The 56979-nt window shown below is 60.0% G+C and carries 52 protein-coding genes, 1 tRNA gene, 1 pseudogene and 1 riboswitch (2 of these 55 cut by a window edge); of the genes and pseudogenes, 25 read left to right on the top strand and 29 right to left on the bottom strand.

The features are described from left to right. From argH to ACI3K0_RS16055, 4 genes are all read left to right on the top strand, one after another. On the top strand, positions 1–1267 hold the 3' portion of the coding sequence (argH, locus tag ACI3K0_RS16070) for an argininosuccinate lyase (RefSeq protein ID WP_148145044.1). Its footprint begins 248 nt before the window's first position; 1267 of the gene's 1515 nt are visible here — the last part of the coding sequence; the start codon falls outside the window, past its left edge; it ends in the stop codon at positions 1265–1267. After that, positions 1267–2310, top strand: coding sequence for an ABC transporter ATP-binding protein (locus tag ACI3K0_RS16065; protein ID WP_183685757.1), 1044 nt, complete (start codon positions 1267–1269; stop codon positions 2308–2310). Before argH ends, ACI3K0_RS16065 begins: the two co-directional genes overlap by 1 nt. Further along, positions 2307–3206 carry a sugar kinase gene (locus ACI3K0_RS16060; RefSeq protein WP_148145046.1) on the top strand — a complete coding sequence of 300 codons (900 nt, stop codon included), beginning with the start codon at positions 2307–2309 and terminating at the stop codon, positions 3204–3206. The genes ACI3K0_RS16065 and ACI3K0_RS16060 overlap by 4 nt, the downstream gene beginning before the upstream one ends. A 78-nt stretch (positions 3207–3284) precedes the next feature. Beyond that, on the top strand, positions 3285–3749 hold the full coding sequence (locus ACI3K0_RS16055; protein WP_148145047.1) for a CBS domain-containing protein: 465 nt from the start codon (positions 3285–3287) through the stop codon (positions 3747–3749). A gap of 47 nt (positions 3750–3796) precedes the next feature. Here the strand turns inward: ACI3K0_RS16055 and ACI3K0_RS16050 are convergent, their stop codons facing one another. From ACI3K0_RS16050 to ACI3K0_RS16010, 9 genes are all read right to left on the bottom strand, one after another. Further along, on the bottom strand, positions 3797–4168 hold the full coding sequence (locus ACI3K0_RS16050; protein ID WP_183825828.1) for a response regulator: 372 nt from the start codon (positions 4166–4168) through the stop codon (positions 3797–3799). After that, a complete protein-coding gene (locus tag ACI3K0_RS16045; protein WP_148145049.1) occupies positions 4158–4568 on the bottom strand; it encodes a response regulator in 411 nt (136 codons plus the stop codon). The genes ACI3K0_RS16050 and ACI3K0_RS16045 overlap by 11 nt, the downstream gene beginning before the upstream one ends. A 117-nt stretch (positions 4569–4685) precedes the next feature. Further along, complete coding sequence (locus tag ACI3K0_RS16040; protein WP_404945627.1) at positions 4686–5465, bottom strand: ABC transporter ATP-binding protein; 780 nt, start codon at positions 5463–5465, stop codon at positions 4686–4688. Further along, positions 5462–6469: a FecCD family ABC transporter permease gene (locus ACI3K0_RS16035; RefSeq protein WP_404945626.1), complete on the bottom strand. Its 1008-nt coding sequence runs from the start codon at positions 6467–6469 to the stop codon at positions 5462–5464. The genes ACI3K0_RS16040 and ACI3K0_RS16035 overlap by 4 nt, the downstream gene beginning before the upstream one ends. Further along, the gene (locus ACI3K0_RS16030; protein ID WP_148145052.1) at positions 6466–7452 is read right to left on the bottom strand and encodes an iron chelate uptake ABC transporter family permease subunit; all 987 of its coding nucleotides are present in this window, start codon (positions 7450–7452) and stop codon (positions 6466–6468) included. The genes ACI3K0_RS16035 and ACI3K0_RS16030 overlap by 4 nt, the downstream gene beginning before the upstream one ends. Next, the gene (locus ACI3K0_RS16025; RefSeq protein ID WP_404945625.1) at positions 7449–8528 is read right to left on the bottom strand and encodes an iron-siderophore ABC transporter substrate-binding protein; all 1080 of its coding nucleotides are present in this window, start codon (positions 8526–8528) and stop codon (positions 7449–7451) included. Before ACI3K0_RS16025 ends, ACI3K0_RS16030 begins: the two co-directional genes overlap by 4 nt. Before the next feature lie 121 nt (positions 8529–8649). After that, entirely contained in the window at positions 8650–10485 is a 1836-nt protein-coding gene (locus tag ACI3K0_RS16020; protein WP_404945624.1) for a TonB-dependent siderophore receptor, read from the bottom strand. 22 nt (positions 10486–10507) lie between these two features. Further along, positions 10508–10789 carry a hypothetical protein gene (locus tag ACI3K0_RS16015; RefSeq protein WP_404945623.1) on the bottom strand — a complete coding sequence of 94 codons (282 nt, stop codon included), beginning with the start codon at positions 10787–10789 and terminating at the stop codon, positions 10508–10510. Between the two features lie 180 nt (positions 10790–10969). Further along, complete coding sequence (locus ACI3K0_RS16010) at positions 10970–11632, bottom strand: TetR/AcrR family transcriptional regulator (protein ID WP_404945622.1); 663 nt, start codon at positions 11630–11632, stop codon at positions 10970–10972. Between the two features lie 116 nt (positions 11633–11748). Further along, positions 11749–11861: riboswitch (TPP riboswitch) on the top strand. Here ACI3K0_RS16010 and ACI3K0_RS16005 point away from each other — a divergent pair. The 4 genes from ACI3K0_RS16005 to ACI3K0_RS15990 all read left to right on the top strand — a co-directional run bounded on the left by ACI3K0_RS16005 (position 11852) and on the right by ACI3K0_RS15990 (position 15072). Then, positions 11852–12460, top strand: a complete 609-nt coding sequence (locus tag ACI3K0_RS16005; RefSeq protein ID WP_148145054.1) for a YkoF family thiamine/hydroxymethylpyrimidine-binding protein — start codon at positions 11852–11854, stop codon at positions 12458–12460. (Overlaps the previous riboswitch by 10 nt.) 19 nt (positions 12461–12479) lie before the next feature. Continuing rightward, positions 12480–13286 (top strand): ABC transporter permease, encoded by an 807-nt coding sequence (locus ACI3K0_RS16000; protein ID WP_148145055.1) that lies wholly within the window; start codon positions 12480–12482, stop codon positions 13284–13286. Then, positions 13283–14062, top strand: coding sequence for an ABC transporter ATP-binding protein (locus tag ACI3K0_RS15995; protein WP_148145056.1), 780 nt, complete (start codon positions 13283–13285; stop codon positions 14060–14062). The genes ACI3K0_RS16000 and ACI3K0_RS15995 overlap by 4 nt, the downstream gene beginning before the upstream one ends. Further along, complete coding sequence (locus ACI3K0_RS15990) at positions 14059–15072, top strand: ABC transporter substrate-binding protein (RefSeq protein WP_404945621.1); 1014 nt, start codon at positions 14059–14061, stop codon at positions 15070–15072. Before ACI3K0_RS15995 ends, ACI3K0_RS15990 begins: the two co-directional genes overlap by 4 nt. Before the next feature lie 84 nt (positions 15073–15156). Here the strand turns inward: ACI3K0_RS15990 and ACI3K0_RS15985 are convergent, their stop codons facing one another. Further along, positions 15157–16254 (bottom strand): RHE_PE00001 family protein, encoded by a 1098-nt coding sequence (locus ACI3K0_RS15985; RefSeq protein WP_404945620.1) that lies wholly within the window; start codon positions 16252–16254, stop codon positions 15157–15159. A 243-nt stretch (positions 16255–16497) separates the two neighbouring features. Between ACI3K0_RS15985 and selD the strand changes: the two genes are divergently transcribed. From selD to ACI3K0_RS15970, 3 genes are all read left to right on the top strand, one after another. Beyond that, a complete protein-coding gene (selD, locus tag ACI3K0_RS15980) occupies positions 16498–17547 on the top strand; it encodes a selenide, water dikinase SelD (protein WP_206828596.1) in 1050 nt (349 codons plus the stop codon). A gap of 89 nt (positions 17548–17636) precedes the next feature. Beyond that, on the top strand, positions 17637–18029 hold the full coding sequence (locus tag ACI3K0_RS15975; RefSeq protein WP_286195034.1) for a hypothetical protein: 393 nt from the start codon (positions 17637–17639) through the stop codon (positions 18027–18029). A 169-nt stretch (positions 18030–18198) separates the two neighbouring features. Beyond that, on the top strand, positions 18199–19266 hold the full coding sequence (locus ACI3K0_RS15970; RefSeq protein WP_404945619.1) for a transglutaminase family protein: 1068 nt from the start codon (positions 18199–18201) through the stop codon (positions 19264–19266). A 68-nt stretch (positions 19267–19334) separates the two neighbouring features. Here ACI3K0_RS15970 and ACI3K0_RS15965 read toward each other — a convergent pair whose 3' ends face one another. From ACI3K0_RS15965 to fdnG, 9 genes and pseudogenes are all read right to left on the bottom strand, one after another. Next, positions 19335–19718, bottom strand: coding sequence for a hypothetical protein (locus tag ACI3K0_RS15965; protein WP_206826831.1), 384 nt, complete (start codon positions 19716–19718; stop codon positions 19335–19337). 13 nt (positions 19719–19731) lie between these two features. Then, a tRNA-Sec gene (locus ACI3K0_RS15960) sits at positions 19732–19827 on the bottom strand. A 27-nt stretch (positions 19828–19854) separates the two neighbouring features. Continuing rightward, a pseudogene (selB, locus tag ACI3K0_RS15955) lies at positions 19855–21768 on the bottom strand (selenocysteine-specific translation elongation factor); the annotation flags it as partial. Next, entirely contained in the window at positions 21765–22586 is an 822-nt protein-coding gene (locus ACI3K0_RS15950; protein ID WP_404945618.1) for a tetratricopeptide repeat protein, read from the bottom strand. The pseudogene selB and the gene ACI3K0_RS15950, both read right to left, overlap by 4 nt. Beyond that, positions 22573–23973, bottom strand: coding sequence for an L-seryl-tRNA(Sec) selenium transferase (selA, locus tag ACI3K0_RS15945; protein ID WP_148145064.1), 1401 nt, complete (start codon positions 23971–23973; stop codon positions 22573–22575). The genes ACI3K0_RS15950 and selA overlap by 14 nt, the downstream gene beginning before the upstream one ends. Positions 23974–23977: 4 nt before the next feature. After that, positions 23978–24901 carry a formate dehydrogenase accessory protein FdhE gene (gene fdhE, locus ACI3K0_RS15940; RefSeq protein WP_183685753.1) on the bottom strand — a complete coding sequence of 308 codons (924 nt, stop codon included), beginning with the start codon at positions 24899–24901 and terminating at the stop codon, positions 23978–23980. A gap of 131 nt (positions 24902–25032) precedes the next feature. Then, positions 25033–25749, bottom strand: a complete 717-nt coding sequence (locus tag ACI3K0_RS15935; protein WP_206826827.1) for a formate dehydrogenase subunit gamma — start codon at positions 25747–25749, stop codon at positions 25033–25035. Then, on the bottom strand, positions 25749–26729 hold the full coding sequence (fdxH, locus tag ACI3K0_RS15930) for a formate dehydrogenase subunit beta (protein ID WP_404945617.1): 981 nt from the start codon (positions 26727–26729) through the stop codon (positions 25749–25751). The genes ACI3K0_RS15935 and fdxH overlap by 1 nt, the downstream gene beginning before the upstream one ends. After that, the gene (gene fdnG / locus ACI3K0_RS15925; RefSeq protein WP_183685751.1) at positions 26729–29824 is read right to left on the bottom strand and encodes a formate dehydrogenase-N subunit alpha; all 3096 of its coding nucleotides are present in this window, start codon (positions 29822–29824) and stop codon (positions 26729–26731) included. The genes fdxH and fdnG overlap by 1 nt, the downstream gene beginning before the upstream one ends. Before the next feature lie 293 nt (positions 29825–30117). Between fdnG and ACI3K0_RS15920 the strand changes: the two genes are divergently transcribed. The 4 genes from ACI3K0_RS15920 (at position 30118) to ACI3K0_RS15905 (ending at position 33904) form a co-directional block, all read left to right on the top strand. After that, a complete protein-coding gene (locus ACI3K0_RS15920; RefSeq protein ID WP_404945616.1) occupies positions 30118–31029 on the top strand; it encodes an ABC transporter substrate-binding protein in 912 nt (303 codons plus the stop codon). Positions 31030–31101: 72 nt separating this feature from the next. Next, the gene (locus ACI3K0_RS15915; protein WP_404945647.1) at positions 31102–32235 is read left to right on the top strand and encodes an ABC transporter permease; all 1134 of its coding nucleotides are present in this window, start codon (positions 31102–31104) and stop codon (positions 32233–32235) included. Continuing rightward, complete coding sequence (locus ACI3K0_RS15910) at positions 32232–33170, top strand: ATP-binding cassette domain-containing protein (RefSeq protein WP_206826824.1); 939 nt, start codon at positions 32232–32234, stop codon at positions 33168–33170. Before ACI3K0_RS15915 ends, ACI3K0_RS15910 begins: the two co-directional genes overlap by 4 nt. Continuing rightward, positions 33167–33904, top strand: a complete 738-nt coding sequence (locus tag ACI3K0_RS15905) for an ABC transporter permease (protein WP_404945615.1) — start codon at positions 33167–33169, stop codon at positions 33902–33904. Before ACI3K0_RS15910 ends, ACI3K0_RS15905 begins: the two co-directional genes overlap by 4 nt. A gap of 18 nt (positions 33905–33922) precedes the next feature. Here the strand turns inward: ACI3K0_RS15905 and ACI3K0_RS15900 are convergent, their stop codons facing one another. The 3 genes from ACI3K0_RS15900 to ACI3K0_RS15890 all read right to left on the bottom strand — a co-directional run bounded on the left by ACI3K0_RS15900 (position 33923) and on the right by ACI3K0_RS15890 (position 39827). Next, positions 33923–36391 carry a DNA translocase FtsK gene (locus tag ACI3K0_RS15900; RefSeq protein ID WP_404945614.1) on the bottom strand — a complete coding sequence of 823 codons (2469 nt, stop codon included), beginning with the start codon at positions 36389–36391 and terminating at the stop codon, positions 33923–33925. A gap of 245 nt (positions 36392–36636) precedes the next feature. Further along, the gene (locus ACI3K0_RS15895; RefSeq protein WP_148145072.1) at positions 36637–37989 is read right to left on the bottom strand and encodes a sigma-54 dependent transcriptional regulator; all 1353 of its coding nucleotides are present in this window, start codon (positions 37987–37989) and stop codon (positions 36637–36639) included. A gap of 2 nt (positions 37990–37991) precedes the next feature. Continuing rightward, entirely contained in the window at positions 37992–39827 is a 1836-nt protein-coding gene (locus tag ACI3K0_RS15890; protein WP_148145073.1) for an ATP-binding protein, read from the bottom strand. A 216-nt stretch (positions 39828–40043) separates the two neighbouring features. On the opposite strand from ACI3K0_RS15890, the gene ACI3K0_RS15885 reads away from it, so the two are divergent. Further along, complete coding sequence (locus ACI3K0_RS15885) at positions 40044–41369, top strand: dicarboxylate/amino acid:cation symporter (protein WP_148145074.1); 1326 nt, start codon at positions 40044–40046, stop codon at positions 41367–41369. A gap of 82 nt (positions 41370–41451) precedes the next feature. Here the strand turns inward: ACI3K0_RS15885 and ACI3K0_RS15880 are convergent, their stop codons facing one another. Then, positions 41452–42570, bottom strand: coding sequence for a mandelate racemase/muconate lactonizing enzyme family protein (locus ACI3K0_RS15880; RefSeq protein WP_206826819.1), 1119 nt, complete (start codon positions 42568–42570; stop codon positions 41452–41454). Positions 42571–42595: 25 nt separating this feature from the next. After that, a complete protein-coding gene (locus ACI3K0_RS15875; RefSeq protein WP_183685743.1) occupies positions 42596–43618 on the bottom strand; it encodes a GntR family transcriptional regulator in 1023 nt (340 codons plus the stop codon). Between the two features lie 118 nt (positions 43619–43736). Here ACI3K0_RS15875 and ACI3K0_RS15870 point away from each other — a divergent pair, with 118 nt between their 5' ends. The 9 genes from ACI3K0_RS15870 (at position 43737) to ACI3K0_RS15830 (ending at position 53451) form a co-directional block, all read left to right on the top strand. Next, the gene (locus ACI3K0_RS15870) at positions 43737–44795 is read left to right on the top strand and encodes an Ldh family oxidoreductase (protein WP_148145077.1); all 1059 of its coding nucleotides are present in this window, start codon (positions 43737–43739) and stop codon (positions 44793–44795) included. 93 nt (positions 44796–44888) lie between these two features. After that, a complete protein-coding gene (locus ACI3K0_RS15865) occupies positions 44889–45602 on the top strand; it encodes a FadR/GntR family transcriptional regulator (RefSeq protein ID WP_404945613.1) in 714 nt (237 codons plus the stop codon). Between the two features lie 60 nt (positions 45603–45662). Further along, positions 45663–46637: a sialic acid TRAP transporter substrate-binding protein SiaP gene (locus ACI3K0_RS15860; RefSeq protein ID WP_148145079.1), complete on the top strand. Its 975-nt coding sequence runs from the start codon at positions 45663–45665 to the stop codon at positions 46635–46637. Between the two features lie 58 nt (positions 46638–46695). Beyond that, a complete protein-coding gene (locus tag ACI3K0_RS15855; RefSeq protein WP_148145080.1) occupies positions 46696–47271 on the top strand; it encodes a TRAP transporter small permease in 576 nt (191 codons plus the stop codon). A 3-nt stretch (positions 47272–47274) separates the two neighbouring features. Continuing rightward, positions 47275–48681 (top strand): TRAP transporter large permease, encoded by a 1407-nt coding sequence (locus ACI3K0_RS15850; RefSeq protein ID WP_148145081.1) that lies wholly within the window; start codon positions 47275–47277, stop codon positions 48679–48681. 62 nt (positions 48682–48743) lie between these two features. Beyond that, positions 48744–49781, top strand: a complete 1038-nt coding sequence (locus tag ACI3K0_RS15845) for an L-idonate 5-dehydrogenase (RefSeq protein WP_183685741.1) — start codon at positions 48744–48746, stop codon at positions 49779–49781. A gap of 13 nt (positions 49782–49794) precedes the next feature. Further along, positions 49795–50994, top strand: coding sequence for a mannonate dehydratase (uxuA, locus tag ACI3K0_RS15840; RefSeq protein ID WP_404945612.1), 1200 nt, complete (start codon positions 49795–49797; stop codon positions 50992–50994). Beyond that, complete coding sequence (locus tag ACI3K0_RS15835; RefSeq protein WP_404945611.1) at positions 50991–52397, top strand: mannitol dehydrogenase family protein; 1407 nt, start codon at positions 50991–50993, stop codon at positions 52395–52397. The genes uxuA and ACI3K0_RS15835 overlap by 4 nt, the downstream gene beginning before the upstream one ends. Positions 52398–52440: 43 nt before the next feature. Continuing rightward, positions 52441–53451 carry a zinc-binding alcohol dehydrogenase family protein gene (locus ACI3K0_RS15830; protein WP_404945610.1) on the top strand — a complete coding sequence of 337 codons (1011 nt, stop codon included), beginning with the start codon at positions 52441–52443 and terminating at the stop codon, positions 53449–53451. Between the two features lie 66 nt (positions 53452–53517). Here the strand turns inward: ACI3K0_RS15830 and ACI3K0_RS15825 are convergent, their stop codons facing one another. The 5 genes from ACI3K0_RS15825 to ACI3K0_RS15805 form a co-directional block, all read right to left on the bottom strand. After that, positions 53518–54807 (bottom strand): L-fuconate dehydratase, encoded by a 1290-nt coding sequence (locus tag ACI3K0_RS15825; protein ID WP_183685735.1) that lies wholly within the window; start codon positions 54805–54807, stop codon positions 53518–53520. A gap of 76 nt (positions 54808–54883) precedes the next feature. After that, positions 54884–55729, bottom strand: a complete 846-nt coding sequence (locus tag ACI3K0_RS15820) for a fumarylacetoacetate hydrolase family protein (RefSeq protein ID WP_148145087.1) — start codon at positions 55727–55729, stop codon at positions 54884–54886. 43 nt (positions 55730–55772) lie between these two features. Further along, positions 55773–56507, bottom strand: coding sequence for an SDR family oxidoreductase (locus ACI3K0_RS15815; RefSeq protein ID WP_148145088.1), 735 nt, complete (start codon positions 56505–56507; stop codon positions 55773–55775). A gap of 12 nt (positions 56508–56519) precedes the next feature. Then, positions 56520–56849, bottom strand: a complete 330-nt coding sequence (locus ACI3K0_RS15810; protein ID WP_404945609.1) for an L-rhamnose mutarotase — start codon at positions 56847–56849, stop codon at positions 56520–56522. Positions 56850–56858: 9 nt separating this feature from the next. Continuing rightward, a protein-coding gene (locus tag ACI3K0_RS15805) for an amidohydrolase (protein ID WP_206826811.1) crosses the window boundary here: on the bottom strand, positions 56859–56979 show its final stretch. 692 nt of this gene lie beyond the right edge of the window; 121 of the gene's 813 nt are visible here — the last part of the coding sequence; the start codon falls outside the window, past its right edge — the gene reads right to left on this strand; the stop codon is at positions 56859–56861.

Below are 56979 nucleotides of genomic sequence, written 5' to 3'. Positions count from 1 at the left end.
CGGCGAAGTCGAAGACTTCTTCTTCCTGATCGAGAAGGAGCTTAAAGCGCGCATCGGCGTCGATATCGCCGGTCGCCTGCATACTGCCCGCTCGCGCAACGATATCGACCACACGCTCTTCAAGATCGGCCTGAAAGAGAAGATCGATGTGCTGATGTCGAAGGCAAGGACACTTCTGGCCGCGATGATCGATGCGGCGGACCGGCAGAAATCGACACTTATTGTTGCCTATACCCACGGTCAGCCGGCGCAGCCGACGACGTTCGGACACTATCTTTCCGCCGCAATCGAGGTGCTGATCCGCGATATCGAGCGATTTGCAGACGCACGTCGCATTGTCGATCTGTCGCCTATGGGTGCTGCAGCAATCACCACCTCGGGCTTTCCGATCGACCGGGCGCGGGTAGCGCAACTGCTCGGCTTTTCCGCACCCTTGCGCAATTCCTATTCCTGCATCGCGGCGGTGGACTACACGACATCGACCTATTCGGCGATCGAGCTGATGTTCCTGCATCTCGGCCGTCTCATTCAGGACTTCCAGTTCTGGACGAGCTTCGAGGTCGGCCAGATCTACGTGCCGAACGCACTGGTGCAGATTTCCTCGATCATGCCGCAAAAGCGCAATCCGGTCCCGATCGAGCATCTGCGGCACCTGGCTAGCCAGACCTTCGGTCGCGCCCGAACCGTGCTCGACGTGATGCATAACACGCCATTCACCGACATGAACGACAGCGAGGGCGAGACCCAGGGCATGGGCTACGAAGCCTTCGCCTCCGCCGCCCGCGTGCTCGACCTTCTAGCCGCACTGATCGCCCAGATCAGCATCGACCCGGAGCGGGTGGACCAGAACATCCGCCGATCCTGTATTACCATCACCGAACTTGCCGACTCTCTGGTTCGCATCGAAGGCCTGTCCTTCCGTGAGGCACATGAAATCGCCGCAGCCACGGCCAAAAGCGTCGTCGCGGCGAAGGGCAGTCTGGTGGAGGATGGCTACGCTCCGTTCACGGCAGCCTTCGAACATTCGACTGGCCGTAAGCCATCCCTCTCCCCCGGTAAATTCGAAGAAATCGTCTCGCCAGAGCATTTCGTCGCCGTTCGCAACCGCTTCGGCGGCCCGGCGCCCGAGCCGATGCAGGCAGCGCTTGCCGCCTATCGCGAGCGCCTGTTGTCCTTCGAGACGGAGGCGAAACAGATCGAGCGTGACGAGGCCGCCGCTGCCGCCGAACTTGAAGAGAAATTCGCCGCTCTGATGGGAGACCGCTGATGTCGACGATTGAACTGACAAAACTGATCAAGCGCTACGGCAAGGTCGAAGCAGTCAAGGGCATAGACCTTGTCATCGCCGATGGCGAATTTGTCGTCTTCGTCGGACCGTCCGGCTGCGGCAAGTCGACGACGCTCAGAATGATTGCCGGGCTTGAGGAAATCTCCCACGGCACGCTGAAGATCGGCGACGAAGTGGTCAACGAGCGCGAGCCGAAGCAGCGCAACATCGCCATGGTCTTCCAGAATTACGCGATCTATCCGCATATGACGGTGCGCCAGAATATCGGCTTCGGCCTTTACACATCCAAGCTCGACAAGGCCGAGAAGAACCGGCGGATCGAGGAGGCTGGGCGCATTCTGGGGCTGGAGGCCCTGCTCGATCGCCGCCCTGCGGCACTCTCAGGCGGCCAGCGACAGCGCGTCGCGATCGGCCGCGCCATGGTGCGCAATCCATCGGCTTTTCTCTTCGATGAGCCGCTTTCCAACCTCGATGCGCAGCTCCGCTCGCAGATGCGCATCGAGATAAAGCGTCTGCATCAGCGGCTGAAAACAACCACTGTCTACGTGACCCACGACCAGGTCGAGGCAATGACAATGGCCGACCGGATCGTGGTGATGAGAGACGGACATATCCTGCAGGTCGGCACGCCCACAGAGCTTTACGAGAGCCCGGTCGACGTGTTTACCGCCCGCTTCATCGGCAGTCCGTCGATGAACCTGCTGCCGAGCAGCAAGGGTTCCGCAATGGCCTCAGCAGCAACGGAACGCGACATCCTTATCGGCGTTCGCCCGCATGACCTTATCGCCCGCGCGACAGCATCGGACGAGAAGACGGACCTTAATTTGACGGGAACGGTTACCGCAGTCGAGCCGCTCGGTCCCGAGACGCTGGTTCATCTGGACATCGATGGCACGGCAGTCATCGCAACGGCAAAGGACAAGTTCATGCCGGCGGTGGGCAGCACCCTCACCTGCACGGCCGCACGCGGTAGCCTTTACCTCTTCGACGCCAAGACAGAGAAACTCCTGAGCCGCTCATGATGACCGATACAGACAAGCGGTCCGCGGTGTTGAGCATCGGGCGGATCTATTGCGACCTCATCTTCACCGGTCTCGAGGAGCTTCCAGTGCTCGGGCGCGAGCTCTTTGCCGACGACATGAGGATAGCAGCCGGTGGTGGCGCCTTCATTTCGGCCGCCCATCTCGCTAATGCCGGACGTAAGGCCGCGCTCGTGGCGAGGCTTGGAACCGACGCGCTTTCTTCCGATGCAGGCAGACAAATCCAGGCAAGTGGTGTGGATCTGCGTTTTGTCGAACATTCCGCTGACGCGGGTCCACAGGTGACGGTGGCAGCTGTCATTGACGAGGAACGGGCGTTTCTAACCCGTCGGGCGGGCACAGCCATGCCTTCAACACTGGATGAAGCCCTGAACTGGCCTGAAGCGAAGCACCTGCACATCGCCGAATACGCAACGCTGCATGAAATCCCTGCACTTGTCCGTTTGGCAAAAGACAGAGGCCTCAGCGTCTCGCTCGATCCGAGCTGGGACGCTGCGCTGATCTATGACAAGAGCCTGCTTCAGGCCTGCACCGGTGTCGATCTTTTTCTGCCCAACCTAGAAGAGGCGGAAGCCATCACGGGCTCGGCCTCTCCGGAAAAAGCAATGCTCATGCTCTCCGCCACTTTTCCACACGTCGCCCTGAAGGGTGGCGCGCAAGGGGCATGGAGCATATCGGACGGCGTGATACTTCATGCGGAGGCCGAAGCGGTACCTGTGGTGGACACAACCGGCGCCGGCGATGCATTCAACGCCGGGTTTATTCATGCATGGCTGGACGGCAAACCTCTGCTCTCCTGCCTGACAGCCGGCATCCAATCGGGGAGCCTTGCAGTGCAATCGGCAGGCGGCTTCGACATGTCGCTCGGCGAGCCGTAGCGACGAAGTGCGCATCGTAGCCATCTCAGGCGCATGCTACAAAGTTACTGTTGAAGAGGTACGCTACAGGAGGAAAAAATGGGTGTTCGAGTCAAGGATATCATGACGCGGAACGTGGTCACGGTCCCGCCGGACGCTACGTTGAAGGAGATCGCGGGGCTTCTCGTGAAGCACTCCGTCAGCTCTGTCCCGGTCTGCGACGAAGCTGGACGGGTTGTCGGCATCATCAGCGAACGTGATCTTCTGCGCCCCTTTGGCAAGACTATCGCCCAGCGCCGGGACTGGTGGATTTCAGCCCTTGCCCAAGGCAATGATCTTGAGCCCCAGTTCGAAACGCTGATCGGTGTCGACCAGCATCGTGCAGCCCTTTTGATGACACACCCGGTGAGGACGACCGAAGAAGAGACCGAACTCAGCGAGCTCGCCGAAATAATGTCGCAGCATGATATCAAACGCCTACCGGTCCTTCGTGACCAACGCCTCGTCGGCATTGTAAGCCGCGCAGACGTGGTCAGAGCGATTGCAGGTCTTGATGCTGTGTAAGCCAGCGATATTCAGCAGTCATTTTGGCGGACGGTCTGCCGAACCGCTCAGCGAAACGCACGCAGCCGCTTGATCTCATCGACCAGACGCTGCGGATGATAAGGTTGATCCAGCGGTCCCTGTTCGCAGAGATCGCCGGCGACCTGCGCAGTTTTAATCAGAGATTGCGTCAGAATGATCTCGATATTTAGGTGTCTTGAACGGATATAGGTAGAAAGATCGAAGCCGGTCCCATCCTGCATCTGGGTATCGGAAACAACGACATCGACCTCGTAATGTCCGATCGCGATTTTCGCATCGTCAAAACCAGTCGCCTCGATGACGCTATAGCCGCATTCACGCAGATATTTCGCGATAATCGAGCGCTGCAGGGCATCGCTGCTCGCAACCAGGATCGTCTCGACTTCGTCAGCCTGCATTTCGGTCTGCCTCCATCAGCTTAATCAGAGTATCACCCACATTCCAAAGTGGCTTTACCACCATGAGTTCAAACAAATGCGGGTCTATCGGCCGATCGCCACGATCTTCCGACATGATCACTATTTTCATTTCAGAGTGTGCTGATCGCACATAACGCGCCAAATCCAGCCCGTCTGCCTGTCCCGGCATATCGATGTCGGTCACAAGAAGATCAAAGGTCACTCTGTAGCGCAGCAGTTCCATAGCCTCGTCAGCGGAAGATACTTCCACGACTTCCCAGCCCAGCCGCCGCATGCTGTCGGCGGCATCAAGGCGAAGGAGAAATTCATCTTCGGCAATGAGAACGCGTGTAACATCTTTCACCGCCCCCACTGGCCCGGAAAAAAAAGCAGGTAACATTCCGCCTAGCCCTCACGTTCAGGTATCAGAATTCCCGAAACCATCTTTGGTTCCTAAACTTCGCGACCGCGACTATCGCGGGAATGACGTTGCCCCTGCAGTGAGCCGGGACGTGGATCAGTAGGGCACGATCATCGGCCGCCCGGTTAACGGATCCGGCATGACCAAAGCTTTCAGCCCGAAAGCAGCTTGCAGATTGTCCGGCGTGATGACAACTTCCGGAGTGCCTTCCGCCACCAATCCATTCCCACCGAAAAGAACAAGATGGTCGGAAAACCGCACGGCCAGATTAAGATCATGGAGAACGGTGACAACGGTCGTTCCATGATCGCGATTACGTTTTTGCAACAGGGAAAGGACTTCCAGCTGATGCGTAAGGTCAAGCCAGGTCGTTGGCTCGTCGAGCAGGAGATAAGGCGTGTTCTGTGCCAGCACGAGCGCGATCCATGCCCGTTGGCGCTGGCCGCCGGACAATTCGTCGATAGGCCGCTCGGCCAGATCGCTCAGCCCGACCTGTTCCAGTGCCTGCGCGCAGATCGCGGCGTCCTCCTCGCTCCATGGCGCAAGCAGCCCGCGCCAGGGTGTGCGGCCGCGTCTGACAAGATCCGAGACGGTAATACCTTCCGGCGCCTTGGGCGATTGCGGCAGGATGGACAGACGGCGCGCCAGTGTACGTGTATCGATCTTGCCGATATCGTGTCCTGAAAGACGCACATGACCGGAAGCCGGAGCAATAAGCCGCGCGAGGGCCTTGAGAAAGGTCGACTTGCCGCAACCGTTGGGTCCGAGGATGGACGTCACCCGCTGATCAGGCACCGCAATCGAAAGCTCACGGATAACCACCCGCTCGCGATAACCAAGGGTGAGGGATGTGGTGGTCAGCCCGTTTCCGGTCATAGTTCTCCTGCCTCCACTTCTTTCCAGAGGAGCCACAGCAGATATGGCGCCCCCATTATTCCGGTCATGACGCCGACGGGCAATTGCAGTCCGGGAATTGCCGAACGTGAGATGACCTCCGCAAGAACTGTGATCGTTGCCCCCGCGATGGCTGCCGCCGTGAGGCGCGAAGCCGGATGTCTGACACCGGCAATCCGCATGCCGAGCGGTCCGGCCATCATCGCGACGAATGGCACAGGCCCCGCAACTGCGACACCAACAGCAGCAAGCAGAACGCCAGTGCAGATGAGCCCGTATCGGGCTCGCTCGACATGCGCACCAAGACCTGCGGCGAGTTCATCGCCAAGCTCAAGAAGCGCCATGGCCCGAACCTGCAATGCGAGCACCACAAAGAGCAGCGCCCCCAGCCCGAATACCTGCAGGACATGACCCCAATTGCGTGCCGTCAGAGAACCGGCGAGCCAGCGCTGCGCATCAGCGGCCTCCTGAGGCGGCATCCGAAGCACCAAGAAACTGCTCACCGCCGACGCGAAGAAACCGATGCCGATACCGACCAGGATCAATGTCAGCGGCGACTGCCTGCCACTTCGGTGAAACGCCAGTCCAGCAACCAGCAGAGCCGCGACAAGCCCTCCGATTGCAGCAAGGATGGGCAAGGGAATGAGCAGTCCGAAGGCAACACCCGCAACCACGGCACAGCCTGCCCCGGACATGAAGCCCATCACATCCGGGGCTGCCAGTGGATTGCGCAGCAGGATCTGGAAAATCGCTCCCGACACGCCCAGCACCGCCCCGGCTCCAACGGCTGTCAAGGTGGAGGGACCGCGCAATACTCTCAGCGTCAGCGAACCCGGTCCGGTTCCGGTCATCAACCCGCGCAGAAGCTCGGCCGGTGTTATCATGATCTGTCCGACCATCAGCGACAGAAGAATGGCAACAGCCAGAAGGCCGCCGAGCAGCAACCATCCTCCCACGACCTTTCTCGCGGAACCTTCGTCACTCATGTCAGTGCTCCGGGTCTAAGGCGGCGTACGACAAAGATGAACACAGGTGCCCCGACGAGTGCGGTCATAATCCCCACGCGAATTTCTGCAGGCGCAACCACGAGCCGACCGGCTGTATCCGCGAGCATCATCATCGATCCTCCAAGAACCGCAGACACGGCAAGCTCGTGACGCAGCACGTGTCGCCCGATACGCCTGGCCAATGGAGGCACGACCAGGCCGACAAAGCCAATTGGCCCGGCCACGGCCACCGCAGCTCCAGTCATCAGCATGATTGCCAAAAGCGCGCAAAGCTGCACGGCGCCCGGCTTGGTTCCAAGACCGCGCGCCAGAGAGGAACCGAGGGCAAGCGCTTCGATGCGTGGTGCGATGATCACGGCTATGGCAGCACCCAGAACAAGCGCGACGAACATCGCTTCGAGCGGACGGGTATTCGCCTGCGCGAGCGAACCGGTAACCCAGAAGCGAAAAATCTCGAGTGTCTCGTTGCGGGAAAGAATGATCGCCGACACGAGAGAAAGCAGCAGCGCGTTGATCGCGACGCCCGCCAGCGTCAAGCGCACGGGACTGCCTGCGCCGCTTCGAGCGCCACCGACAAGGAATACGGCGACAGAGGCAATCGCGGCTCCCGGAAAGGCGAGAGCTGCCATCATGCCGCTGTCGGCATAACCGGTCAGCAGCGCCCCGACAACGACCGCGAATGCGGCACCGGCATTGACACCGAGCAGGCCGGGATCAGCCAGCGGATTGCGTGTTACGGCCTGCATCACCGTGCCCGCCATTCCGAGACCTGCACCGGCGATAAGACCGGCAACAAGGCGAGGCACACGAACGGAGCGGATCACGGCATGCGTGGGATCGTTGGCGTCGAAAGCAAAAAACGCATTCCAGAGATCGGAAATCCCGGCATCACGAACTCCCACGACCAGCGTCAATGCCATCGCAATGAACAACAGGAGCGCAAGCCCGACAACAGCCTTCAAGGCGCCAGCCCCGCCGCAGTACTTGAGGCAACCGGCGTTTTCGCGTCGCCATCGAGCGCCAGAACTATATCATCCTGCAAGCCATCGAGAGCATAGGGCAAAGAGAGGATGCTGCCGAAGCTCAACGCCGCGGCCATCACTTCACCGGCAAAGACCTCGCGCCCCTCAATATGAGCACGAAGGCTCTTGCGCAGCGGCAGTGCTTGAATATCGGGCACCTTGTCCGTGGTAGACACCCAGATCAGCAGGTCCGCATCAAGCGGCGACAAATCCTCAGGCGACAGGCGTGCATAGAAACCCTGCGTTTCGGAAAGCGACTGGATCTTCTGTGTCGGCTTGAAACCGAGCTCGGCCAGGAACGTCGCGCGGGTATCGGAACCGATGAAGGCTCCGGTCTCTCCACCAAAATTATAGGCGCATACCGCGGTCATTCCACTCCATTCAGGATGCGCGGCACGCACCGTCTGAAATTTCGCGTCAACCTCCGCAATGCGTTGTTCGGCAAGGTCCGTTTTACCTACGGCCTTGCCAACCATCCGGGTCAGTTCATCCCAGGTCGTACCATAAGCTGGCCTGCCCTTCGGCTGCATCAGCACGGGCGCGATCTGCGACAGGACATCATATTCGTCCTTAGATATGCCGGCCCCGACAGCAACAATCAGATCGGGCTGCAGGCTAGCCACCACTTCCATCGAGACTTCGCCGGAAATCAGCTGGGGCTTGGCATCACCGAGATGGGATTGCGCCCATGGCCATACACCGTAAGGCTGATTGCCGAACCACTGCCGGATGCCGACAGGCACGACATCAAGCGCCAGAAGCGCATCGTGGACGTTGTATCCCAAGGATACCACCCGTTCCGCCGGCTTCGCCAGAACGGTCTCGCCATAAACATGTTCGAAACGCAGTTCCTCACCGGCAGCAAATGCGGTGCGGGCAGAAGAAAAGAAGGGGGGAAGACCCGCGCTCATGGCAACCGCTCCGGATACGCCTGCGGCCATACGGATCAGGAACTCACGGCGTTTCACCTCGTTGATGGCGTCCACAGAAACTTCGCCAAAACCGACCCTTCGCATCGCTCTTCCTATCATCATTTGCCGCGACGTGATCATCCCCTTTGGCAGCAACACCAAAATCACATCGCAAAAATAAAGGCATCCCTCGACCGCGCCGAGGAATGCCTGAACTTGAGCCAATTTACCAGGTATATTTCAACGTCGCCAAAACCTTGCGGCGATCGCCATAGAAGGCCGACATGCTGGAAGTGTCTACGTGTGTGACATATTCCTTGTCGAACAGGTTCGTCGCGTTGATCGAAAGCGTCACGTCGTCCTTCACCTTGTAGCGGATGGCAGCATCGAACAGTGTGCGTGATGCCAATGCGATGGTGTTTGCATCGTCGGCGTAAGTCGGGCCGAGGTAACGCATGCCGAGAGCAAGGCTCAAGTCACCGAGAATACCGTTTCCAGGGATCGTATAGTCAGCCCAGAGAGAGACCATGTTCTTTGGAACGCGCGCCGGCCGCTTTCCGACATTCGCAGCAACAAGATCCTCCTCAATTTCTGCATCCCAATAGGAGTAACCAGCCGTCAAGTTTAGAGTATCAGAAAGAGCGACCTTACCCTCTAATTCCAGACCGCGGACGTTTATCTTGCCGATCTGATACTGGAAATAAGTTGGCGCGGAGCCATACTGGAGGACATTCTTTTGAGTCAAATCAAACAGCGCAGCCGTAAAGAGTATGTCGGTGCCCAGCGGCTGGTATTTTGCACCAATCTCGTACTGGGTTCCTTCCTGTGCTTTGGCCTCGCCCACCAGCGTAGAACGGCTCGCGCCGATCGGCTGGAAAGATTCCACGTAGCTACCATAGAACGAGAGCTCATCCGTCGCCTTGAATGTCAGTCCCGCCCGTGGGGTGAAGGCTTCGTCAACAGCACTGTCGCTGCCTGAATCAGTATCGGCATGATCGTAACGCCCACCGAGGGTGAGTATCCAACGCTTGTCGAACGTCAACTCCTCCTGAAGATAGATGCTCTTCGTCGCCTGAGTGCCTTCGGTTATTGACGCAGGATAGAATCCGATACTGCCCGCCCCAGAATAGACCGGATCAAATGGATCGATCGCCGGCAGTACGCCATCAAGACGACGCTCCCGAAGCTTGTCATGCTCATAACTTACACCGAGGAGAGTGCGGCTATCAAAAAGACCGAAGCTCGCGTCATATTGGAGCTGGTTATCTATATCGAAGCGCTTGGCTTCTCCATAAACACCGAGCGCGCCGCGATCTGCCGCAGGATCGGCTGAGGTCGCGTAAACGCCTTCATAAGTCAGATCGAGATTGGTGTAGCGGGCATTCTGCCGGAACTCCAAACCATTTCCGAGATTCTGGCGAAAGTCATAACCGATGTTTCGCTCAATCGTGTCCATATTGTCGAAATCCGGTTCACCCAGATAGGTTTCCGAATCGATTTCGTCTCTCAGGCTATAGGGAACGCTGTGAGATGTGCTGCCATTCCGCTTGTTGTAGCTGGTCAGCAGCGTGAAGTCCGTATCAGCAGAAGGACTGAAGGTCAGCGCCGGGGCAATATAAACTCTGTCATCCTGGCTGTAATCAATACCCTGCTTCGCGTCCTGCCACTTGGCGGTCTGACGATAGGACCAGACTCCATCCGGGTCGATCGGACCACCGAAATCTGTACCCGTTTCGATGTGATCCTCGCCGAAGGTCGTGTAGACCTCACCAAACTTGTAGTCTTGCGGCCGCTTGCTGATGGCGTTGACGATGCCGCCGGGCTGCGAGATGCCAAAGAGCGTCGAGTTTGCGCCCTTCAAAACCTCCATCCGCTGCATCCCATACGGCTCCATGCGACTGCCCGTAAAATTGATACTACGTACCGGCAATCCATCGAGGAATGTGCTCTGCCCAGTCGAATAGAACCCGCGGATCAGATAGTGATCATATCGGTTGTCTGATCCATAGACGTCGGTCAGCACGCCCGGCGTATAGGAAAGCGCTTCATCGAGCGTCTTCACGCCACGCTCCTCAAGTTCCTTCTCAGTGACGACCGAAACGGCTGCCGCTGAATCGAGGATCGGCGTGTCGGTCTTCGAACTCGTGCGCGAGCTTTTTTGCAACGATCGTCGAATCGGGCCCGACCGGCGAACCATCGCCCTGCAGGATAATCGGCTTCAACATCGTGCCGGCATCGGTCTCTTCGGCATTCTGAGCAAGAGCTTGCAGCGGCAGAACAATGGCGCAGCTGGACAAAAGCACGAGAAAACGACCGCGATTGCCGGTCTTTTTTGCGAAAGCATTGAAAACGGTAGAGCCAGACATAAAAGTGCTCCTTGAGCATACGCGAGCAAAATCAGAGGCTTCGCAGCATCAAACGCAAAGCCAAAAAATATGATTGATAAATCAGGAATTATCGGTCACCAGAAAGTGAGTCAATGCGCGAAGACTTACACCGGCAGCGTATCAACACTATCTGCGGCCGATATGCCACAGGCTGATCGATCATCTTTCGCCGGAAGACACGTCCGGCGTTTTCAGATAGCTGACGACCGCATCCGAAATCATCTGCTTGTGGCGCGCCATTAACCCCTCCTCGGAAAGATCGCGCCTGAAAATCGCGCCGAACGTGTAGCGATTGGAGACACGGAAGAAACAGAAGGCGCTGATCAGCATGTGAACATCGATTGCATCCGTGCGGCGCAGGAAAACACCATCTCGCCCGCCCCTGTCGATGATTTTTTCCAACATCTCGATGATTGATATGTTCAGATCGAGAAGCGTTTCCGACCTGCGCATATGAGCGGCGCAATTGATGTTCTCGCTGCTGACGAGGCGGATGAAATCGGGATGCGCTTCGTCATAGTCAAACGTTTCGGAAATGAGCACGCGCAATGCATCTTCGGCTGAAAGATCATCAAGCTGAAGATCCGCCTCCAGCGTTCTGATCTGTCTGTAGGAACGTTCCAACACAGCGAGGTAGAGATCTTCCTTGCCGCCGAAGTAATAATAGATCATCCGCTTGGACGTGCGCGTCTTCTCGGCGATCGCATCGATGCGGCCACCGGCCAAACCATGTGTCGCGAACTCTTCGGTCGCAGCATCGAGAATGTCCGCCTTCGTTCGTTCGGGATCGTTTTTTCGGCGCTGTTGCGGTCTGGCAGACATGGAAACGTAACTCCGGAGCTCCACCGGCCGGAGCGAATTCATACCCGTCTCGTACTCCGCTTGAAACGGTCATTCAACACTGCCCTCTTGCAAGTCCTGCATCATCTGATCTATCAGGGGCCGAACAGGGGTGCTCCGTATTGCCGGGGTTGAGATTCGGTCGTCATGACCGTGGACCCTTAAGCTGATCTGGATAATGCCAGCGGAGCGAGGTATAAGATGTTTTCCGGCGCGCAGATTTCCCTTTACCCGATGTCCGACGATTTCGTCGACGTCATCCTCGGTGCCTTGTCCGCGCTTGATCCCTATCGGGATCAGTTGAGGATCGAAACCGACGATATTTCGACGCTTCTTGTCGGTACGCCCGATATTGTCATGGCCGCGATGCGCGATCTCTTCGTTGCCGCCGCAAAATCCGGCAAGCATTGCGTCATGCATGCAACGCTGTCGCGCGGCTGCCCCGGCGAGCCGGACGATCCGATCTGCCATGTTCCCGAGATGACCGGGCCGCTCGCCCCGCTGGATGAGCGCAAGGCGCAGGCATTGACTGCCGTCTCCTCCATCCCGCTTGCCGGACAGCCGACTGCCGCGCAATTTTCTCTCTACACACTCGGCATCGGCCAGCACATGGACGAGATCTATGGCTGCATCGATTTCATCAAGTCGTCAGGCGTGTTCGACAAGTCGAAAAACTTCTGCACGAAACTGCGTGGCGATGCCGCTCCGGTTTTTGCAACCATGGGAGAGGCCTTCGTTCGTTTCGGGCCACCGCAGGGCCATGTGACGATTGATCTGACCGTTTCAGCCAACAGCCCGAGCGCCATCTAACGCCCTTACGGACAAGCCGATGTCGTCGAGCACTTCGCCCATGCGCGGACCTATGCTCCGCACCCATGCCTTCCGGGCCTTGCCGGCTCTCGTTGCCGCGAGCTGTATGCTGTTCGCATGGGAGATCTATTGCCGCTCCTCAGGCATTTCTGAGACGACGCTGCCCGCACCATCCCAGGTGCTTCTTCAGGCATGGCTCAATCGCGACGCCCTGTGGGCCAATACCGTGCCAACGCTGCGTGCCACCCTGCTGGGCTTCTCGCTATCGCTGGTTCTCGCGTTCCTACTATCAATGGCGATCGATTTCTCCACCCTAATGCGGCGGGCGCTTTTTCCGATCTTCATCGCCAGCCAGACTTTGCCGCTGGTGGCAATCGCACCGCTGGTCGTGCTGTGGTTCGGTTTCGGCCTTTTGCCGAAAATCCTGCTCGTGGCGCTCGTCACCTTCTTTCCGATGCTGGTCGCCTTGGCCGAAGGGTATGCCGCCACCGAAAACGAAGTCGAAGACCTGCTTGTCTCGATGGGCGCATCCCGCTGGAAGCGCTTCCTGCTTGCCCGCCTGCCCTCAGCGCTCCCCTATTTCTTCGCCGGATTGCGCATCTCGATTACCTATGCCGTCGTCGCGGCCATCTTCGCTGAATATGCGGGAGCGGCGAAAGGCCTCGGCATCTACATGCTCAATGCGAAGAACAATTTCCGGCCGGACCTCGTGCTCGCCGCCGTGCTGGTCAGTTCGCTGCTGACACTGCTTCTGTTCAGCGCCACTTGGGCCGTGCAGCGGCTGGCCGCACCGTGGATCGACAGTGGAGCGGGGCGACGCCCATGACCGAACCGCTGCTTTGCCTCGACAAGGTTTCGCTGAGCTACGGTGATATCGATGTGCTGCACGATATCTCGCTGGATGTCATGCCCGGCGAATTCGTCTCGATCCTCGGGCCTTCGGGGGCGGGAAAATCGACCATATTCAAGCTTCTCACCGGCGCGGCGAATGCCGACAGCGGCGAGATCCGCTTTGCCGGCAAGCCGCTTCTGCCGACAGATCGACCATTCGCCTTCATGCCACAACGCGATGCACTCATGCCCTGGCGGCGGATCATCGACAACACGATGCTTGGCCTCGAAGTTCAGGGAATGCCGCGAAAAGAGGCGCGAAAGCGTGTCGCGCCATTGTTTGAGGAATTCGGCCTCGGCGGCTTCGAGCAGCATTACCCGCAAGCGCTCTCCGGCGGCATGCGCCAGCGCGCGGCACTGCTGCGCACCGTCGTTCAGGAAAAGCCGGTCCTGCTGCTCGATGAGCCGTTCGGGGCGCTGGATGCGCTCACCCGCAACCAGATGCAGATCTGGCTCGAGGCTATGTGGCTCAGACATCGCTGGACGATCATCCTGATTACCCATGATGTACGGGAGGCCGTGATGCTTTCCGACAGGATCCACCTGCTGTCGCCGCGCCCTGCACGCGTTGAGCAGACGATCGCGGTTCCCCTGCCGCGTGCACGCTTCAGCCACTCCACGGCCCGTGCCGAGGCTGCAACCATCGAAACGTCGATACTCGATTTTCTTCTCTCTCCCCAGATCAATGATCAGGAAGGACACTTGCCATGAACCAATTACTGCTGAGCCGCCGCGCCACGCTCGCGGCACTCGCCACCCTCGCCCTGCCGGCGCTGCCTGCCCGGTCCCAGGCCGCGTCAAAGGTTACGGTCGCCCTCGACTGGACCCCGAACACCAATCACATCGGCCTTTTCATCGCCCGCGATAAAGGCTTCTACAAGGACGAGGGTATCAACGTCGAAATCCTCCCCTACACGGACACCTCGGCCGGAACGCTGGTTGCCAATCACGTGGCCGACTTCGGCATTCTCGGCTCGATCGCCCTTCTTACCCAACGCACGGCGGGTGCCGATCTCGTCGGCACCTATGCCATCGTGCAGACCGAAACGGGCCGCCTGGTGCTCAAGGGAGGCCGTTCCGACATCACCCGCCCGAAGGATCTCGATGGCAAGACCTATGGCGGTTTCGGCTCCGCCTGGGAAAATGCGCTGATATCCTCGATCATCCGCCATGACGGCGGCAAGGGGGAATTCGAGACGATCACTCTCGGCACGTCCGCCTATCAAGCCCTGGAAAACGGCGCCGTCGATTTCACGCTGGAAGTCTATACCTGGGAAGGCGTAAAGGCTGAACTCGAAGGCTTGAAGCAGGGCGCGTTCCGTTATGCCGATTATGGCGTGCCGGACGAGCACACGACCCTGATCGGCTCCAGCCGCAAATTCCTGGACGGCAACCCCAAGGAGGCTGCAGCCTTCCTTCAGGCGACCCGCAAGGGCTATAAGTTCGCCATCGAAAATCCGGACGAGGCGACCGACCTGCTGATTTCGGCCAACAAGGATGCATTGACCGATCGCGCCCTGATCCGCGCGTCGCTCAAGGCGCTGATCGACGGCAAATATCTGCAAAGCGCCGAGGGCGTGATCGGCACGATCGATCCTTCGAAATTCGAAGCGATCGGCGCTTACGCCTATCAGGCCGGCATCCTTAAGGCCGCCGGCGGCAAGCCTCTCGAAGCGAAACCGGATTTTAAGGGCTATTACGCCAACGACTTTCTGAAATGACACCGAAGTGTCGAGGGTGCCGGCTGACCGGCGCCCTTGATCCACGCCCTTGGCCGCCAGCCTTCCGGCAGACAGGATATGGCATCAGATGATGCCCCAGGCACGAAACCGTCCTCGTCCCGTCAGCTCTCTCAGATGCAATTCCGAAGCGATCTTCAGCGCGCCTTGCGGCGTCACCGAAAGAGACTTTGCGATCATGCCCGAAGACACCATCGGTCGGGATAACACGAGGTCGACAAGTTGCGGCAGTTTCGATGACTGACGTCGTCCGGCGATCCGGTGCTGCATCTGCTGCTGCGCCAGCACAAGGCGGTCATGTTCCTTCAAGCCTGTCAGGCTGGCTTCGGTGATCGCCTCGAGAAAGGCCAGAATACGAACCTCCTGCCTGGGACTTGTCCTCAGTTCTCGCCCGACCTGTTTCAGCCCCAGATTGAAAGCCGCCAGATGCGCCGTTGTGACACCCTCCTTCCTCATAAGCGATGCGGCCAGCAACCGACCCAGCCATGGAGCGTGCTGCAACACCTGCAACTGGTTCCAGGCATCCAGCAAAAGCACGGCCCTGAGGACCGGCGGCAGGTTCGCACTTCTTTCGACCACATCCTGCCATTCGGCAAGCCGCTCATCCTCGTCCCAATCCGGCTCATAAAGAAGTGCAGCCCGTTCCTTCGGGTAAGTCGGCTCGGATGGCCTCATGACCTGCAACAGTGCGGCCTCGCTTCGAGCGACGACTGCGTCGATCTCCGCCAGATAGTGCGCCAGCGGATCCTCTTCATCCCGCAGCTCGGCGGATTTGGTTTCGAGCGGGCTCTCGATCGGAATGGCAGGCTGAAGCTCTGCCGCCTTTCCCCGCAATTGGCTGAGCCCTTCCCGGCTCAGAGCCCAACCGGGCTCGTTTTCGATAATGCGCCGTCTGGTGCGCAGGATATCGTACGCAATCGTCAGCTCATGCGTCGGTGCGCGAATGCCCATCGCCGCATCGTGCAACACCAGATCTTCCAGATGTACAAGCTCGCCATCGATCCAGAGCGACGCGACCGAATCGACGAAATGCGAACGTTCGATCCAACCTTGCCCTACCGTCGATCGAAAGACACGTTCATCAAGACGCGTGATCGCGGCAGTCGCCCGGCAGACCGGCTCCATCAGCCGATGCAACGGCAGATCTGCGAAATTGTAGCGCATGCTATTTACCGATCCCAGAATCGTTACGATCATCATAGCGAATGAAGCGTGCTGTAAGAACAATCCTGTCGGGAAACCGGATGCCGGCTGTCTCGCCCCGCCCACACCCGGCCCTCTCACCACTCAGTGATTGAACTATGACATCGGCCTAACGTGATAGACGCGCGGTTATCAAGGCGTTATCACCTCCATAACCCGTGCCACGCGAACCATGATCACGGCACGATCCGAAGGAGGAATACTATGGATATGTCGTCTCCTCGTCTGACCGAGCTTGCCCATGGCGGCGGTTGCGGCTGCAAGCTTGCGCCCGCCGTCCTGCAGAAATTGCTGGCAGGCCAGCCGGCCGCGCAGCCGTTTGCACAACTTCTGGTCGGAAACGAGATGTCAGACGACGCCGCTGTCTGGCAGATCGACGACAATACATGCGTGATTGCCACCACAGACTTCTTCATGCCGATGGTGGACGACCCCTACGATTTTGGCCGCATCGCCGCCACCAACGCCATTTCCGATGTCTATGCCATGGGCGGCAAGCCGATCATGGCGCTTGCGATCCTGGGTATGCCGATCAACAAGCTGGAGCCGGAGAAGATCTCGAAAATCCTCGAAGGTGGCGCATCGATCTGCGCTGAAGCCGGTATCCCGGTTGCGGGCGGTCATTCCATCGACAGCGTCGAGCCGATCTATGGTCTTGCCGTGATCGGCATCTGTCACCCCAGTCAAGTGCGCCGCAATGGCGGAGCAAAGGCCGGCGACAAGCTCATCCTCACCAAGGGCATCGGCATTGGCATCTATTCCTCTGCTATCAAGAAGAATGCTCTGCCGAAAAAGGCGTATGACGAGATGATCGCCTCGACGACACTGCTCAACAAGGTCGGCACAACGCTTGCCGCCGATATTGACGTTCACGCCATCACCGACGTTACCGGCTTTGGCATTCTCGGCCACGGTTTGGAAATGGCGCGTGCCTCCGGGTTGACCTTGCGGCTGAACCTTGCCGACATCCCGTTTCTGGCGAAGGCCGAGGAACTGGCGCAACAGGGCTTCATTACCGGGGCGTCCGTCCGCAACTGGGCGAGCTATGGCGATGCGATTACGCTGCCGGAAAATATGCCCGAATGGCAGAGGATGTTGCTCGCAGATCCGCAAACCTCTGGCGGCCTGCTGGTTGCCGTTGCTGCCGATAAGGCGGATGCGATGGTAAAGCAGGCGCGGGATGCGGGTTATCCGCTGGCAACCATTGTCGGCACGGTCGAAGACGGCGCAGCCGGGATCGTCGTCAACGGCTGATCGACTTCGTCTGATCCGGTCATCCAACCGGATTATCCAAGGGAACTCGCCTTTGTGCACATACGTTGTGGGCGATGGAAGGAGTTCCCATGATGCCCGTCTTTCACGCCAGATTTCTGACCTCTCTTGCCGTCTCTGCCATGATGATGGCAGTTGTTCCGGTGGCAGCCCAAACGCAAAATAGCGGCTCTCCGCCTTCCGCCCAGAGCCTTGAAGGCAAAGGCGACTGCAATTCAGCCAATAAGGCCGAAGCGGCAACCGCGCCGGATCGCCGGAGTGCCGATGGCACCGCGCCCGGAAATATAGGTTCGACCGGCTGGACCGGCGGCACAGGTGGCGCCCATATGGGAACCAATCCCCAAGGCGCGCTGCCCGAATCCAGAACCTGGCAGCCACCAACTGCGCGCGGTCTTGATCTCGCCATGGCAGTACCCAGCGAGCAGCCCGCAGTCGGTGCGGCAGAGGCCAGACAGGGTTGCTGATTTCCGAGGGAACCGCTCAAAAAAGCTTGAAAACTACAATTCCTGTTTCGCCGACTGCTGCAAAGGCGTAAGTCCAAGCGACATTATATCGCAATTTGAGCCGCGCATTGTACGTACTGAAACCGTTATGGGTCAGCGTGATGCGCAGCCGACAGGAGTTGGACCCAGTATGTTGAACCGTCGCCGTTTTCTCAGCCAGGCCGCAACAGCCTCTCTTGCCGCCGCTTTCGTTTCCCGCGGCGCAAACCAGGTTTTCGCTGCCGACAAAGCGGCTGATATCGCCGCATGGCGCACATTCGAGGTAACGACCAAGGTAGACCTCACGGACACGACAGGCCCGGCAAAGCTGTGGCTGCCTGTTGCCCAGTCGGCTGGCGAATACCAGAAGGCATCTGCGCCGCACTGGACGTCCGATTCGAAGCAGATCGCAATCAAGAAGGATGCCATATCAGGCGCTGATATTCTATCTGTCGAGTGGCAGGCTGACGGAAAACGAAGCATCGAATTCACCCAGATGGTCCAGACACGCAATCGCATCGCCGACGGCGTTGCGGTATCACAGGCCGAACTTGATGCCGCTCTCGTCGCCACGCCGAGCGCGCCGATCGACGGCATCGTCAAGGATACGGCGATGAAGATCATCGGCGCCCGTGAGAAAGACGAGGACAAGGCCCGCGCAATCTATGACTGGGTTGTCGAGAACACCTTCCGCGACGCCAATGTCGCCGGCTGCGGCGTCGGTAATGTGAAGGACATGCTGGAAAGCGGTTATTTCGGCGGTAAGTGCGCCGACATCAACAGCCTGTACACGGCGCTTGCCCGTGCCGCTGGCCTTCCTGCCCGTGACGTCTTTGGTGTTCGCGTGGCGACATCGGAACAATTCAAGGCACTCGGCCGCGCCGGCGACATTACCGGTGCACAGCACTGTCGCGCCGAAGTCTATCTTGAAGGCCAGGGCTGGATTCCGGTCGACCCGGCAGACGTCCGCAAGGTTGTGCTGGAGGAGAAATTGCCACTCGACAACGATGCCGTCCAGGCTTTCCGCCAGAAGGCTTTCGGCAACTGGGAAATGAACTGGATTGGTTACAACACAGCCCGTGACATCACCCTGCCTGGCAACGAAATCCGCCAGAATTTCTTCATGTATCCCGCAGCCTTCACGTCGCGCGGCGAAGTGGATTGCCTGAGCCCGAAGACATTCGCCTATTCGATTTCCTCCAAGGAAATCACGGGCTGATACTGGTCGTTTGATCCCATAAAAAGCCGCCTTTGCGGGTGGTTTTTTATGGGAGGGGTATGCTGCGATCAGTGCGGTTTGATTTCCTCGATCATTAGCCGAAGCCCATCTTCATTGAAAAACTCGCCATCTCGGATCAACGACCGGTCCTCTTCCAGCTTACGCCCCAGTGAAGCCAGACGCGCCTTGGCCTCCGGATCTTCTACAAGCCCCTCACGACCGGCACGGTAGAACACGGCGCCGGACCAGTTGACACCAGCGCCTCTAAAAAGGTTCGTCATGTCGGGCCAGCGCAACTCGTCGCCCACCACATGCAGATATGCGGAGCGCAGCAGTTCCACCTTGGTTTCCCTGATCGAGACCAGAATGAAGAGCATGGTGAAAGAGCCGGTCTCGGCATAGGTGTCGATCACCCAGTCGTCGAAATCGCTATCGGCGGGAGGACTACTCATGACTTTCTCCTGATGGCGGAAGAGAATGGGAGTCGAACCCACCCAAGACAGCGTCGCTGCCCCACCCGGATTTGAAGTCCGGACGCCCCACCGGGGACGATTCTCTTCCATTTTCGGCATCAGGACCGGACAGGCCGAACAGGTCGAGCCGATGCGGGTTGATACGGCGAAGATCACCGCGCCGCAAGGTTACACCATGGCGATCGAAAAACTCGAGGATTTCGATCGCGACCTTTCTACCGTTGTTGACCCGGTCCCGGAAGGATCCGGCAACGAATTCCCCATGTTCCGCCACGGCCGCCAGCTCGCGCACGATCCGCACCATCTCCGCCGTGGTTTCGCGGGTGAAGAAGTGGTCGTGGCGGATCTGGTCGACACGACCGAGCCGGGCACAAAGTTTCAGCACACGCCGTATCTCGCGCTCTTCGACGCCGATCAGTTCGACAAGATCGCGCACGCGCGGCGGGCGGAAACGGTTTTCACCGGTCAGATACGGCAGAATTTCGGAATAGAGTGCTTCTTCCTCCTCCCCCAACTGCGCCACATGGGTGGGCAAGCGTAGAAACGCGCCCTCAAGCACGATATTGCCGATCGCGGCTTCGACACGCATGACGGCGAGGAAAGCAGGTGCTGGAAGGCGCGGCGTCATAGCCATGCGCAGCCGCTCGCGGCCTTGGCCCTGCAACTCCGGGTTTTCCGCGTGGAAGGTCGTCAACAGTTCGATCAGTTGCGTGGAAAAGGCCCCGCGATGGGCGGCCGACATGGCGTAACCGACACCTCCAGCTTCGACCAACACGATACCGGCTGCGTCCGTCACGGTCGTCAATTGCGGTGGTGCCATCGCACGGTCGCGGGCAAATGCGTCGAGATCGACCAGGTAGGGCGCGGTATCCAGCAATGCGGCAAGCTGTTCGGCTGCAGTGGGCCTGCTCGCGGCCGCCAACTGTTCTAGCCGCTCAGGCGTGCGCCGTTTTCTGGCGGGCGGCCTCAGGTCGATGAGAGATCCACCACCTATGGTGCGTTGAGCCGAAACATCGCGCAGGATGAAACGATCTCTAACCGCTGCTGCAATCGCACGATCGAGCACAAGCTGCACGCGAGCGGTCGTGCCCGGCGCCACCGGCCCTTCGAGCGGCACTATGCGCACTCCGGTCTCGACGCTTTCATGATGAAAACGCGCCGAAAACCACTGGCCGATCGCCTTGGGCTCGTTCGCCAGCACCGAGAGCTCGGCATCGATCCGGTCAGTCGGAGCGTGCAGGAGAGGGTCGACCACCATGTCGCCGCGATGAATTGCATCCTTGGCGATCGCCTCACCGGCGAGATTGAGCGCGCAGCGTTGTCCGGCAAACCCGCGCTCGACCTTCTGGTTTTGCGCGTGGATGGAGCGGATACGGGCCGACAGGCCCGAAGGCGAGACGGTAACCGCATCGCCGATCGCAACCGAACCGGAAAGAACCGTGCCAGTGACGACGGTGCCGGCACCCGAAAGCGTGAAAGAACGATCGATGGCAAGACGGAAGCGGCCGTCAATCGCAGTCTCGACAGTTGCCCGCTCGGCCTCGGCAAGGATCGACTTAAGCTCCTCGATACCTTGGCCCGTCAGCGCAGAGACCGGCAGGATATCGATACCGCTCAGGCGCGTGGGGGCAAGCAGGGCCTGGATCTCATTGGAAACCGTGGCGGTCCGCTCTTCATCCGCCAGATCAGCCTTGGTCAGCGCAACGATACCACGGTCGATACCGAGCAGGTCCAGAATGGCGAGATGTTCTCGGGTCTGCGGCATGATCCCGTCATCGGCCGCCACCACCAACAGCGCGTAGTCAATTCCACCTGCACCCGCCAGCATGGTGTGGATGAAACGCTCATGGCCGGGCACGTCGATAAAACCGGTGACGACATCGCCTGAAAACTTGGCATAGGCAAAACCAAGATCAATGGTGATGCCGCGCGCCTTTTCTTCCTTCAGCCGGTCGGCGTCGGTACCGGTCAGCGCCTTAACAAGCGCCGTCTTGCCGTGATCGATATGGCCTGCGGTTCCGATGATCATGACTTGCCTCGCGCGGCGATAATCTCCGAGAGCGGCAGTTTCGCGCGGCGTTCAGCTTCCGTCGTCTCGGCCAACGTGAGGTTTTCGCGAGCCGCGTTCAGAAACGGCTGGGCAAGAGCGCTGCCGCCATTCAGGGCACGAAGCAGCCATGCGAGTGCATCAACGCGGTCGGCCGGCATTCCTGCACCCATATGGTAGGCAGCTCCCAGCATGGCCTGCGCATCCGCATCATCACCCGCGGCTCCCTTGCGCCACCAGTAGACGGCCTGTGCCGGATCACGTTCGACACCGAGCGCATTGTGGTAGAGCATGCCGAGGCGGGTCATAGAGGCCGCGATGCCGGCTTCGGCTGCCTGTTCGGCCCATGACTTTGCCTCTGCAGGATCGGACGGGATGATCTCGCCTTCGAGCAGAAGCCAGCTCAGCATATCCTGAGCCGGGGCATCTCCCTGTTCCGCGGCAAGGCGATAAAGCTTTGCTGCCCTTGCCGGATCCGCATCAGACCCGATTGCGTCGGAACCCTGCATGTAGAAGGCCGCGCAGTTACGCTGGCCAACAGGATCGCCGGCTTCAGCTGACAATGTCAGCCATTTCAGCGCCAGCGGCCGGTCGGATGCCACACCGAGACCTTCGGCAAAACAGGCCCCGATATTGTTCTGGGCACGGGCATTGCCCGCACGAGCGAGCGGCTCCCAAAGCGCCAACGCCGTTTCGTAATCGCCGGCATTGGCCGCAGCCAGAGCACGCTCCATCTCGACAGAAACCGTATCAGCCGCAGTTTCCGCCGCCTTGCCGCGCAGCCGGTCAAGCCAACGCATGACCGGTCCCCTCGGAAAGGCTCGCGATGAAGGAATTTTCATCGGTAAGGCAACGCAGATCCAGCACCATGGCGCCATCCTGCAACCGTCCAAGGATCGGCCGCGGCAACGAGCGGAACAGTGATGCCAGTGCTTCCAGCGCACTGCCTGATGCGGCAGTGATCCGCAACCCGGCACTCGGGACAGTATCGACCGGCAGCGCCCCGGAGCCGATCTGGCTCGAGCACGGACAGATCTCGACACCGTAACCTTGTCGCTGCAGCAGCGATGTGACTTGTGGCAACAGACGCTCCGCTTGCGCCCGGATTTCCGGCTGCTTGCGTGACAGCATGCGCAGCGTCGGCAGGCGTTCGCCCAGTCGATCCGGATCACGATAGAGTTTCAGCGTTGCGGCAAGCGCTGCGATGCGGATCTTGTCGACCCGCAGTGCCCGCTTCAGCGGGTTGCGGTTGATTTCGGCGATCAGGTGCTTGCGGCCGACGATGAAGCCCGCCTGCGGCCCGCCAAGCAGCTTGTCGCCGGAAAACGTCACGAGATCGGCGCCTTCCACTATAGCCTCGCGCACGGTTGGCTCCTTGGCGAGCCCGTAGCGAGAAAGATCGACCAGCGTGCCGGATCCGAGATCGTTCAGCAGCGCAACCCCCAGATCCCTGGCGATCCTCGCAAGCTCGGCACCCTCGACCTCCGCCGTAAACCCTTCGATCCGGTAGTTGGAAGTGTGAACCTTGAGGATCAGCGCAGTCTCAGGCCCGACCGCCTTGATATAGTCGCGCGGATGCGTGCGGTTGGTCGTGCCGACTTCTACTAGCTCAACGCCAGCGCGCTCCATGATGTCGGGCATTCGGAATGCGCCGCCGATCTCGATCAGCTCACCGCGTGAAACGATCGCCTGACGCCCGGCACCGATCGCATTGAGCGAAATCAGCACGGCCGCCGCATTGTTGTTGACGATCGTCGCGTCCTCGGCTCCGGTCAGTTCGCAAAGAAGCTCGCGCAAATGGCTGTCTCGTTCACCGCGCCTGCCGGTATCGAGATCGAATTCGAGCGCTGCCGCATCCCGCATCGCGTCGACTGCCGCGGCGATTGCTTCTTCTGCAAGCAGCGCGCGACCGAGATTGGTATGAAGCACCGTGCCTGTGAGATTGAAGAGAGGCCGCAGATTGGACTTTTCCAGATAACCGAGGCGGCTGATGAGCGAGGCGAGCACACCCGCCTCATCGGGAACCTCGGCGCCGGCCTTCACCGCTTCCCGGATATCGACAAGCACGCCCCTCAACTCGTCGGTCACCACGCCGCGGCCATGGCGCTCGATCAGAGGCGCAATTGAAGGCAGGTTCATCATCCGGTCGACGGATGGCAGATGGCGAAGATCGGCTAATCCCGGCATCGGCTCAGTATCCGATCAGGAAGGGATTGAAGCCCGCACGGCGATAATCGGTTTCCTTCATCAAAATGTCGAGGCCGAGGCTTGAAACATCGTCGGCAATCACTTCCAGCGTCGGGTTCTTGTTCTGATAGAGGATCTTGCTCCAGCTGTTACAGCTATCGCAGGTTTCGGCCTTGATCACGGAGTCCTCGCCACCATCGATTTCAACCGCGCGATAGCCAACACCCTTGGTCGAGCCGCAGGCGAGGCATTTCACCCGAACTTCGTTCCACATCGTCGCGCAGCAGGAGCAGCAGGCGTAACGCGCTCCTTCCGCCCCCTGCACGCCGATCACCATGGATCCGGCCGGTTTGCCGCCACAGGATGGGCAGACACCGACGGATACCGGTACCAGCGCCTTGCCATCAAGCGTGGCGGCAAGGCGTGCCGCATGAACCTGCGTCGCGGCGGCGACATAGAGGTGATGCGCAAGGCTTTCCACCGGCAGGCTGTCAGTGATCACGTTCTCTGCCATCCAGGCAAGCGTATCGTCATCGGCGGAACGAACCGCTTTCAGCGCTTCCGCCGCAGCTGCCGGCATTTCCAGAGCCTGCGCACGATCGAGGAAAAGCCTCACGGTCTTGCGATAATCGTCCGACAGGATCATCGCTGAACGATCGATCGGCGGCATGGCACCTTCGCGAGCACGCGCAGCTTGCCCGGTTTCGATCGGCTCTAAAGGCGCCAGCTCGGAAACGAGATCGGCCTGAATGCGCGCGATACCGGCAAGAAATTTGAGATAAGGAGCGAGATTGCTGGTTTCGGCCAACACCTCGAAGCGTGTAGCCCGTTCCTTGAACAAGCGGGCCGGGTGCGGCATCAGGGCAAAAGGCGCCTTGGAAATGCCCCCGATCATAGATGGATCGGGCTGTAGGGATGATACGGACATTCTACCTCGCGGGGCCGACCGGCCACAGCTTCCTGTCGCGCGTTGTTTCGAAGGCAGACAGCCTCGAAGAACAGATGCGTCGTTGAAACCTAAGGGGCGTCGCACGCATGGGCGCGCAACGCCCTTCCTTGTTATTCTGCCGGATCGATCCTGCCGCGTCCAGCCATGTCCTTGAACCACTTGCGATGGTGGCGCCAGGCCCAGCCGCCGGTCACGGTTCCGCGCGTCATGGCGCTGATCGTGCCGCGTGTCCAGATAGCCGCATAGACATGCAGGATGAAGACCAGGATAATGGCAACGGCGGCAAGTGAGTGGACCAGAAGTGCCACACGCTGGGTCGGTATGCTGGTCAGCAAACCAAAATACTGTTCCCAGGCCATGATGCCGGTGGCAATCAGCACGATAATGAGCGCCGCCATGCCCCAGAAAATGAACTTCTGGCCGGCATTGTATTTGCCGAGTTCCGGCAATCGCTCCTCATGTCCGCCGATCACGTCACCGATCTGCGAGGCCCATTTCACGTCATCCCGGTTGGGCAGGTTCAGCTTCCACAACTGCGCGAACAGGATGAAGAAGGAGATGAAAAGCACGATGCCGATCCACGGGTGGATCCAGCGCGTCATCTGCCCCCCGCCGAAGAGGTCGGTCAGGAAAAACAGCGACGGGTGGAACATGGCAAGGCCGGACAACAGCAGCAGGATCAGGCTGATCGCAGTGACCCAGTGATTGATGCGTTTGCCGATGCCGTAGCGAACGACTTCGACCGGCGGGCCACGTCGGATCGTGTCTTCGGCACCCGCCTTGGCAGCTGCGACGTTGGCAGAGGTGTTATCCGCTAGACTGCTCATCAGGCGTCCTCCTCACGCTTGTCGGCGTGATCAACGGCTTCCTGCGCTTCCTGTTCCTCGTGTTTCGACACGCGGTTGGCCTTGGCGAACAGGCCGTGCAGGATCGTGCCTGCCGCAGCAAGCCCCATCACTGCGAGACCGGCATATTTGGTCGCACCCTTCCACGTCTGCACGACGGCGGAAATGGCAGGGTTGTCCGGCAGGTCCGCATAGATATGCGGCTTGTCGTTATGGTGCAGCACATACATGACGTGCGTGCCGCCGACGCCCGGTGGGTCGTATAGACCGGCGTTGGCATAACCGCGCGACTTCAGATCTGCGATCCGGCCTTCCGCATGTTTCTTCATGTCTTCCTTGGTGCCGAAGACGATCGCCTGTGTGGGACAGGCCTTGGCGCAGGCCGGGCCTTGGCCCACGGCAACGCGGTCGGAACAGAGCGTGCATTTGTAAGCCCTGTGATCCGTCTTCGAGATGCGGGGAATGTTGAAGGGACAGCCCTTCACGCAATAACCGCAGCCGATGCAATTCTCATGCACGAAGTCGACGATGCCGTTCGAATACTGCACGATCGCGCCCGGCGACGGGCAGGCCTTCAGACAGCCCGGATCGGCACAATGCATGCAGCCGTCCTTGCGAATCAGCCATTCCAGATTGTCGGTCTCCGGGTTCACCCATTCGGTAAACCGCATGAGCGTGAACATGTCGGCGGAAAGATCGTGCGGGTTCGTATAGACCCCGACGTTTTCGCCGATAGCCGGATTGGTGTCGTTCCACTCAACGCAGGCCGATTGGCAGGCCTTGCAGCCGATGCATTTTGAAACGTCGATGAGCTTTGCGACGGGAGTGAGCTGCCGCTCAGGTTGCGGCAGCTCGGATGTGGCAGAGCGACGGATGAGGTCACGCTGCGTCAGGTTGGTTTCCATCGGCTGCACCGGCGGATTGCTGACGGCGGTGCGCGGGCTGTCCATGGTATTGGCCATCAGACGCTTGCCTCCTTGTCCTTGGGTGCGGTCGAAGGTTCGATATTGACGAGGAACGCCTTCGATTCCGGAGTTTCGATATTGGCGTCACCGACAAAGGCCGCGAGCGAATTCGGGCCGAAACCCTTCTTCGCCGAACCGGTAAAGCCCCAGTGCAGCGGAATACCGACGATATGCACCGGCTTTCCGTCGCAGATGAGCGGCCGGATGCGCTTCGTCACCACGGCCTTGGCCTTGATCGAACCACGTTTGGACCATACCCGGACCCAGCCGCCATGCTCGATTTTCTTTTCCGCAGCCAGCTCTTCCGAGATTTCCACGAAGAATTCCGGCTGAAGCGCCGAGTTCACCCGGTTGTGCTTCGTCCAGTAGTGGAAATGTTCGGTCAGACGGTAGGAGGTCGCCGCATAGGGGAACTCCGCCGACGTACCGAGCTGTTCGGCGTCCGACTTGAACACGCGGGCAACCGGGTTGCCGCGCATCTTGCGATTGAAGACGTTTTCGACCGGGCTTTCGAACGGCTCCATGTGTGCCGGGAACGGACCGTCACGCATCATGCCGCGAGCGAACAGACGCGAAACACCTTCCTGGTTCATTATGAACGGGCCGACATCCTGCGGTTTCGCCGTCGGCGAAATGTCGGGAACGTCATAACCCGTCCACTTGGAACCATCCCATTCGAGCAGCTTGCGGGTCGGATCCCAAGGCTTGCCGTTAATATCCGCGGATGCACGGTTGTAGAGCGTGCGGCGGTTCAGCGGCCAGGCGAAAGTCCAGCCCAGATAGGCGCCGGTATCGTCCGGATCGTGGTTGTCACGACGACCCATATTATTGCCCTGCTCGTTCCAGCAGCCGGAATAGATCCAGCAGCCGGCCATGGTCGAGCCGTCGTCGCGAAGCTGCGAGAAGTTGACCACCTGCTTGCCGGCAGCAACCAGAACCTTGCTCGGATCGGTCGGGTCCATGAGATCGCTCAGCGCGCGGCCGTTGATCTCCTTCGCCAGCTCTTCCGCCGTCGGTTCGTTCTCGTCTTCGTAAGCCCAAGACAGGTTGAGGATAGGATCGGGGAAAGCACCGCCTTCCTTGCGATACAGTTCCCGCATGCGCAGGAAGATCTGGGCTATGATCCAGCTGTCGTGCTTGGCTTCGCCCGGAGGCGAGCTTGCCTGCCAGTGCCACTGCAGCCAGCGGCCCGAATTGGTGAGCGATCCGTCTTCCTCGGCAAAGCAGGTCGACGGCAGCTGGAACACTTCGGTGTTGATGGATGCGGTGTCCACGTCGTTGAAGTCGCCGTGGTTTTCCCAGAACCGTGAGGTCTCGGTTTCCAGCGGGTCCATGGTGACCATGAACTTCAGCTTCGACAGAGAAGACGTGATCTTGGCCCGGTTGGGGAAGGCGAGGATCGGGTTGAAACCCTGGCAGATATAGCCGTTGACCTTGCCGCTGTTCATCAGTTCGAACATGCGAAGGACATCGTATGCCGGAACGTCGAGTTTCGGTATGTAGTTGAACGCCCAGCCATTTTCGGCCGTCGCAGCGTCGCCCCACATGGCCTTCTGGAACGAGACCATGAACTTCTTGTAGTTCTGCCAGTAGCTGGTCTGCCCCGGACGAAGCGGCTTGAACTGGCGCGTCGACATGTAGGTCTCGAAGTCGGTGTCCTTCTCAGTCGGCATCGTCAGATAACCGGTGAGGAGATGGGACATCAGGCCGAGGTCCGTCAGACCCTGGATATTCGAGTGGCCACGAAGCGCGTTCATGCCGCCACCGCGTACACCGATATTGCCAAGGATCAGCTGCAGCATCGCCATGGCGCGGATGTTCTGCGAACCCTTGGAATGCTGGGTCCAGCCTAGCGCATACATCGACGTCATTGTCTTGGTCGGTTTAGAGCATTCCGAGATCATCTCGGCAACCTTCAGGAATTTCTCCTTCGGCGTGCCGCAGACCTGTTCGACCAGTTCCGGCGTGTAAGGGGCGAGATGCTCCTTCAAGAGGTTCCAGACGCAACGGGGATGCTCAAGCGTCGGGTCGGTCACGGCAAAGCCGTCATCGCCCATGACATAATCCCAGGTGGATTTGTCGTAGTCGCGCTTTTCTTCGTCATAGCCGGTAAACAGGCCATCCTTGTAGCCGAAACCGTCTTTCACGATGAACGAGGCGTTGGTGAACGCCTTCATGTATTCCCACTGCACCTTGCCGTTATCGATGCAATATTTCATCACACCATTGAGGAAGGCGATGTCGGAACCCTGGCGGATCGGCGCATAATAATCCGATACGGAGGCCGTACGGGTATAGCGCGGGTCAACGACGATCAGCTTGGCGCCGCGATGGGCCTTTGCTTCCGTCACCCATTTAAATCCACAGGGATGCGCTTCCGCCGCGTTGCCGCCCATGACGACGACGAGGTCGGTATTCTTGATGTCGGTCCAAGCATTCGTCATTGAACCACGGCCAAAAGTTGGGCCCAAACTGGACACCGTGGGGCCGTGTCAGACGCGTGCCTGATTATCGAAACCGACTATACCTATGGACTTGGCGAACTTGAAAGTTGCCCAAGCCGTTTCGTTGGAGGTGGCCGACGCTGCGAGCATACCCGTCGTCGTCCAGCGATTGACATCCAGTCCCTTCTCGTTCTTGGCGAGAAAGTTGGCGTCGCGGTCGTCCTTCATCAGCCGCGCGATGCGGTCGAGAGCCTCGTCCCAGGACATGCGTTCGAATTTGTCCGAACCGGGCTTGCGATGCATCGGGTAGAGGAGGCGAGTCGGCGACTTTACAAAGTCCTTTAGCGCCGCCCCCTTGGGACAGAGCGTCCCGCGATTGGTGGGGTGGTCGACATCGCCTTCGATGTGCATAACTTCCGCATTGTCACCCTTGCGCACATCACCCTTGGAATAGATGATGATGCCGCAAGCGACGGAACAGTAAGGACAGGTCTGGCGGGTTTCCGTGGTTGTGGCCAGCTTGAATGGCCGCACATGAGCGATTTCAGCAGCTTCAGCTTCGCTAAAACCCAACGCGCCCATGGAAGTCGCCGCAACCCCTGCCCCGGTGAGCTTCAAAAAGCTGCGCCTCGAGAGGTCCATATTCATTGTGAACTTTTCTCCATTCTAAAAGAACGAACCAGGTGCGACATTATGCCGGAGCCACCTCATGTCAAGTTAACGGCGACCTGAGTGCCGACATTGTGACGGATTTCGACAAACAACGTTCCAGCGCCTTACTTTTCGCCTTAACTCGATAAAAAACGAAGGTTTTTCTACTTCCGGGCATTCGTTAGTGGAATCGTCCTCGACACTTTTGACCGGCGCTCTAGCTTTCCTGCGAACCACTTCATCAAACGCGCCGGCATTGCGGCCGGTTCCAGGAAATCAGGGAAGCTCCGATGTCGCTCACCACTAAGTTTGCGGGCTTTATACTCGCCTTGTCCCTCTCCGCCACGGCGGCATCGGCACAGGTCGTCGTCTCGTCGAAGATCGACACCGAGGGCGGCGTGCTCGGCAACATCATCCTGTCGGTGCTGAAGGCCAACAATATCGAGGCGACCGACCGCATCCAGCTCGGTGCGACGCCGGTTCTGCGCAAGGCGATTACGGCCGGCGAGATCGACATCTATCCGGAATATACCGGCAACGGCGCCTTCTTCTTCGAAAAAGCCGATGATCCGGCATGGAAAGATCCGGTACAAGCCTATGACACGGTGAAGAAGCTCGATCTCGACGCAAACAAGATTGTCTGGCTGACACCCTCACCCGCCAACAATACCTGGGGCATCGCCGTGCGTCAGGATGCTGCGGATGAAAACAAGCTCAAAACGCTCTCGGATTTCGGCAAGTTCATCGCCGGCGGCGGCGATATCGTTCTTGCCGCATCGGCCGAATTCGTAAATTCGGCAGCCGCCCTTCCTGCTTTCCAGACGACCTACGGCTTCAAGCTCAAGCCCGAGCAGCTGATCACGCTTTCGGGTGGCGACACGGCAGCAACGATCGCAGCAGCAGCCAACCAGACGAATGGCGCCAATGCGGCCATGGTCTACGGCACGGATGGCGGCATCGCGCCTTCCGGCCTCGTGGTGCTCGATGACGACAAGAAGGTTCAGCCGGTCTATCAACCGGCCCCGATCATCCGTAAGGCAACGCTCGAAAAGAACCCGAAGATTGCCGAGTTGCTGAAGCCCGTCTTCGAGAAACTGGATCTCGTGACCCTTCAGGATTTGAACGGCCGCGTTCAGGTGGGCGGCGAGCCGGCCAAGACCGTCGCCGAGGACTTTTTGAAGAAAAACGGCTTCCTCAAGTAAGTCCCGCATAGCTTTAACACCGAGAGAAAGGGCAGCGGCTTGCTCAGAGGGCTGGAAAAGACGGGCGTGCTGATGGGCGCCCTCATCCTGGTTGCGACCTTTGCGCTCCCCTTCATCGTGGTCAAGCCGAACCGTATCCTGCAGGGACAGGGACGCTCGCTGATCGAGGGGCTGCCGTCCGTCTCCGGCATCGCGCTGGCCGCAGCCATGGTGATCGTCGCCGTCTGTCTTCTCATTCGCCTGCCGCCTCTCGCGCGGCTGGCAATCGCGACGGCCGGACTGCTTGCCGCCATTCTGGCTCTCGGAGGAGCGGCGCATGCCGGACTTCCACCAGGCAATACCTATGCCCGGGTATCGCCCGGCTCGGGCTTCTGGCTGCTTCTGTTCAGCCTCTCGCTCGCCTTCATCGACGTCGTCGCCAGGCTCAGGCTTTCACCGGCTGCACGACTGCTGCTGCTGGTCATCGCGGCGACTGTGATCGGCGGCATATTCGCATCCGGCATCCTCGCCGATATCTCGGTGATGAAGGAATATGTGAACCGCTCGGATGCATTCTGGGCCGAGATGTCGCGTCATGCGATGCTGGCGCTCGGCTCCATGCTGGTCGCCTTCCTGATCGGTCTGCCGCTCGGCGTCATCTCCCATCGCATATCATGGCTGCGGGCGGCGGCACTCAACACGCTCAATATCCTGCAGACCATCCCCTCGATTGCCCTCTTCGGCCTTTTGATCCTGCCGCTCGGCTGGGTGGCCGCGCACATACCCGGAGCCGCCGCAATCGGCATTTCCGGCATAGGGACAGCACCCGCCTTCGTCGCACTCGTGCTTTATTCGCTCCTGCCGGTCGTCGCCAACACGGTCGCCGGTCTCGAAAACGTGCCGCGCGAGGCCAATGATGCCGCACGCGGCGCCGGCATGACCGACTTTCAGCGGCTCGTCTCGATCGAGTTCCCCTTGACCTTCCCGAGCCTGCTTGCAGCAATCCGCATCGTCCTGATCCAGAATATTGGCATGGCGACGATTGCGGCGCTGATCGGCGGCGGCGGCATGGGGGTCTTCGTCTTCCAGGGGCTAGGTCAGTCGGCGATGGACCTCGTTCTGCTCGGCGCATTGCCGACCGTCGCCATGTCATTCGTCGCCGCCATCGTCCTCGATGCGCTGGTGGATTTCAGCAGAGCACCCGGCAGCGAGGTCCGCGCCACATGATCGATATCCAGTCCGTCACCAAGCGTTATGGCGGCAAGGCCGTGGTCGACAGCGTCTCGTTCGCGGTCCCCGAGGGCACGATTGCCGTACTGGTTGGCACATCCGGTTCCGGCAAGACGACACTTCTGCGGATGATCAATCAGCTCGTTTCGCAGGACGAGGGCACGATCCTGATCGGCGGGGAAGACACGCGCAACATTCCCGGCCACGAACTGCGGCGGCGTATCGGTTATGCGATCCAGGGCCATGGCCTGTTTCCCCACCGTACTGTCGCCGAAAACATCGCAACCGTGCCGCGCCTGCTCAAATGGGAGAAATCGCGGATCGACGCGCGGGTTGCCGAACTGCTCGATCTCTTCCAGCTCGATCCCGCAGCTTTTGCAAACCGCTATCCGCACCAGCTTTCCGGTGGCCAGCAGCAACGTGTCGGCGTCGCCCGCGCGCTTGCGGCCGAACCGAAAATCCTGCTGATGGACGAACCCTTTGGCGCGCTGGACCCGGTTCTGCGCAGCAAGGCGCAGGACGAGCTTCTGGCGATCCAGAAGCGATTCGGCACGACAATCGTCATCGTCACCCACGATATCAACGAGGCTTTCCATCTCGGCGACACGATTGCGGTGATGGACAAGGGCAGGCTCCTGCAATATGGCCGCCCCATCGATCTCCTGAAGGCACCTGCAACATCCTTTGTCGAAGGACTGGTTGGTACATTCGACCGTCCGTTCCGGCTTCTGTCGCTCGACACCTTGGCTGGAATAATCGAACCAGGAGAGGCCGACGGAGAGCCGATCGAGGAGAACCGAACACGACAGGATGCCCTGGCTGCCCTGATGTGGAGCGGCGCGGATACGCTTCCCGTCGTCTCGGATGACGGCAAGCCGCTCGGTCGCGTACGGTTGCAGACACTTTTGCGCCAGGCGGCCAGGCCGCAATGAGCCTTGTTCGCCTTGCACCCCGCATCATTCTTCTCTTCCTACTGGTTGGCTTTCTCGCCTCACCGGAGAGTTTCGACTTCGCCTTCAAGCCCCTGGTTCAGGCCAATGCACCGGCAATCTACAATCAGGGCGATCTTGCCGCTCTGACGCTGCTACATGCGCGCATGGTGTTCTTCGCAACTCTGCTTGCCACGGTGATTGCCGTCGCACTGGCGATCCTCGTCACCCGCCCCTTCGGCGCCGAATTCCTGCCGCTTGCCCGAGCGATAGTGAATATCGGCCAGACCTTTCCTCCGGTCGCCGTGCTGGCACTGGCCGTCCCGGCCATGGGCTTCGGCAATGGACCGACGCTGGTCGCGCTGTTTCTCTACGCGCTTCTGCCGATTTTCGAGAACACGATGACGGCGCTGACGACCGTGCCGCGGAACATCATCGATGCCGCCAAAGGCAATGGAATGACACGCTCTCAGATTTTCCGCCAGATAGAACTGCCGCTCAGCCTGCCGATGATCGTCGGCGGCATCAAGATTTCGACCGTCATCGGTTTCGGCACCGCCACGATTGGCTCCACCGTGGCGGCAAAGACACTCGGTGAAGTCATCATCGCAGGACTGCAGTCGAACAACCTCGCCTTCATCCTGCAGGGCGCGCTTCTCGTCGCCGCCCTCGCAATCCTCGTCTTCGATATTCTGTCGATGCTGGAACGATCGCTGACGAAGTGGAAAGCCGCCTAGACGGCTCTCCGATAGATCTCACTCTTCACTGGTTCGCGGCTGAACCTGCTGCGGCCCGAGGATCTCGCGCTTGCCGACATGGTTCGGGGCACCGACGAGACCTTCCTTTTCCATCCGCTCCACCAGCGATGCGGCACGGTTATAGCCGATCGACAGGCGACGCTGGATGTAGGACGTCGAGCACTTCTTGTCGCGCTGCACGATCTTGACGGCACGCTCATAGAGATCGTCGCCATTGTCTTCCGCGCCCATCGAAGTCTGGTCGAAGACGGCTGCGTCCTCGTCCTGTTCGATGTCGTCTTCTTCCTCGTCCTCGGTCACGCTGCCGAGATAAGAGGGCTGACCTTGCGTCTTCAGATGCGCGACGACCTTCTCGACTTCGTAATCGGAGACGAACGGGCCGTGGACACGGGCAATCCGCCCGCCACCCTTCATGTGCAGCATGTCGCCCTGACCGAGAAGATGTTCGGCACCCTGCTCGCCGAGGATCGTGCGGCTGTCGATCTTCGACGTCACCTGGAAGGAGATACGGGTCGGGAAGTTCGCCTTGATCGTGCCGGTAATGACATCGACGGACGGACGCTGGGTCGCCATGATCAGGTGGATGCCCGCGGCACGTGCCATCTGTGCCAGACGCTGGATAGCGCCTTCGATTTCCTTGCCGGCGACCATCATCAGATCGGCCATCTCGTCGACGATGACCACAATATAAGGCAGCGCCGTCAGGTCGAGAGCCTGTTCCTCGAACACCTGCTCGCCGGTCGAGCGGTCGAAACCGACCGGCACGCTGATCATGATCGTCTCGCCCTTGTTACGGGCTTCGGCGACGCGGGCATTAAAGCCATCGATATTGCGAACGTTGAGGCGCGACATCTTGCGATAACGCTCTTCCATCTCGCGCACGGCCCATTTCAGCGCCAGAACGGCCTTCTTCGGATCGGTAACCACCGGCGTCAGCAGATGCGGAATGCCGTCATAAACGGAGAGTTCCAGCATCTTCGGGTCGACCATGATCAACCGGCATTCTTCGGGGCGAAGATGGTAGAGCAGCGACAGGATCATCGTGTTGATCGCAACCGACTTGCCCGAACCGGTCGTTCCGGCAACCAGAAGATGGGGCATCTTGGCGAGTTCGGCGATAACCGGCTCACCGCCGATCGTCTTGCCGAGGCAAAGCGGCAAGCGGTAATCGGTGCCGATATAGGAATTGCTCTCGACCAGTTCACGTAGATAAACGGTCTCGCGTTCGACATTCGGCAATTCGATGCCGATGACGTTGCGGCCGGGGATTACGGCGACGCGGGCGGACAGAGCAGACATCGAACGGGCGATATCGTCCGACAGGTTCATGACGCGCGAGGATTTTACACCCGGAGCCGGGGCAAATTCGTAAAGCGTAACGACCGGGCCGGGACGAACGTCGATAATCTCGCCCTTGACGCCGAAATCCTCGAGAATGCTTTCCAGCAGTCCGGCGCTCTGTTCCAGCGCCTCCTGGCTCATCGTCTGCTCTTCGCGCGGTTCGGCGACCTGCAGGAGATCGATATCCGGGAAGGTGTAGTCTTCAGTAAATTGCAGCACACGCGGCTTGCGAACGGCAACCGGCGCGGCGGGCTGAATTTCGACCGGTTCCGCCACCAGCACTGGCTGTTCAGCGACCACTTCGATCGGCGTGGCATAAGCGGCGGGCTCTATAAACGGCACAGACTGCGGCTCTGCGGCGAACGGAGAAGGCGCAACCTGTCTGATCGCGATCTGGCGATAAAGATCGATCGCAGACGGCGCTTCGTGAACGACGGGAGCAATGACCGGTGCGGCCTCAACAACGGCCGAAACAGGAATATGCACCGGTGCCGGCGGCACGAAACGGGTAACGGTCGGCTTCAGCGCCGCAGGAACAGGCTTCTGCGCGACCTGAGGCGCAGCCAATTCTCGTGACGGAGCTTTCTGCTCGATATTCTCCGAAGCACCAAGGCTCATCATTTCCCAGATCAAATGATCCGGGATCGACGTTACGCGGCGGGTGGGTGCATTTTGCGCAGGCGTGCTTTCCGGCTGCGCGGGCATAGGAGCAGCCGCGACAGGCTGACTATAGATCGGCTGTTCGACGACCCGCTGCATGGCTGCCTCGATCGGCTGCGAAACGGGAACAGCAGGCGCGGATGGTGCGAATGCCTGGCCGATGCGGCGCTGGAGATTAGTCACTTGGGAACCTGAATTTGCATGATGTGGAGCCGACTCGCCCGCGGGCATGGAGATGGCGATTGGTTGCCGCGCCTGTGCTGGAGCCGCGCTCTCAGTATGACCGGTCTCCTCGACGGTAACGACGTCCTGCTTGGCAGGGCCGCGGCCGGGCGTGCGGGTAAAGCGCACATTGGGCGCCAGTATGAAAGCGCGCTGCCATGTCGGAAGCTTTTCCGGATCCAGCTCGACCGCCGGTATCGGCTCCGGCAACGGCAGAGGCTGCTCCGCGTCATTGGCGGCCACGAACTCTTGTTCGTCACTCCAATTGGCGTCTTCGACTGGGGAAATGTCTTTGCGGGAAGGCGGAAAATGCATGTACGCGAAACCATCAAACAACGTGATCACACCGGTCCCTGTTAATAAAAAGAAAACCTTAACCAGGTGTTTCCGAGACCGGTCTTTTCCGCATCATTTTAGAGCGAACGAAGATTGGACCACACCATCAACCCGCGAGGCGGAGCGGTAGAAACCTCACAAATACAGGGCTTTCAGCGGCGTTCCGCGTAGTCGCTTCGAACGATTCCATGACGTTGAAGCTTGTCATAAAATGTCTTGCGCGGGATGCCGAGCGCTGTGATCGTCTGTTGAACGTCACCGCCGAACTCGGTCAGCGTTTCGCGAATGATATCAGCCTCGAAACGCTCCACCCGCTCTGGCAGGCCCGCACCATCTTCGCCCTTGGCCAGTGGCGCCGACAGCGGTGCAGACGGTTCAAGACCGAGCACGAATCGCTCAGCGTAATGGGAAAGCTCGCGGACATTACCGGGCCACGGATGATCCCGCAGATGCTCGACCACCTGGCGCGGCAGGTCCGAAACCTCGCGACCGAAACGCTGCCCGGCCTTTCTGGTGAAGTAGTTGAACAGGAGCGGAATGTCTTCGCGCCGTTCCCTGAGTGGTGGGATCGTCAACGTCACCACATTCAGCCGGTAATAAAGATCCTCGCGAAAGACCGCCCTTTGGTCAGGGTGACCGAGATCGACCTTCGAGGCTGCCACGACGCGCAAATCCACCGGGCGCACCTCGTTCGTGCCAAGCGGTGTGACCTCGCGCATTTCAAGGACCCGCAACATCTGCACCTGGGCGGAAAGCGGCATGCTCTCGATCTCGTCGAGAAACAGCGTACCGCCGCTCGAATGCTCGATCCGGCCGACCCGCTTCTTCTGTGCCCCGGTAAATGCCCCTGCTTCATGACCGAAAAGCTCACTCTCGATCACCTGTTCGGGAAGAGCACCACAATTCAGCGCAACGAAATTGCCGGTCGATCGCCGGCTCCATGAATGGAGCATGCTCGCGACCACTTCCTTGCCGCTGCCCGTTTCTCCCGTCACCAGCACATCGACATCGGTATCGGCGATCTGGCGAAGCATATGACGCAACCGCTCCATGACAGACGTCTGGCCGATCAGCGGCAAACCGTCGTCAGCTTCGGCACCGGCAGCGCGCAGCCGCCGATTTTCCATCACGAGGCTCCGCTTTTCCGCGGCATGCCGGACACATTGGATCAGCCGCTCGGTCGCAAACGGCTTGGCGATGAAGTCATATACGCCATTTTGGATAGCCTTCACCGCCATTGGTATGTCGCCGTGGCCGGTCATCAGAATGACCGGCAATTCACGATCGAAGCCCGCGATCCGGTCGAAAAGCTGCAATCCGTCCAGCCCCGGCATGCGGATATCCGAGACGACCACGCCGGGAAAGCCGTCGCCGAGTTGCGACAGAGCCTCGATGCCCGTCGAAAACGAGCGGACATCGAAACCGGCAAGGCTCAAAGTCTGGGCGGTCGCCTTCAACAGATCCTTGTCGTCATCGATAAGAAAAACGGGAACGGCTTCGGTCATGTTCAGGCTCTTTTCAGATGAACGGTAAATCGGGTCCCGGTCTCACCCGTCTCTACATCAAGCTGACCGCCGTAGTCCGCCACGATGTCCTTGCAGATGACCAGCCCAAGTCCCAGCCCCTTTTCCTTGGAAGAATTGAACGGCTGGAACAGTTCGGCGAGAATGCCGGAAGCGATTCCCGGACCATTATCCGCCACGCCGACGGATACCTTCTCATCCGTCGCCACCGTCGAAACGGTAACCCGCCCCCTCTCGCGTCCCTCCACCGCTTCAAGCGCGTTCTGCAGAAGATTGATGAAGATCTGCTCCAGCCTCAACCGGCTTCCCATCACTTCCAGATCGGCCGCAATCGGTTCGATAGTCAGCATGTCAAGCGACCCCGTGAACCGGCTCTGCAGCAGCAGCACTGCACCTTCAAGCACCTCTGCCAGCAAAACCGGCTCGGCTGCCGTGCGACCGCGCCGCGCCAGCGCCTTCAGGTCATCGGTAATCGCGCCGATCCGCTCCGTGAGAGAGGCGATAAGATCCAGATTTTCCTTCACCGGCTGTATCTGCTGCCGCTCGAGAAAAATCTTGGAATTATCGGCATAAGCCCGAATGGTGGCCACCGGCTGGTTGATTTCATGCGCGACACCGGCGGCAACCTGCCCAAGGATTGCAAGACGATTAGCCTGCACCAGATCCTGTTGCACCGCCTGTAGCTTTACCTCTGTCGATTTTCGGTTGGAAATTTCCGCCTGCAGATTGTCACGCGTCAGGCTGAGGTCGCGCGTCCGCTCATCGACACGCCGTTCAAGCTCTTCGCGCGCAGCCAATGCACCGATGATCTGCGCCTGCGCCATCTGCCGGCGACGGATCCAGACCGCCGTCACGGCAAGTAAGACCAGGAGCCCCAGCGCAGCAATCAGCCGGAATTCACGCATATCCGCAGCAACGGCTCCGTCGATCGGCAGGAGATATTGGAAATGCCAGCCAGTCGAGGCAACGGGGACAGAGATCTGCAAATAGCGGATCTGCCCGCCTCCCGGCAGAAGAACCCGTATGATGTCCGCATCCGGCGCCAGGGTTTCCAGCCGCGTCATCGGCAGGGGGAGAAGCGGTGCATCCCCGAACTGCAGGCTTTCGCGAATGGACGAGAGGCTCGATTGCGGAAGTGGCTTCGTCGTCATGAAACGCCAGGAGGGTATGGTCGTAATCAGCACGGCATGATTGTTGTCGGTGACGAAAGACGGTCGCTGCGTATCGCCCCAATCGGCCTCCAGCTGATCGAATTCCATCTTGGCGACGACGACGCCCAACGGCTTTTCTGGCGAACCTACCCTGTATGAAATATATAGACCCGGCCGGTTGCTGACGGAACCGAGTGCAAAATGTTCCGCTCCCCCCTCCTGCATGCCGCGGGAGAAATAGCTGCGGAATGTATAGTCGTTGCCGACAAAACTCTTTTCCTCGCGCCAGTTGCTGGCCGAAACCGCGATACCATCCGCTGCGACGACATAGATCACCGCCGCCTTGGTAGGCGCGATCAGCTCTTCAAGCTTGCGGCTGAGGGTAATCCTGGCAGCAGGATCGTTGGAAGACAACGTGTCGACCACATCGCGGTCCTGCGCCAGGAGCAGGGGCAGTGCGCGCGGCCGCTCGAGTACGGCCTGCAACAGCGCCACTTTCAGACTCGCCTCCGTCCGGCCCTGCAAAGACAGTCCGGCAAGTGCCGTCGCACGTCCATAAACACCCGCAACGTAGAAAACCGCGGCACAGGCGACAAGGGCCACCAGGCAGAAAACAATCCAGGTGCGGCGCGTTGCCGGCAGGCGCTCGGCTATCTGAGGCGTAGACATGGGCGCAATTGAGCATAAATCCGCACACAATACAAATATGACCGTGCGGAAATCCGCTCAAATCTCAACCAACAAATGGCGAAACACAATTTAATTGATTGCAATCAAGACGTTATGCCACAGGCGGCAAACTGGCACACCTCTTGCTGCCTTGCTTCCGACATCAATGCGCCCGGGAAGAGCCAGCTGGTTGGTTGTGGTGCGATGGAGGACAAAATGATTGCAATACCCGATTCCACGCAGCCGCGTGCCCCGCTGCCGCTGTACCGCCAGCTTTATGTTCAGGTACTGACCGCTATCGTCATCGGCATGCTGATCGGCCATTTCTGGCCTGATTTCGGCGCCAGCCTGAAGCCGCTCGGCGACGCGTTCATCAAGCTCGTCAAGATGATCATCGCACCGGTGATCTTCCTGACTGTCGCCACCGGTATTGCCGGCATGTCGGATCTCAAGAAGGTTGGACGCGTTGCCGGCAAGGCGATGCTCTACTTCCTGACCTTCTCGACGCTGGCCCTGATCGTCGGCCTCATTGTCGGCAACCTGCTGCAGCCGGGTGCCGGCATGAACATCGATCCGGCAACGCTCGACGGCAAGGCAGTCGCCGCCTACGCCACCAAGGCGCATGAGACGACGATCACCGGCTTCCTGATGAACATCATCCCGGACACGATCGTCGGCGCCTTCTCGCAGGGTGATATCCTGCAGGTGCTGTTCTTCTCCGTCCTGTTCGGCATCGCGCTCGGCATGGTCGGCGAAAAGGGCAAGCCGGTCTACGACTTCCTGACTGCGCTCACCGCCCCGATGTTCCGCCTCGTCGCAATCCTGATGAAGGCCGCCCCGATCGGCGCTTTCGGCGCCATGGCCTTCACCATCGGTAAATACGGCATCGGTTCGGTTGCCAACCTCGCCTTCCTTATCCTGTCGTTCTACATCACCGCGATCCTGTTCGTCGTCGTGATCCTCGGCGCGGTGGCGAAATATAACGGCTTCTCGATCTTCGCCCTGCTGCGTTACATCAAGGAAGAACTGCTTCTCGTGCTCGGCACCTCCTCCTCGGAAGCTGCCCTGCCGAACCTGATGCAGAAGATGGAACGTGCCGGCTGCAAGCGCTCGGTTGTGGGACTGGTCATCCCGACCGGTTATTCCTTCAACCTCGACGGCACCAACATCTACATGACGATGGCGGCGCTGTTCATTGCCCAGGCTACCGGCATCGACCTTTCGCTCATGGACCAGATCCTGCTTCTGCTCGTGGCAATGCTCTCTTCCAAGGGTGCTGCAGGCATTACCGGCGCAGGCTTTATTACGCTTGCTGCAACGCTCTCGGTCGTTCCGTCCGTTCCGGTCGCAGGCATGGCGCTTATCCTCGGCATCGACCGCTTCATGTCGGAATGCCGCGCGCTGACCAACCTCGTCGGCAATGCGGTTGCCACCATCGTCGTTGCACGCTGGGAAGGCGAACTCGACAAGGAGATGCTGGACGCCGCCCTCGCCAAGGGCTCCAACGTCACCGTGCCGGGCAACCTGCAGCCCGCCGAATAAGCCTCCCAAGGCTTGAATGGGGTGAGATCCCCCACCCCAATCTGCCGCCTCCGGGCGGCAGATCTGTTTTTACCACCGGCTGTCAGCCAAGACTTTTGCCGAACCGCGCAAAACTGTCGGCCAGCACCGTCGTTCCGGCACCCGGCTTTTCAGGCCGTTTGTAGACCCCGCCCACGACATCCGCCGGTTCTTCGAAATGATCCTTGATCCAGGGGATATATTCGAGAATGGTCGATGCCGGATGCCAGTAGCTCAGATGCACATGCACCTGGCTCATCTCACCCGCATGCGGCACGACAGGCAGCCGGTTCGCCAGCGCCAGATCGGCCACCTGGATATATTCGGTAATCCCGCCAAGCCGCGTCACGTCGGGCTGCACATAGGCAACCGCTCCGGCATTGATGAAGCTGCGAAATGCATCGACCGTATAAAGCTGCTCGCCGAGCGCCACCGGAATGGTCGAGGACCGCGCCAGCAGACGATGGCTCTCCACGTCGTCATACCACATCGGCTCTTCGAACCAGTAGATATCGAGATCGCGCGCCCGCTCGCAGAAGCGCAGGCAGGTCGGCAGGTCCCATTTGCCATTGCCGTCGATCGCGATGCGGATATCCGGCCCCAGCCGTTTGCGCACGGCCGCAAGCCTGCGGACATCGACATTCGGATCGTCGTGGCCGACCTTCAGCTTGATCCGGGTAAATCCATCCTCTTCGACCGCACGCGCAGAACCCGACAGAAGATCGTCCAGCGAGAATGACAGCCAGCCGATATCGGTATTATAGGCCTCAAGCGCGTCGGTCCTTGCGCCACCGAGATAAGCCCAGAGCGGCAGTCCCGCCTTCTTCGCCTTCAGGTCCCAGATCGCCACATCGACGGCAGCAAGCGCCAGATGCGTGATCCCCGCCCGGCCGACCCATTGCAGCGACGGATAACGCGCAAGCTTGGTCCAGAGCCGTTGATGATCATTGGCATCCTCACCGATCAGAAGCGGCGCATAGCAGTCGCGAATGCAGGCCGTGATCAGCCGGTCGGATGCCAGATGCGCATGGGTGCCGGTAAAACCGTAGCCGGTCAGCCCATCCGTCGTGGTGATCGCCACCCCGACCACGCCCCAATGGGTGATGCTGTGGGTCGAATCCGAAATCGACGCCGATGTCAGCGGCAGATGAAGGATGAATGGTTCCAGGGACTTGATCTTCAATGTCGGCTCCTCCCGATGATCATGATCACAAACTGAATTCGACGTCTCGCAGGCGCTCCAGATAGGCCACATTCGGCAATGACAGGCCGCGCGCGGCATTGGCAATGCGCAGCATGGCGCGCTCCCGCGAGATTTTCAGATGATTGGCAAGCGCCGCACCGGCATCCGCGACCCGGCCCGCCATCAGCCGCTCGAAAACCTCGACATGTTCCAGCAGGAACGGCTCGTCGGTGATCGGCGGCGTCTTGGGCTGGTAGAGTCTGTGATGCGCGACCAGAACGGCCTGCGGCAGGCTGATTGCCTGCATTAGCGGAGCATTGTCGCAGTAGCCGAGCAACTGGCCGTGAAGCTGCAGCTCGACCGCGTCCAGCATCGCGCCATCCGCCGCATCTCCCGCGTTGATCGCGTGCTGCAGATCTATAAACAGGGCCGGCAGCACCTCATCCGGCAAATGCGGAAAGGCCTGCTGCAGCGCCAGCGGCTCAAGCGTCCATCGCAATTCGTAGAGCTGGTTCACATGCCTTGCGGTCAGTGCCGGCACATGCCAGCGACCGGCATCATCCTTGCTGACGATGCCGCGCTGCTGCAGTCTCGCCACAACCTCGCGGGCAACCGTACGGCTCACCCCGAAAGCTTTCGCCAGCGCCACCTCGTTGATGCGCCAGCTGGCGATCGATGTTCGGGAGACGATCTCCATCTCCACCTGCCGGTAGATCAGCTCCCAGCTCGCCAGAAAATGAAGCTGCATGTCGTCCGGGCCGGAAGTATCGACCGCGTCGCCAACGTTTTGGCTGGTAGATCCACCCCCTGCAACAACCTGATATCCTCGCCCCTCGGATTTACGGACAAGCCCCAGCGCCTCCAGTTCCGACAGGGCCTGTCGTGCCGGCGCCCGGCTGATGCCGAACCTTTTCGCAATGGCGGTCTCGTTCAGCCTTGCGGCGTCATGCCACCCACCGGAGCGGATTTCCGACGCGACCACCGCAAGAGCTCGCTGGTAGAGTTTGGGCGAACGCCCCGATACGGCATCACTCGGCCCCTCCGTCATTTCACCGTCCCCATGATGCCGTCCTGGCGAAAATCGCAACCGACCGTCTTTCATTCATTTACATTCGCAAGCAAGAATGTCTAGTGTACACAAAAGACAATAATTTCGAGGAAATGCCATGGATGCTGTTCATCAGACAGTCTCGCTTTCGGATCTCGACCGCTTTTGCCGTCAGGTCCTGACCGCTTGCGGTGCCAACGATGCGACGGCTGACGCGACGACGCGCGCCCTCATGCACGCCACGCGCTGCGGCGTGGACAGCCACGGCGTCCGCCTGCTTGCCCACTACATCAAGGCTCTCGAAGGCGGCCGTCTGAACAAGAACCCTGACATCCGCAAAGTCGCTGGTTTCGGCGCGGTGGAAACGCTGGACGGCGACCATGCCCAAGGCGCCGTTCCTGCCTATGCCGCCATGGCGCGGGCAATCGATCTCGCCGGAAAATTCGGCATCGGCGCCGTCGGCGTCCGCAACAATTCGCATTTCGGCGCGGCAGGCGCCTATTCGGTCGAGGCCGCCAGACATGGTATGATCGGCCTGTCTTTCTGCAACTCCGACAGTTTTGTCCGGCTGCACGATGGTGCCTCGCGCTTCCACGGCACCAACCCGATTTCGATGGCTGTCCCGATTGCCGGTGAAGATCCGTGGTTCCTCGACATGGCGACCAGCGCCGTCCCATTCAATCGTGTCCTGCTTTATCGCAGTACCGGGACAAGGCTGCCCGAGGGCGTCGCGTCTGACGAAGCCGGCATCAACACGACGGACCCGCATCTGACCGAAATGCTCGCCCCACTGGGTGACGCCTTCGGTTTCAAGGGTGCCGGCCTTGCCGGTATCGCGGAAATCTTCAGCGCAGTGCTCACCGGCATGCGTCTAAGCTTCGACATCCCCTCGATGATGGGTGAGGATATGGAGACTCCGCGCCTGCTTGGGGCTTTCGTCATGGCCATCCAGCCCGAAGCCTTCGTCGACAGACCAACCTTCGAGGCCGGCATAAAACGCTATGTTGAAACGCTGCGGACATCGCCTGCCCGTGCCGGCGCATCCGTCATGGCGCCTGGCGACCGCGAATGGAAGGTCGCACGCCATCGCGATGCTCATGGCGTCGAGCTCGATCCGGTAACAAGAGCCGCGTTTCTGGAGCTGTCCGGGACCTACAACGTTCCGATGCCGGCCTGAACAAGTTTCTGTGAGGAGCCCACTTGACGAATGATAATTGGTAAGACAATCTGACCACATGACGCGGGAGGAGAGACGCGTCAGGAGGTTTTCATGTTTGTCGCGCTTGAACCACGCCGGCTTTATCGCCAGGCCGCGGAACAGCTTCGTGTACTCATCCAGTCGGGAGAGATCGCCGTCGGGGAGCGACTGCCTGCCGAACGCGAGCTGGCCGAGCGGCTCGGCGTATCACGTCCGACCGTGCGAGAAGCCCTGATCGTTCTCGAAGTCGAGGGTCTGGTGCAGATCCGCATGGGGTCAGGCGTATATGTCAGCCCCAAGGCTGCAGGAGCGCCGAAGGTTCTCGCCGCAGACGACAGCGAAGCCCCGTTCGAAATCCTGCAGGCCCGCTGCATCATCGAAAGCGCTATTGCGGAAGAGGCCGCACGTTGCGTCGACGAGGCAGGCATTCAAAGCCTCGACGTCATTCTGGAAGAGATGGAAGGCGTACTGGAAAACTCCGAGCGGGCGTTGGCGCTGGACCGCGCCTTTCATACGGCAATCGCCGACATCATCGGCAATTCGTCGCTCAATGTCTTTATCGGCCTGATCTACGACAAGCGCGCCTCGCCTTTCTTCGAAAAGCTGGCAAGCTATTTCGAAGGCCCCCACACATGGCGGGCAGCACTGGATGAACACAGGATCATACGCGACGCGCTGGCGGCAGGAGACCCGGCAGCGGCACGCGAAGCGATGCGCATGCATTTGACGCTTTCGCAAAAGAGATTCTCGGAAAGCTTCGGAGAGGAGCCAACGAGAGAGGAGTGACCGAGACCGCGAGGAGGCGGCCGGTTAGGGAGTAATCTGAACGCAATTCGGGAGGACAGAATGAGTTCAAGATTGAAGACGCTGCTCGGTGCAGCGGCAGTCATCGTGGCGTCGGCAATGTCGGCACACGCGGTGGAAACGCTGAAATGGGCGCATGTCTACGAGACATCCGAACCCTTCCACACGGAATCGGTATGGGCCGCCGGAGAAATCGCCAAGCGCACGAACGGACGTTACAAGATCGACGTCTATCCGGCTTCACAGCTCGGCAAGGAAGCCGACATCAACCAGGGCCTCAAGCTCGGCACTGTCGACATGATCATCTCGGGTTCGAGCTTCGCCGCCCGCGATTTCAAGCCGATCGGCGTCACCTATTTCCCTTATATCTTCCGTGATCCGAGCCATCTGATCACCTACACGAAGAGCGACGTCTTCAAGCGCCTTGCCAAGGGGTATGAGGACAAGACCGGCAACGTCATCACCGCCGTCAGCTATTACGGCACTCGCCACACGACTTCGAACACAGCAATCACCAAATGCTCCGACCTGAAGGGCGTGAAGATGCGCGTTCCGGACGTGCCGGCCTATCTCGCAATGCCGCGCGCCTGCGGTGCCAACACCACGCCGATCGCATTCGCCGAAGTCTATCTCGCGCTGCAGAACGGCACGGTGGACGCCCAGGAAAACCCGCTGACGACGATCGAAGCGAAAAAATTCTTCGAAGTTCAGAAGAACATCGTTCTCTCCGGCCATATCGTCGACCATCTCAACACAGTCATCTCCAAAAGCCGCTGGGCGAGCCTCTCTGACGAAGACAAGCAGATTTTCCGCGACGTCATGCAGGAAGCTGCCGCCAAGACCACGAAGATTATCGAGGAGCGTGAAAAGGCTCTGGTCGACGACTTCAAGAAACGCGGCCTGAACGTCGTCGAGGTCGACAAGGCCGACTTCGAGAAGAACGTGCTCGAAAAGGTCAAGTTCGAGGACTTCGGCTACGAGAAGTCCGATTGGGAAGCGATCCGCGCCATCAAATGATCCCGTTCGGCGCGGTCGAAAGACGACCGCGCCGGCTTCTCTTGAATGGGACAAACTCATGTCGACAGCACAGGAAATTCACACTCAGGTCACTCCTGAGGAGATAGCGCATACCTTTGACGAGGCCCCCGCCGAAGTCGATCTCAAGGTCTACGCCTTCGAAGACTGGATCACGCTCGGCCTATTCTGGCTGATGACGGGCTGCGTCTTCCTGCAATTCTTTACTCGCTACGTCCTGAACGACAGCTATGCCTGGACCGAGGAAATCGCCGTCAACTGCCTGATCGGCGTGGTGTTTCTGGGCTCAGTCATGTGTGTGCGGATGTCGCGCCACATCCAGGTGGACGTGCTCTACCACTATCTGCCCGCCCGTGTGACACGCGTCATGGCGACGATTGTCGACATCATCCGCATCGGCTTCTTCGCCTACGGCTCCTGGCTGATGTGGCGTTACATGGAAGTCGTTGCTGGCGAGGAAATGGTCACCGTCGACCTTCCGCGCGACATCATCTTCTATTCCGTGCTCGCGGCATTCGTCCTGATGCTGTTCCGTTCCATTCAGGTCTTCATCGCCAATATGCGCCGCGGTTATTCGGTGCTCGAGCGACCCGAAGCCTTCCAGAGCGAGGGCTGAGATATGCTGCTTCTCATCGGTTCTTTTCTGGCGCTGATGCTTCTCGGCGTGCCGGTTGCCATCTCGATGGCCGTGTCGTCAGTGTCCTACATCATCTTCTACGACGTCGCGCCGGATATCATCGCCGCCCAGCGCCTTATCGCCGGCGTCGAGAGTTTTCCGCTTCTCGCCGTTCCCTTCTTCATCCTTGCCGGTAACCTGATGAATGTCGCCGGCGTCACCGGCCGCATCTATTCCTTCGCCGTCGCCCTCGTCGGCTGGATGAAGGGCGGTCTGGCGCAGGTCAACATCATCGGCTCGGTGGTGTTCTCCGGCATGTCCGGCACGGCGCTTGCCGATGCTGCCGGTATCGGCACAATCGAAATCAAGGCGATGAAGGATCACGGTTATCCGGTCGAAGCCGCGGTCGGCGTCACCGCCGCGTCGGCAACGCTTGGACCCATCTTCCCGCCGTCGCTCCCCTTCGTCATTTACGGCATGATGGCAAACGTTTCGATCGGCGCGCTGTTCATGGCCGGCATCGTGCCCGGCGTCGTCATGACGGTGCTGATGATGGTCACAGTCGCCGTCTTCGCCTTCATCAAACGCTGGGGTTCGGATACGCCGTTTAACATCCGCAACCTGTTCGGCGCCTCGCTGGAAGTCGTTGTCGTCATGATGGTGCCGCTCGGCATCTATCTCCTGACGCTGATGGGCCTCTCGTTGAACTTTGCGGTCGGCATCGCCCTCATCGTCCTCATCGCCGCCGACTGGTATTTCGACTTCTCGGCCGTCATGGCGCTGATGACCCCGGTCATCCTGATCGGCGGCATGACGATGGGCTGGTTCACGCCAACGGAAGCGGCGGTTGCGGCCGTCCTCTGGTCGCTGTTCCTCGGCCTCGTGCGCTATCGCACAATGACCTTCAAGAGCCTCGCCAAGGCAACCATGGACACGGTCGAAACCACGGCCTCGGTTCTGTTCATCGTTGCTGCAGCCTCGGTCTTTGCCTGGTTGCTCACCGTCAGCCAGACCGCCCAGCTGCTCTCGACGGCCATCACCGGCCTTACCGACAGCAAGTGGGTGTTCCTCATCCTGGTCAACCTCCTGATGCTGTTCGTCGGCTGCTTCCTTGATACGATCGCGGCCATCACGATCCTCGTGCCGATCCTGCTGCCGCTGGTTCTGCAGTTCGACATCGACCCGGTGCATTTCGGCCTGATCATGACGCTGAACCTGATGATCGGTCTCCTGCATCCGCCGCTCGGCATGGTGCTCTTCGTACTCTCGCGTGTGGCCAAACTTTCGGTCGAACGCACGACGATGGCGATCCTGCCCTGGCTGGTGCCGCTGTTCGTGGCGCTGATCATCATCACCTTCGTCCCGGCCGTCACGCTGTGGCTGCCGACCGAGATGGGCCTGATCCGTTGATGATAACCCGCCTGCGCCGCTAGGCGGCGCAGGCACTCCATTCCAATGTGAAGGCATGAGACATGTTGACGAAGATCGTTCGTCTTTACGGCAAGCAGGACTTGCACGTCGAAACGCAGGAATGCCCCGAGCCTGGCCCCGGTGAAGTTCGGCTGAAAATGGCCCGGGGCGGCATCTGCGGGTCCGATCTCCATTATTTCCAGGACGGCGGCTTCGGCCCGGTGCGTGTACGCGAACCGATCATCAGCGGCCACGAGGCCTCCGGTTATATCGAGGCGGTTGGCCCCGGCGTCACCGGCCTCGCCCCCGGCACGCTCGTCGCCGTCAACCCGTCGCAACCCTGCGGCCACTGCCATTATTGCGGCATCGGCCAGCCGATCCATTGCCTCGAAATGAAGTTCATGGGCTCGGCCATGCGTCTTCCCCATGAGCAGGGCATGTTCCGCGAACAGTTTATCGTCCCGGCAATCCAGTGTTTTCCGGTGGAAGGCGAAGCCTCAGCCGCCGAGGCAGCCTGCGCCGAACCACTGGCTGTCTGCCTCCATGCGGTGGCCCAGGCCGGTGATCTTGCGGGCAAAAACGTGCTCGTCACCGGCGCCGGCCCTATCGGCTTGCTGGTTGTCGCCGCAGCCCGCCATGCAGGTGCCGAAAGGATCACGGTTACCGATCTTGCCGACGCTGCCCTGTCGCGCGGCCCGGCCATGGGCGCAAATAAGACGATCAACGTTTCCAAGCCCGATGCACTTACCCCCTATCAAAAAGACAAGGGCACGTTCGACACCGTGTTCGAATGCTCGGCCGCCGGCCCTGCCCTCGTCTCGGCATTCCAGTGCGTCAAACCACGCGGCACGATCGTGCAGGTCGGCGTGACCGGTGAATTGTCGGTTCCGGTCAACATGCTGGTCGGCAAGGAAATCGTCTGGCGCGGCTCGCAACGTTTCCACGAGGAATTCGCCCGCGCCGTCCAACTGATCGGCGCCAGGGATATCAATGTCCGTCCGATCCTTTCCCACACATTCCCGATCGACGAGGCGCTTCAAGCCTTCCTGCAGGCCGGTGATCGCACCGCCGCCTGCAAGGTCCAGATCGCGCTCAGCTAAAAAGGAAAGACAGATGCGACACACATGGCGATGGTTCGGACCGGTCGACAAGGTCACGGTGAGAGACGCCGCCCAGGCAGGGGCCGAGGGCATTGTCAGCGCCCTTCATCACATACCGACCGGCGCCGTCTGGCCCGCCGAAGAGATCGAAAAACGCCATCAGGCGATCCGCGAAGGCGGCCTTTTCTGGGACGTGGTGGAGAGCGTGCCGGTCTCGGAAGAGATAAAAACCCAGACCGGCGACTGGCGCGAGCATGTGAAGAACTGGCAGGAGACACTACGCCGCCTCTCGGCCTCCGGAATCAAGACGGTCTGCTACAATTTCATGCCGGTCCTCGACTGGACCCGCACCGACCTGCGTTGGGAAACGAAACACGGCGCCAAGGCCATGCGCTTTGATTTCACCGATTTCGTTGCTTTTGATATCCATATCCTCAAGCGACCGGGTGCAGCACTGGATTACCCGGAGAGAATTCAGGAGGAGGCCGCCAAACGCTTCGCCGCACTGGACGAAGCCCGCATTACAGCCCTCGGCAAGAATATCGGTGCTGGCCTGCCGGGCTCCGCGGATGGCTATACGCTCGATCAACTGCGCGAAAAACTCCGCACCTATCAGGGCATCGATGCCACCAAACTGCAGGCGCATCTCATCGATTTCCTCTCGGAAGTAACCCCGATCGCTGAACAGGTCGGCATCAACATCTGCGCCCATCCAGACGATCCGCCGTGGCCGCTTCTCGGCCTGCCGCGCATCCTCTCGACCGGCGACGACTACGCCCACATGCTCCGTCAGGTGGATAGCCGCGCCAATGGCGTGACGCTCTGCTCCGGCTCTCTCGGCGCGCGGGCGGATAACGATCTGGCTGAGATCGCCACCCGCTTTGCCGACCGCATCCACTTCGTCCATCTGCGCAATGTCACCCGCGACGAGGACAGCCTGCCCTGCTCCTTCTTCGAGGACGAGCATCTGGAAGGCGGCACCGACATGGTCGCCGTCATCGCCACACTTCTGACCGAAGAGACGCGCCGCAAGGCGGAGGGCCGTGAGGATCACCAGATTCCCATGCGCCCCGACCATGGCCAGGAAATCCTCGACGATCTCACCCGCGGTGCCCAGCCCGGTTATCCGGCCATCGGCCGCTTGAAGGGGCTGGCGGAGCTGCGCGGCATCGAACGGGCATTGAGCCACAGCCAGTTCGGACTTGGCCGATGACGAACCATCTTTCCTCCGAAACGCAGCTTCCCGCCAGCGTCGCCCAACCGGGCTACGACCGCTCCGAACTTCGCCCCGGCATACTGCATTTCGGCCTCGGAGCCTTCCACCGTGCGCATCAAGGCATTTATACCCAGCGTGCGCTGGAGAGCGAATTCGGCCCCTGGGGCATCGTCGCCGTCAACCTGCGCTCGCCCGAACCGGTCGATGCGCTGGCAGCGCAGGACGGCCTCTATTCGATCACCGTACGCGACAGCGATGGCGACACGAGCGAGGTCATCGGCGCAACCGTCGACTGGCTCTGCGCCGCCACTGACAGGGAGCGCGTCCTCGCTTATCTCGCCAGCCCCTTCATCCATGTCGTCACCCTCACCGTCTCGGAAAAGGCCTATGGCCTGCATCCGACAAACTGCGGTCTCGATGAGGCGCATCCCGCGGTCTCCAACGATCTCGCCAATCCCAAAGCCCCGGTCGGCGCAATCGGCTATCTCGTCGCCGGCCTCGCATCGCGGCGCGACAAGGGCATGCGCCCCTTCACCGTGCTCTGCTGCGACAACCTCCCGTCCAACGGCAAGGTGGTGAAGCGGCTGGTTCTCGACATGGCTGAACGCCGCGATCCCGAACTGGCGAAATGGATCGCGGAAGAAGTCACCTTCCCCTCCTCCATGGTCGACCGCATCGTGCCCGCCGCAACCGACGACACCCGCACCCGCGCCAAAAGCCTGCTCGGTGTCGACGATGCGCTGGCACTCGACACCGAGCCCTTCATGCAATGGGTGATCGAGGACGAATTCGTCTCCGGCCGCCCCGCCTGGGAAGCCGGCGGCGCGCTGTTCGTCGAAAATGTCGAACCATATGAAAAGATGAAGCTGCGGCTGCTGAACGGCTCGCACACGATGATCGCCCATCTCGGCCTGCTGAAAGGTTTGGAATGCGTGCGCGACGTGATGGCCGTGCCAGAATTCGTGGCGATGACGCGGGACCATATGCGCGCAGCAGCGGCAACGCTCGATCCGGTCCCCGGCATCGATCTCGATCATTACATGGACCAGCTGATCGAGCGTTTCAGCAACCGGGCGATCGCTCATCGCAACATCCAGATCGCCATGGATTCCAGCCAGAAACTGCCGCAGCGCATCTTCTCGCCAGCCATGGACGCGCTCGCCAACAGATCTGATGGCGCAAGCTTCGCCCGTGTAATCGGCTTGTGGATCGCCGCGCTGATCCGTTTCAAGGATTGCAACGATCCGCGCCGCGACGAGCTTCTGGCAGCCGCAGAGACAGCTGATCCGAAGGATTACACGGCAAGCTTCGTTGCCATCGATGGCCTCATCCCGCCCTCGCTCGCCCAGTCCCGCAGCTGGCGTAATCTCGTTAACGCGGAAGTCGCCAAATGGCTCTGACCTCGGCCTCTCCGACACCCCCATACTATCCCAGGAGTTCACCATGAAAGCGCTTGTCTGCATCGAGCCAAGCCGTCTCGCGCTGGAGGATCGTCCCGAGCCGGTGCGCGGCGAAGGCGAAGTCAAGGTCCGCATCCGCCATGTCGGCATCTGCGGCACCGATTTCCATATTTTCGCCGGCAAGCACCCGTTTCTCGAATATCCGCGCGTCATGGGCCACGAACTGTCCGGCACCGTGGCGGAAACACCGGCGGGAAGCCTGCTCAAGGCCGGTGAGCCGGTCTATATCGTCCCCTATCTTTCCTGCGGCACCTGCCAGGCCTGCCGCCGCGGCATCAGCAATGCCTGTCGCAACATCTCGGTGCTGGGCGTCCACAGCGATGGCGGCATGGCCGAATATCTCTGCGTGCCGGAAGAAAACGTCATCCCGACCGGCAATATCCCGCTCGAAGACGCGGCAATGATCGAATTTCTCGCCATCGGCGCCCATGGCGTCAAGCGCGGCGCGATCACGTCCGAGGATCGCGTGCTCGTCACCGGCTCAGGCCCGATCGGCATGTCGGCGATCATCTTTGCCAAGGCCCGCGGCGCCCATGTCACCGTCATGGATACGCGCGACGACCGGCTCACTTTTGCCGTCGAAAAACTCGGCGCAGACGCGACGATCTTTGCCGATGCAGACGCGGAACAGGTCGCCGAGCGGCAGACCGGCGGCGAATGGTACGATGTCGTCATCGACGCCACCGGCAACGCCATCCCCATGCAGCGCGGCTTCCATTTCCTCGCCCATGGCGCACGTTACGTGCTGCTCTCCGTCGTCCGCCAGGACATCACCTTCTCCGACCCGGAATTCCACAAGCGCGAGGCAACGCTGATCGCCAGCCGCAACGCCCAGCCGGATGATTTTGCCGAAGTCGTGCGCCAGATCGAGGCCGGTAAGGTTCCGACCCGCGCGCTTAACACCCATCGTGCACCGCTGTCCGACGCAGTCGCGCTGTTTTCCGAATGGTCGAAACCGGAAGCCGGCGTGATCAAGGCCATTCTGGAGGTTTGAAGCCTCACCACCCAATAGAAAAAGGCGCCGGAAGGCGCCTTTTTCATATCCAGTGTCGATGCACGTTCACGCCGCTTTGGGTCTACCGAACTGATAAGCTTCGATCGACTGCGGCTTCATCTCGATCGAAAAGCCCGGCCGCGACGGCGGCATATAGGCGGCGTCCTTGATCACGCAGGGATCAACGAAATGTTCGTGCAGATGATCGACATATTCGATCACGCGTCCCTCCTTGGTACCGGAGACGGCGATGTAGTCGATCATCGACAGATGCTGCACATATTCGCATAAGCCCACACCCCCGGCATGCGGCCATACCGCCTTGCCGAATTTCGCGGCGATCAAGAGCACCGCCAGCACCTCGTTCAGCCCGCCCATGCGGCAGGCATCGATCTGCACTATATCGATCGCGCCCTCGGCGATGAACTGCTTGAACATGATGCGGTTCTGGCACATTTCGCCGGTCGCCACCTTCACCGGCGCGATCGCCTCGCGGATCTTCTTATGCCCCGCCACATCGTCCGGGCTGGTCGGCTCCTCGATGAAGAACGGCTTGGCAAAGGCCAGCGCCTTCACCCAGTCGATCGCCTGGTCGACATCCCAGACCTGGTTGGCATCGATCATCATATAGCGATCCGGCCCGATCACTTCACGGCAAATGGTAAGCCTGCGGATATCGTCTTCCAGATCGCGCCCGACCTTCATCTTCACATGGCTGAACCCGGCATCGACTGCCTCCTGCGCCAGCCGGCGTAGCTTGTCGTCGGGATAACCGAGCCAGCCCGCCGAAGTCGTGTAGCAGGCATAACCTTCACGCTCGAGAATGGCGATCCGCTCCGCTTTGCCCTTCTCCGCCTTGCGCAGGATGTCGATCGCCTCGTCGCGGGTCAGCGCATCGGTGAGATACCGATAATCGACGATATCGGCGATCTCTTCCGGCGACATTGTCGCTACAAATTTCCACACCGGCATGCCCGCCTCTTTGGCGAGCGCATCCCAGAGCGCGTTGACCACGGCACCGGTCGCCAGATGCATCGCCCCCTTATCCGGCCCGATCCAGCGCAACTGGCTGTCGCCCGTCAGGTGCCGCCAGAATTTGCCGGGGCTAGCGCGCATTTCGGCTAAGTCCTTGCCGATCACCAGATGGCGCATAGCCTCGATCGCCATGCAGACGATGTCGTTGCCGCGGCCGATGGTAAAGGTCAGGCCGTGGCCCTCGATCCCGTCGCGATCGGTTTCGAGGATGACATAGGCCGCCGAATAATCCGGATCGGGGTTCATCGCATCCGACCCGTCAAGGCTTGCCGAAGTCGGGAAGCGCAGATCGAAAACACGAAGATTGGTGATGCGGGTCATTGCGGCCTCCTCTGCCGGCTTATTTGGTCTAAAAATCGGCGCGCCAGCCTCCAAACCGGCGCGCCGATCGGTCGTCTTAGATATCGGCGACGAAGGTCTGCTTCTGGCTGCCGAGGCCTTCGATGCCGAGTTCGACGACATCACCGGCCTTGAGGAAGCGCGGCGGCTTCATGCCAAGGCCGACGCCCGGAGGCGTGCCGGTGGAGATGACATCGCCCGGATGCAGCGACATGAACTGGCTGAGATACGAGACAAGGAACTTGACGCCGTAGACCATGGTCTTCGACGAGCCATCCTGCATCTTCTCGCCGTTCACCGTCAGCCACATGCCGAGGTTCTGCGGATCAGGAATCTCGTCCTTGGTCACCAGCCAGGGGCCGAGCGGTCCGAACGTGTCGCAGGATTTCCCCTTGGTCCACTGGCCGGAACGCTCGGCCTGGAAGGCACGTTCGGAAACGTCATTGGTCAGGCAATAGCCGGCGACGTAATCCAGCGCATCGTCCTCCGAAACGTATTTCGCCGTCTTGCCGATGACGACGCCGAGCTCGACTTCCCAGTCGGTCTTTTCGGAACCGCGCGGAATGACGACGTCATCGTTCGGGCCGACGATGGCCGAAGACGCCTTCATGAAGATGATCGGCTCCGGCGGCACGGTCGCGCCTGTCTCGGCGGCGTGGTCGGAATAGTTGAGGCCGATGCAGATGAACTTGCCGGTACCGGCCACGCAGGGGCCAAGACGCGGCGAACCTTCGACTAGCGGCAGGCTCTTTGCATCGACAGCGCCGAGTTTCGCCAGCGCATCCGGGGAGAGCGCTGCACCAGAAAGATCGGAGACATGTGCGGAAAGATCACGGATCTTGCCGTCGGCATCGACGATCGCAGGCTTTTCAGCGCCGGGCGCGCCATAACGCAGGAATTTCATCGGAATAGTCCTTTCAATTCAAACTTCGCTTTTCAAAAATGGCTCAGATCGACCAGCCGCCGTCGATGCCGACGGCCTGCCCGGTCGTGTAGGTAGCGCCGGCGAGATAGACCGCCAGTTCCGCAATTTCTTCAGGGCTGCCGAGGCGCCCCATCGGCTGGCGGGCGATAAATGCCGCACGCGCCTCCTCGTAATTGCCCTGGGCACGCATGCGCTGTTCCAAGGACGGGCTTTCCACCGTACCGGGGCAGATAGCGTTGCAGCGAATGCCGCGTGTCACGTAGTCAGCTGCAATCGCCTTGGTCAGCCCGATCACGGCAGCCTTGGTCGTGCCATAGGCGCAGCGGTTCGGTACGCCCTTGGAGCTGGAAGCGATCGAGGCCATGTTGATGATCGTGCCGTCGCCGCGCTCCAGCATGCCCGGCAGCACAGCCTTGATCGTGCGCACCATGGCGCGGACATTGAGATCGAAGGCGAAATCGAGATCCTTGTCCGTCATCTCCAGCACCGAGCCGCCATGCACGACACCGGCGCAGTTGAACAGTACATCGATCGCGCCGACACGCTCGAAGAATGCCGTTACCGATGCGCTGTCGAGCACATCGAGCTTTGCCGTTTCGATATTGGTGCTGCCCGTCAGCGTCGAAAGCGCTTCCTCATTGATATCGGTCGCCCAGACTTGTGCGCCCGCTTCGGCATAGGCCAATGCGCTGGCCCGTCCTATCCCCTGACCGGCGGCGGTCACCACGACCACCTTGCCTCCTAGCTTACCTGTCATGTCTTCTCCCTTTCAGTCCAGATGGAACACCTCATCCATCGATGCCCACCATTCCCCATCCTTTCGCGTTGCGAAAGGTCTTTGGCAGGGAATACAGTACGACCACCATTCCTGGTTCTTCTCGCTCGCTGCCATTTTCGCCATATCTGCAGCGAAATCAGTACCATGATATTCCCAGTAACCGAACAGCAGGTTCTCCGGTTCGCGCAGGAATATCGAGTAGTTGGAGATATTGCAGCGCGATATGAGATCAAGGATCTCGGGAGACACGGCAGCATGCAGCGCCTTATATTCCTCGATCTTTTCCGGCGCGAGACCAATCACCATCCCCATTCTCTGCATCTCATTTCCTCACAATCGATAGAAGCGCCGAGCATTGCTGCCGAACACCGCATCGTGATCGGCTTGGGGAACGATCGCGCGGCATTGAGCGATCCATCCGGCATAGTTTCCAGCCAGATTGACGACCGGC

This window comes from Rhizobium sp. ZW T2_16, from assembly GCF_044987325.1.
Taxonomy (GTDB): domain Bacteria; phylum Pseudomonadota; class Alphaproteobacteria; order Rhizobiales; family Rhizobiaceae; genus Neorhizobium; species Neorhizobium cellulosilyticum.
This window is presented reverse-complemented; position numbering and strand designations above follow the sequence as displayed.

Excerpts from the sequence above, each read along its gene's own strand:
- fdhE (WP_183685753.1), bottom strand. The coding sequence starts at position 24,901 with ATGTCCGTATCATCCCTACAGCCCGATCCATCTATGATCGGGGGCATT.
- selA (WP_148145064.1), bottom strand. The coding sequence starts at position 23,973 with ATGCCGGGATTAGCCGATCTTCGCCATCTGCCATCCGTCGACCGGATG.
- ACI3K0_RS15905 (WP_404945615.1), top strand. The coding sequence starts at position 33,167 with ATGAGCCTTGTTCGCCTTGCACCCCGCATCATTCTTCTCTTCCTACTG.
- ACI3K0_RS16060 (WP_148145046.1), top strand. The coding sequence starts at position 2,307 with ATGATGACCGATACAGACAAGCGGTCCGCGGTGTTGAGCATCGGGCGG.
- ACI3K0_RS16050 (WP_183825828.1), bottom strand. The coding sequence starts at position 4,168 with ATGCAGGCTGACGAAGTCGAGACGATCCTGGTTGCGAGCAGCGATGCC.
- ACI3K0_RS16010 (WP_404945622.1), bottom strand. The coding sequence starts at position 11,632 with ATGTCTGCCAGACCGCAACAGCGCCGAAAAAACGATCCCGAACGAACG.
- ACI3K0_RS15870 (WP_148145077.1), top strand. The coding sequence starts at position 43,737 with ATGGATGCTGTTCATCAGACAGTCTCGCTTTCGGATCTCGACCGCTTT.
- ACI3K0_RS15950 (WP_404945618.1), bottom strand. The coding sequence starts at position 22,586 with ATGCGTTGGCTTGACCGGCTGCGCGGCAAGGCGGCGGAAACTGCGGCT.
- ACI3K0_RS15890 (WP_148145073.1), bottom strand. The coding sequence starts at position 39,827 with ATGTCTACGCCTCAGATAGCCGAGCGCCTGCCGGCAACGCGCCGCACC.
- ACI3K0_RS15915 (WP_404945647.1), top strand. The coding sequence starts at position 31,102 with ATGGGCGCCCTCATCCTGGTTGCGACCTTTGCGCTCCCCTTCATCGTG.
- ACI3K0_RS15835 (WP_404945611.1), top strand. The coding sequence starts at position 50,991 with ATGACGAACCATCTTTCCTCCGAAACGCAGCTTCCCGCCAGCGTCGCC.
- ACI3K0_RS15830 (WP_404945610.1), top strand. The coding sequence starts at position 52,441 with ATGAAAGCGCTTGTCTGCATCGAGCCAAGCCGTCTCGCGCTGGAGGAT.
- selD (WP_206828596.1), top strand. The coding sequence starts at position 16,498 with ATGGATATGTCGTCTCCTCGTCTGACCGAGCTTGCCCATGGCGGCGGT.
- uxuA (WP_404945612.1), top strand. The coding sequence starts at position 49,795 with ATGCGACACACATGGCGATGGTTCGGACCGGTCGACAAGGTCACGGTG.
- ACI3K0_RS15865 (WP_404945613.1), top strand. The coding sequence starts at position 44,889 with ATGTTTGTCGCGCTTGAACCACGCCGGCTTTATCGCCAGGCCGCGGAA.
- ACI3K0_RS15895 (WP_148145072.1), bottom strand. The coding sequence starts at position 37,989 with ATGACCGAAGCCGTTCCCGTTTTTCTTATCGATGACGACAAGGATCTG.
- ACI3K0_RS15935 (WP_206826827.1), bottom strand. The coding sequence starts at position 25,749 with ATGAGCAGTCTAGCGGATAACACCTCTGCCAACGTCGCAGCTGCCAAG.
- ACI3K0_RS15825 (WP_183685735.1), bottom strand. The coding sequence starts at position 54,807 with ATGACCCGCATCACCAATCTTCGTGTTTTCGATCTGCGCTTCCCGACT.
- ACI3K0_RS15885 (WP_148145074.1), top strand. The coding sequence starts at position 40,044 with ATGATTGCAATACCCGATTCCACGCAGCCGCGTGCCCCGCTGCCGCTG.
- ACI3K0_RS16015 (WP_404945623.1), bottom strand. The coding sequence starts at position 10,789 with ATGTCTGGCTCTACCGTTTTCAATGCTTTCGCAAAAAAGACCGGCAAT.
- ACI3K0_RS15910 (WP_206826824.1), top strand. The coding sequence starts at position 32,232 with ATGATCGATATCCAGTCCGTCACCAAGCGTTATGGCGGCAAGGCCGTG.
- ACI3K0_RS15820 (WP_148145087.1), bottom strand. The coding sequence starts at position 55,729 with ATGAAATTCCTGCGTTATGGCGCGCCCGGCGCTGAAAAGCCTGCGATC.
- ACI3K0_RS16055 (WP_148145047.1), top strand. The coding sequence starts at position 3,285 with ATGGGTGTTCGAGTCAAGGATATCATGACGCGGAACGTGGTCACGGTC.
- ACI3K0_RS15965 (WP_206826831.1), bottom strand. The coding sequence starts at position 19,718 with ATGAGTAGTCCTCCCGCCGATAGCGATTTCGACGACTGGGTGATCGAC.
- ACI3K0_RS15860 (WP_148145079.1), top strand. The coding sequence starts at position 45,663 with ATGAGTTCAAGATTGAAGACGCTGCTCGGTGCAGCGGCAGTCATCGTG.
- ACI3K0_RS15985 (WP_404945620.1), bottom strand. The coding sequence starts at position 16,254 with ATGCGCTACAATTTCGCAGATCTGCCGTTGCATCGGCTGATGGAGCCG.
- ACI3K0_RS16000 (WP_148145055.1), top strand. The coding sequence starts at position 12,480 with ATGTCGTCGAGCACTTCGCCCATGCGCGGACCTATGCTCCGCACCCAT.
- ACI3K0_RS15850 (WP_148145081.1), top strand. The coding sequence starts at position 47,275 with ATGCTGCTTCTCATCGGTTCTTTTCTGGCGCTGATGCTTCTCGGCGTG.
- ACI3K0_RS15990 (WP_404945621.1), top strand. The coding sequence starts at position 14,059 with ATGAACCAATTACTGCTGAGCCGCCGCGCCACGCTCGCGGCACTCGCC.
- ACI3K0_RS16045 (WP_148145049.1), bottom strand. The coding sequence starts at position 4,568 with ATGTTACCTGCTTTTTTTTCCGGGCCAGTGGGGGCGGTGAAAGATGTT.
- ACI3K0_RS15845 (WP_183685741.1), top strand. The coding sequence starts at position 48,744 with ATGTTGACGAAGATCGTTCGTCTTTACGGCAAGCAGGACTTGCACGTC.
- fdxH (WP_404945617.1), bottom strand. The coding sequence starts at position 26,729 with ATGGCCAATACCATGGACAGCCCGCGCACCGCCGTCAGCAATCCGCCG.
- ACI3K0_RS15995 (WP_148145056.1), top strand. The coding sequence starts at position 13,283 with ATGACCGAACCGCTGCTTTGCCTCGACAAGGTTTCGCTGAGCTACGGT.
- ACI3K0_RS16065 (WP_183685757.1), top strand. The coding sequence starts at position 1,267 with ATGTCGACGATTGAACTGACAAAACTGATCAAGCGCTACGGCAAGGTC.
- ACI3K0_RS15875 (WP_183685743.1), bottom strand. The coding sequence starts at position 43,618 with ATGACGGAGGGGCCGAGTGATGCCGTATCGGGGCGTTCGCCCAAACTC.
- ACI3K0_RS15970 (WP_404945619.1), top strand. The coding sequence starts at position 18,199 with ATGTTGAACCGTCGCCGTTTTCTCAGCCAGGCCGCAACAGCCTCTCTT.
- ACI3K0_RS16025 (WP_404945625.1), bottom strand. The coding sequence starts at position 8,528 with ATGCGAAGGGTCGGTTTTGGCGAAGTTTCTGTGGACGCCATCAACGAG.
- ACI3K0_RS16035 (WP_404945626.1), bottom strand. The coding sequence starts at position 6,469 with ATGAGTGACGAAGGTTCCGCGAGAAAGGTCGTGGGAGGATGGTTGCTG.
- ACI3K0_RS15975 (WP_286195034.1), top strand. The coding sequence starts at position 17,637 with ATGATGCCCGTCTTTCACGCCAGATTTCTGACCTCTCTTGCCGTCTCT.
- ACI3K0_RS15815 (WP_148145088.1), bottom strand. The coding sequence starts at position 56,507 with ATGACAGGTAAGCTAGGAGGCAAGGTGGTCGTGGTGACCGCCGCCGGT.
- ACI3K0_RS16005 (WP_148145054.1), top strand. The coding sequence starts at position 11,852 with ATGTTTTCCGGCGCGCAGATTTCCCTTTACCCGATGTCCGACGATTTC.
- ACI3K0_RS16040 (WP_404945627.1), bottom strand. The coding sequence starts at position 5,465 with ATGACCGGAAACGGGCTGACCACCACATCCCTCACCCTTGGTTATCGC.
- ACI3K0_RS15920 (WP_404945616.1), top strand. The coding sequence starts at position 30,118 with ATGTCGCTCACCACTAAGTTTGCGGGCTTTATACTCGCCTTGTCCCTC.
- ACI3K0_RS15855 (WP_148145080.1), top strand. The coding sequence starts at position 46,696 with ATGTCGACAGCACAGGAAATTCACACTCAGGTCACTCCTGAGGAGATA.
- ACI3K0_RS15810 (WP_404945609.1), bottom strand. The coding sequence starts at position 56,849 with ATGCAGAGAATGGGGATGGTGATTGGTCTCGCGCCGGAAAAGATCGAG.